Source organism: Janibacter sp. RAF52, from assembly GCF_052114035.1.
GTDB lineage: Bacteria > Actinomycetota > Actinomycetes > Actinomycetales > Dermatophilaceae > Janibacter > Janibacter hoylei.
Map to the genome: position 1 here is coordinate 169,261 of NZ_JBFRDY010000001.1, position 56,652 is coordinate 225,912.

Annotated in this window: 52 protein-coding genes and 3 riboswitches (2 of these 55 cut by a window edge); of the genes, 35 read left to right on the forward strand and 17 right to left on the reverse strand. The window is 73.4% G+C overall.

The window, feature by feature from the left end; translation table 11 throughout:
• The 5 genes from poxB to AB4Y78_RS00830 all read left to right on the forward strand — a co-directional run.
• On the forward strand, positions 1–1,327 hold the 3' portion of the coding sequence (poxB, locus tag AB4Y78_RS00810; RefSeq protein ID WP_306511862.1) for a ubiquinone-dependent pyruvate dehydrogenase. Its footprint begins 419 nt before the window's first position; 1,327 of the gene's 1,746 nt are visible here — the last part of the coding sequence; its start codon lies beyond the left edge, outside the window; the stop codon is at positions 1,325–1,327.
• A 10-nt stretch (positions 1,328–1,337) separates the two neighbouring features.
• Positions 1,338–1,730, forward strand: a complete 393-nt coding sequence (locus AB4Y78_RS00815) for a DoxX family protein (protein ID WP_007928489.1) — start codon at positions 1,338–1,340, stop codon at positions 1,728–1,730.
• 3 nt (positions 1,731–1,733) lie between these two features.
• Complete coding sequence (locus tag AB4Y78_RS00820; protein ID WP_441715722.1) at positions 1,734–2,609, forward strand: GNAT family N-acetyltransferase; 876 nt, start codon at positions 1,734–1,736, stop codon at positions 2,607–2,609.
• Between the two features lie 246 nt (positions 2,610–2,855).
• Entirely contained in the window at positions 2,856–3,461 is a 606-nt protein-coding gene (locus AB4Y78_RS00825) for a hypothetical protein (protein ID WP_441715723.1), read from the forward strand.
• Positions 3,458–4,237, forward strand: coding sequence for an SIR2 family NAD-dependent protein deacylase (locus tag AB4Y78_RS00830; RefSeq protein ID WP_441715725.1), 780 nt, complete (start codon positions 3,458–3,460; stop codon positions 4,235–4,237). Before AB4Y78_RS00825 ends, AB4Y78_RS00830 begins: the two co-directional genes overlap by 4 nt.
• A 33-nt stretch (positions 4,238–4,270) precedes the next feature.
• Here the strand turns inward: AB4Y78_RS00830 and AB4Y78_RS00835 are convergent, their stop codons facing one another.
• On the reverse strand, positions 4,271–5,191 hold the full coding sequence (locus AB4Y78_RS00835; RefSeq protein ID WP_441736816.1) for an EamA family transporter: 921 nt from the start codon (positions 5,189–5,191) through the stop codon (positions 4,271–4,273).
• Between the two features lie 71 nt (positions 5,192–5,262).
• Between AB4Y78_RS00835 and AB4Y78_RS00840 the strand changes: the two genes are divergently transcribed.
• Genes AB4Y78_RS00840 through AB4Y78_RS00850 form a run of 3 tightly spaced genes read left to right on the forward strand, consistent with a single transcriptional unit; the run spans position 5,263 to position 8,794 of the window.
• Positions 5,263–6,171, forward strand: a complete 909-nt coding sequence (locus AB4Y78_RS00840) for a LysR family transcriptional regulator (RefSeq protein WP_441736818.1) — start codon at positions 5,263–5,265, stop codon at positions 6,169–6,171.
• A gap of 50 nt (positions 6,172–6,221) precedes the next feature.
• Positions 6,222–8,000 carry a proline--tRNA ligase gene (locus AB4Y78_RS00845; protein WP_441715703.1) on the forward strand — a complete coding sequence of 593 codons (1,779 nt, stop codon included), beginning with the start codon at positions 6,222–6,224 and terminating at the stop codon, positions 7,998–8,000.
• Positions 7,997–8,794 (forward strand): HAD family hydrolase, encoded by a 798-nt coding sequence (locus tag AB4Y78_RS00850; protein WP_441715691.1) that lies wholly within the window; start codon positions 7,997–7,999, stop codon positions 8,792–8,794. The genes AB4Y78_RS00845 and AB4Y78_RS00850 overlap by 4 nt, the downstream gene beginning before the upstream one ends.
• Here the strand turns inward: AB4Y78_RS00850 and AB4Y78_RS00855 are convergent.
• Positions 8,791–9,477, reverse strand: coding sequence for a M50 family metallopeptidase (locus tag AB4Y78_RS00855; protein ID WP_441715693.1), 687 nt, complete (start codon positions 9,475–9,477; stop codon positions 8,791–8,793). The two genes, AB4Y78_RS00850 and AB4Y78_RS00855, sit on opposite strands and share 4 nt — an antisense overlap.
• Positions 9,478–9,522: 45 nt before the next feature.
• Between AB4Y78_RS00855 and AB4Y78_RS00860 the strand changes: the two genes are divergently transcribed.
• Positions 9,523–10,278, forward strand: a complete 756-nt coding sequence (locus AB4Y78_RS00860) for a cobalt-precorrin-6A reductase (protein ID WP_441715694.1) — start codon at positions 9,523–9,525, stop codon at positions 10,276–10,278.
• Positions 10,279–10,296: 18 nt separating this feature from the next.
• Here the strand turns inward: AB4Y78_RS00860 and AB4Y78_RS00865 are convergent, their stop codons facing one another.
• From AB4Y78_RS00865 to AB4Y78_RS00895, 7 genes are read right to left on the reverse strand one after another with little or no spacing between them, the layout of a single operon-like run.
• Positions 10,297–11,238 (reverse strand): cobalamin biosynthesis protein CobD/CbiB, encoded by a 942-nt coding sequence (locus AB4Y78_RS00865; RefSeq protein WP_306512958.1) that lies wholly within the window; start codon positions 11,236–11,238, stop codon positions 10,297–10,299.
• A complete protein-coding gene (locus AB4Y78_RS00870) occupies positions 11,235–11,822 on the reverse strand; it encodes a bifunctional adenosylcobinamide kinase/adenosylcobinamide-phosphate guanylyltransferase (RefSeq protein WP_282070315.1) in 588 nt (195 codons plus the stop codon). Before AB4Y78_RS00870 ends, AB4Y78_RS00865 begins: the two co-directional genes overlap by 4 nt.
• Positions 11,823–11,824: 2 nt before the next feature.
• Entirely contained in the window at positions 11,825–12,640 is an 816-nt protein-coding gene (locus AB4Y78_RS00875; RefSeq protein WP_441715696.1) for an adenosylcobinamide-GDP ribazoletransferase, read from the reverse strand.
• Positions 12,637–13,401: a uroporphyrinogen-III C-methyltransferase gene (gene cobA, locus AB4Y78_RS00880; RefSeq protein ID WP_259909047.1), complete on the reverse strand. Its 765-nt coding sequence runs from the start codon at positions 13,399–13,401 to the stop codon at positions 12,637–12,639. The genes AB4Y78_RS00875 and cobA overlap by 4 nt, the downstream gene beginning before the upstream one ends.
• Positions 13,398–16,121: a cobyrinate a,c-diamide synthase gene (locus tag AB4Y78_RS00885; RefSeq protein WP_441715698.1), complete on the reverse strand. Its 2,724-nt coding sequence runs from the start codon at positions 16,119–16,121 to the stop codon at positions 13,398–13,400. Before AB4Y78_RS00885 ends, cobA begins: the two co-directional genes overlap by 4 nt.
• Entirely contained in the window at positions 16,115–16,729 is a 615-nt protein-coding gene (cobO, locus tag AB4Y78_RS00890; RefSeq protein ID WP_007929465.1) for a cob(I)yrinic acid a,c-diamide adenosyltransferase, read from the reverse strand. The genes AB4Y78_RS00885 and cobO overlap by 7 nt, the downstream gene beginning before the upstream one ends.
• A complete protein-coding gene (locus tag AB4Y78_RS00895; protein ID WP_441736820.1) occupies positions 16,729–18,846 on the reverse strand; it encodes a VWA domain-containing protein in 2,118 nt (705 codons plus the stop codon). The genes cobO and AB4Y78_RS00895 overlap by 1 nt, the downstream gene beginning before the upstream one ends.
• Positions 18,847–18,896: 50 nt before the next feature.
• A riboswitch (cobalamin riboswitch) is annotated at positions 18,897–18,965 on the reverse strand.
• Between the two features lie 58 nt (positions 18,966–19,023).
• Here AB4Y78_RS00895 and cbiE point away from each other — a divergent pair.
• From cbiE to AB4Y78_RS00925, 6 genes are all read left to right on the forward strand, one after another.
• Positions 19,024–20,250: a precorrin-6y C5,15-methyltransferase (decarboxylating) subunit CbiE gene (gene cbiE / locus AB4Y78_RS00900; RefSeq protein WP_441715757.1), complete on the forward strand. Its 1,227-nt coding sequence runs from the start codon at positions 19,024–19,026 to the stop codon at positions 20,248–20,250.
• Positions 20,247–21,032, forward strand: coding sequence for a precorrin-4 C(11)-methyltransferase (gene cobM, locus AB4Y78_RS00905; protein ID WP_441715755.1), 786 nt, complete (start codon positions 20,247–20,249; stop codon positions 21,030–21,032). The genes cbiE and cobM overlap by 4 nt, the downstream gene beginning before the upstream one ends.
• A 2-nt stretch (positions 21,033–21,034) precedes the next feature.
• A riboswitch (cobalamin riboswitch) is annotated at positions 21,035–21,147 on the forward strand.
• A 36-nt stretch (positions 21,148–21,183) separates the two neighbouring features.
• On the forward strand, positions 21,184–21,858 hold the full coding sequence (locus AB4Y78_RS00910) for an energy-coupling factor ABC transporter permease (protein WP_007928624.1): 675 nt from the start codon (positions 21,184–21,186) through the stop codon (positions 21,856–21,858).
• Entirely contained in the window at positions 21,851–22,186 is a 336-nt protein-coding gene (locus AB4Y78_RS00915; RefSeq protein ID WP_441715753.1) for an energy-coupling factor ABC transporter substrate-binding protein, read from the forward strand. Before AB4Y78_RS00910 ends, AB4Y78_RS00915 begins: the two co-directional genes overlap by 8 nt.
• On the forward strand, positions 22,183–22,935 hold the full coding sequence (gene cbiQ / locus AB4Y78_RS00920; RefSeq protein WP_387355380.1) for a cobalt ECF transporter T component CbiQ: 753 nt from the start codon (positions 22,183–22,185) through the stop codon (positions 22,933–22,935). The genes AB4Y78_RS00915 and cbiQ overlap by 4 nt, the downstream gene beginning before the upstream one ends.
• Entirely contained in the window at positions 22,932–23,804 is an 873-nt protein-coding gene (locus AB4Y78_RS00925; protein ID WP_441715617.1) for an energy-coupling factor ABC transporter ATP-binding protein, read from the forward strand. The genes cbiQ and AB4Y78_RS00925 overlap by 4 nt, the downstream gene beginning before the upstream one ends.
• Positions 23,805–23,876: 72 nt before the next feature.
• Here AB4Y78_RS00925 and AB4Y78_RS00930 read toward each other — a convergent pair whose 3' ends face one another.
• Positions 23,877–24,419, reverse strand: a complete 543-nt coding sequence (locus AB4Y78_RS00930) for a DinB family protein (RefSeq protein WP_083853773.1) — start codon at positions 24,417–24,419, stop codon at positions 23,877–23,879.
• Positions 24,420–24,830: 411 nt separating this feature from the next.
• On the opposite strand from AB4Y78_RS00930, the gene AB4Y78_RS00935 reads away from it, so the two are divergent.
• Positions 24,831–25,388 carry an acyl-CoA thioesterase gene (locus AB4Y78_RS00935; RefSeq protein WP_441715619.1) on the forward strand — a complete coding sequence of 186 codons (558 nt, stop codon included), beginning with the start codon at positions 24,831–24,833 and terminating at the stop codon, positions 25,386–25,388.
• A 9-nt stretch (positions 25,389–25,397) separates the two neighbouring features.
• Here AB4Y78_RS00935 and AB4Y78_RS00940 read toward each other — a convergent pair whose 3' ends face one another.
• From AB4Y78_RS00940 to AB4Y78_RS00950, 3 genes are read right to left on the reverse strand one after another with little or no spacing between them, the layout of a single operon-like run.
• Positions 25,398–26,963, reverse strand: coding sequence for a precorrin-2 C(20)-methyltransferase (locus AB4Y78_RS00940; RefSeq protein ID WP_441715621.1), 1,566 nt, complete (start codon positions 26,961–26,963; stop codon positions 25,398–25,400).
• Complete coding sequence (locus tag AB4Y78_RS00945) at positions 26,960–27,628, reverse strand: precorrin-8X methylmutase (protein WP_441715623.1); 669 nt, start codon at positions 27,626–27,628, stop codon at positions 26,960–26,962. The genes AB4Y78_RS00940 and AB4Y78_RS00945 overlap by 4 nt, the downstream gene beginning before the upstream one ends.
• Positions 27,628–28,734, reverse strand: a complete 1,107-nt coding sequence (locus tag AB4Y78_RS00950; RefSeq protein ID WP_040881460.1) for a hypothetical protein — start codon at positions 28,732–28,734, stop codon at positions 27,628–27,630. The genes AB4Y78_RS00945 and AB4Y78_RS00950 overlap by 1 nt, the downstream gene beginning before the upstream one ends.
• Positions 28,735–28,785: 51 nt before the next feature.
• A riboswitch (cobalamin riboswitch) is annotated at positions 28,786–28,851 on the forward strand.
• A gap of 84 nt (positions 28,852–28,935) precedes the next feature.
• Here AB4Y78_RS00950 and cobN point away from each other — a divergent pair.
• Entirely contained in the window at positions 28,936–32,604 is a 3,669-nt protein-coding gene (gene cobN, locus AB4Y78_RS00955) for a cobaltochelatase subunit CobN (protein ID WP_441715625.1), read from the forward strand.
• Positions 32,601–34,343, forward strand: coding sequence for a 5,6-dimethylbenzimidazole synthase (bluB, locus tag AB4Y78_RS00960; protein WP_441715627.1), 1,743 nt, complete (start codon positions 32,601–32,603; stop codon positions 34,341–34,343). The genes cobN and bluB overlap by 4 nt, the downstream gene beginning before the upstream one ends.
• A gap of 225 nt (positions 34,344–34,568) precedes the next feature.
• Here bluB and cobF read toward each other — a convergent pair whose 3' ends face one another.
• A complete protein-coding gene (gene cobF / locus AB4Y78_RS00965) occupies positions 34,569–35,369 on the reverse strand; it encodes a precorrin-6A synthase (deacetylating) (protein ID WP_441715629.1) in 801 nt (266 codons plus the stop codon).
• Positions 35,366–36,850 (reverse strand): cobyric acid synthase, encoded by a 1,485-nt coding sequence (locus AB4Y78_RS00970; protein WP_441715631.1) that lies wholly within the window; start codon positions 36,848–36,850, stop codon positions 35,366–35,368. Before AB4Y78_RS00970 ends, cobF begins: the two co-directional genes overlap by 4 nt.
• Positions 36,851–36,888: 38 nt before the next feature.
• Between AB4Y78_RS00970 and AB4Y78_RS00975 the strand changes: the two genes are divergently transcribed.
• Together AB4Y78_RS00975 and AB4Y78_RS00980 are read left to right on the forward strand one after the other, a co-directional pair.
• Positions 36,889–37,491, forward strand: a complete 603-nt coding sequence (locus AB4Y78_RS00975) for a histidine phosphatase family protein (protein WP_441715633.1) — start codon at positions 36,889–36,891, stop codon at positions 37,489–37,491.
• A gap of 247 nt (positions 37,492–37,738) precedes the next feature.
• Entirely contained in the window at positions 37,739–38,659 is a 921-nt protein-coding gene (locus tag AB4Y78_RS00980) for a DUF559 domain-containing protein (protein ID WP_441715635.1), read from the forward strand.
• 97 nt (positions 38,660–38,756) lie between these two features.
• Here the strand turns inward: AB4Y78_RS00980 and AB4Y78_RS00985 are convergent, their stop codons facing one another.
• A complete protein-coding gene (locus AB4Y78_RS00985; RefSeq protein ID WP_441736822.1) occupies positions 38,757–39,656 on the reverse strand; it encodes an aminoglycoside phosphotransferase family protein in 900 nt (299 codons plus the stop codon).
• Positions 39,653–40,507 carry a hypothetical protein gene (locus tag AB4Y78_RS00990; protein ID WP_441715638.1) on the reverse strand — a complete coding sequence of 285 codons (855 nt, stop codon included), beginning with the start codon at positions 40,505–40,507 and terminating at the stop codon, positions 39,653–39,655. The genes AB4Y78_RS00985 and AB4Y78_RS00990 overlap by 4 nt, the downstream gene beginning before the upstream one ends.
• Positions 40,508–40,592: 85 nt before the next feature.
• On the opposite strand from AB4Y78_RS00990, the gene rimP reads away from it, so the two are divergent.
• The 15 genes from rimP to AB4Y78_RS01065 all read left to right on the forward strand — a co-directional run.
• The gene (gene rimP / locus AB4Y78_RS00995; protein ID WP_007928606.1) at positions 40,593–41,120 is read left to right on the forward strand and encodes a ribosome maturation factor RimP; all 528 of its coding nucleotides are present in this window, start codon (positions 40,593–40,595) and stop codon (positions 41,118–41,120) included.
• Position 41,121: 1 nt separating this feature from the next.
• Complete coding sequence (gene nusA, locus AB4Y78_RS01000) at positions 41,122–42,219, forward strand: transcription termination factor NusA (RefSeq protein ID WP_259909026.1); 1,098 nt, start codon at positions 41,122–41,124, stop codon at positions 42,217–42,219.
• A gap of 28 nt (positions 42,220–42,247) precedes the next feature.
• Positions 42,248–42,628, forward strand: a complete 381-nt coding sequence (locus tag AB4Y78_RS01005) for a YlxR family protein (RefSeq protein ID WP_441715641.1) — start codon at positions 42,248–42,250, stop codon at positions 42,626–42,628.
• A 63-nt stretch (positions 42,629–42,691) separates the two neighbouring features.
• Positions 42,692–45,523: a translation initiation factor IF-2 gene (gene infB / locus AB4Y78_RS01010; RefSeq protein WP_441736824.1), complete on the forward strand. Its 2,832-nt coding sequence runs from the start codon at positions 42,692–42,694 to the stop codon at positions 45,521–45,523.
• 187 nt (positions 45,524–45,710) lie between these two features.
• The gene (locus AB4Y78_RS01015) at positions 45,711–46,166 is read left to right on the forward strand and encodes a DUF4190 domain-containing protein (RefSeq protein ID WP_128276829.1); all 456 of its coding nucleotides are present in this window, start codon (positions 45,711–45,713) and stop codon (positions 46,164–46,166) included.
• An 81-nt stretch (positions 46,167–46,247) separates the two neighbouring features.
• Complete coding sequence (locus AB4Y78_RS01020; RefSeq protein ID WP_306514616.1) at positions 46,248–46,706, forward strand: DUF4190 domain-containing protein; 459 nt, start codon at positions 46,248–46,250, stop codon at positions 46,704–46,706.
• An 84-nt stretch (positions 46,707–46,790) separates the two neighbouring features.
• A complete protein-coding gene (gene rbfA / locus AB4Y78_RS01025) occupies positions 46,791–47,246 on the forward strand; it encodes a 30S ribosome-binding factor RbfA (protein ID WP_441713791.1) in 456 nt (151 codons plus the stop codon).
• Entirely contained in the window at positions 47,243–48,163 is a 921-nt protein-coding gene (gene truB, locus AB4Y78_RS01030; protein ID WP_441713790.1) for a tRNA pseudouridine(55) synthase TruB, read from the forward strand. Before rbfA ends, truB begins: the two co-directional genes overlap by 4 nt.
• A gap of 11 nt (positions 48,164–48,174) precedes the next feature.
• On the forward strand, positions 48,175–49,143 hold the full coding sequence (locus AB4Y78_RS01035) for a bifunctional riboflavin kinase/FAD synthetase (RefSeq protein ID WP_306514615.1): 969 nt from the start codon (positions 48,175–48,177) through the stop codon (positions 49,141–49,143).
• Between the two features lie 4 nt (positions 49,144–49,147).
• The gene (locus AB4Y78_RS01040; protein WP_441713789.1) at positions 49,148–50,296 is read left to right on the forward strand and encodes an FtsW/RodA/SpoVE family cell cycle protein; all 1,149 of its coding nucleotides are present in this window, start codon (positions 49,148–49,150) and stop codon (positions 50,294–50,296) included.
• Complete coding sequence (locus AB4Y78_RS01045; RefSeq protein ID WP_259909020.1) at positions 50,293–50,790, forward strand: DUF4442 domain-containing protein; 498 nt, start codon at positions 50,293–50,295, stop codon at positions 50,788–50,790. The genes AB4Y78_RS01040 and AB4Y78_RS01045 overlap by 4 nt, the downstream gene beginning before the upstream one ends.
• A gap of 131 nt (positions 50,791–50,921) precedes the next feature.
• Positions 50,922–52,778: an AMP-dependent synthetase/ligase gene (locus AB4Y78_RS01050; RefSeq protein WP_259909019.1), complete on the forward strand. Its 1,857-nt coding sequence runs from the start codon at positions 50,922–50,924 to the stop codon at positions 52,776–52,778.
• 63 nt (positions 52,779–52,841) lie between these two features.
• Entirely contained in the window at positions 52,842–54,836 is a 1,995-nt protein-coding gene (locus AB4Y78_RS01055; RefSeq protein ID WP_306514441.1) for a TIGR03960 family B12-binding radical SAM protein, read from the forward strand.
• Positions 54,837–54,915: 79 nt separating this feature from the next.
• A complete protein-coding gene (locus AB4Y78_RS01060) occupies positions 54,916–55,104 on the forward strand; it encodes a hypothetical protein (RefSeq protein WP_265231557.1) in 189 nt (62 codons plus the stop codon).
• Positions 55,105–55,160: 56 nt separating this feature from the next.
• Positions 55,161–56,652: the 5' portion of an FAD-binding and (Fe-S)-binding domain-containing protein gene (locus tag AB4Y78_RS01065; RefSeq protein ID WP_306514443.1), read on the forward strand. The gene runs 1,364 nt beyond the window's last position; the window shows 1,492 of its 2,856 coding nt (coding positions 1–1,492); its start codon is at positions 55,161–55,163; its stop codon lies beyond the right edge, outside the window.

Below are 56,652 nucleotides of genomic sequence, written 5' to 3' on the forward strand. Positions count from 1 at the left end.
CGAGACCGCCATGCGCGCGGCGATCCAGGAGCGCGGGGTCGCCGTGCTCGTCGTCCCCGGTGACGTCGCCCAGACCGAGGCCGCCGACGACCGGGTGACCGTCGTCGAGCGGGCCCGCGCTCGGATCGTCCCCGCCGCAGACCAGCTCGAGCGGGCCGCGCAGCTGCTCGGCGCGTCGAAGCGCACCACCCTGCTCGTCGGGGCCGGGGCAGCCGGAGCGAAGGACGACGTCCTCGCCCTCGCGGACCTGCTCGCGGCACCGGTGGTGCACACCCTTCGCTCCAAGCAGGACATCGAGGGAGACAACCCCTTCGACGTCGGCCTGACCGGCCTGCTCGGTTTCGCCTCCGGCTACCGGGCGATGGAGGAGGCCGAGACCGTGCTCATGCTCGGCACCGACTTCCCCTACCGGCAGTTCTACCCGGAGGGTGCGCGCTTCATCCAGGTCGACACGAGGGGCGAGCACCTTGGGCGGCGGGTGCCGCTCGACCTCGGGCTCGTCGGCGACGTCGGCGACACGATCCGGGCACTGCTCCCGCTCCTGCAGCGCGCGCGCAACCGCACCCACCTCGAGGACTCGGTCAAGCACTACCGCAAGACCCGCGACAAGCTCGACGAACTCGCCGAGCCACCGAAGAAGGGGCTGCTGGGGGGCCGCAAGCACCAGGCGATCCACCCCCAGTACCTCGCCCGACTGGTCGACGAGATCGCGGCCGACGACGCCGTCTTCATCCCCGACGTCGGCTCGCCGGTCGTGTACGCCGCGCGCTACCTCGAGTGCCGCGGTGACCGCCGGCTCATCGGCTCCTTCATCCACGGGTCGATGGCCAATGCCGTGCCGCAGGCCATCGGCGCGCAGCTCGCGCAGCCCGAGCGTCAGGTCGTCACGCTGAGCGGTGACGGCGGTCTGGCGATGCTCATGGGGGAGCTGCTCACGGTGCGTCAGCACGACCTGCCGATCAAGATCGTCGTGCTCAACAACTCCTCGCTCAACTTCGTCGAGCTCGAGATGAAGGCCGCCGGACTACCCGACTTCGGCACCGACCTGCACAACCCCGACTTCTCCCAGGTGGCACAGGCCTGCGGGATCAAGGGCTGGCGCGTCACCGAGGCCGCCGACCTCGAGACCAGCCTGCGCGAGGCCTTCGCCCACGACGGACCGGCGCTCGTCGACGTCGTCACCGAGCGGCAGGAGCTGACGATCCCGCCGGCGATCTCCGCCGAGCAGGTCAAGGGATTCACCCTCTACGCCCTGCGCACCGTGATGTCCGGCCGCGGCGACGAGCTGCTGGACCTGTCGCGGGCCAACCTGCGACAGATCTTCTAGGAGGAAACCGATGACCCGACCCGACCTGCCCACGACCGGCCTGGCCGCCCTCCTCGTCGGCGCGGGAGTGCTTCACATCGCGCGTCCCGAGGTCTACGAGCCGATCATCCCCGCACCACTGCGCGGGCGCGCCAGAGAGCTCGTCCTCGCCTCAGGTGTTGCCGAGATCGCCTGCGGTGCAGGGTTGCTGGTACCGGCGACCCGCCCGGCCGCCGGCTGGGCCAGCGCAGCGCTCCTGATCGGGGTGCTGCCGGCCAACGTCCAGATGAGCGTCGACCACGGCCGTCGGGCGCGGCGCAAGGGCACGCCGCAGGCGGTCGGGTTCTTCGCCGGGACGCTGGCCCGGCTGCCGCTCCAGTGGCCCCTGGTGCGCACCGCCCTGCGCGCGGCCCGCGGCGGCTGATCCGTGGGCGTGCTGGAGTGGTCGCCCACGACCGCGGACGACATCGCCTCGCTCGTGCGCCTCGGGACGGCCTGCCTCGAGCGCGACGGCGGGCTGCCCGACCTCGCCGACCCGCAGCACCTGCGCGACGGCTACCTGACCGAGCAGTCGATCTGCGGGCGGGACGAGCTCGGTGACATCGTCGCGGCGGCCGCCATCGGCATCAGTGCCGACGGCGCTCGGACGGCGACCGGCCTCATCGACCCCGCCGCCATGGGGCAGGGGATCGGGCAGGAGATCGCCGAGTGGGTCATCGGCCACTCTGTGGGCCCGGTGCGCTTCGTCCTGGACTCGGTGAGCCCCGAGGCGGAGACCCTCTTCGCCGAGCTCGGCCTGCACCGCGGTTTCGCCGAGTCGATCATGCGGCACAGCCTGCGCTCGATCCCCTTCGTCCGCCGGCCCGAGGACATCGTCACCCTGCCCTTCACCGACGACACCTCCGAGGCCTTCCGCCACGCCTACGCGGCCTCCTTCGGCGACCAGCCCGGCTACAGCGCCGGCAGCTCCCGGGCCTGGGGCCGGTGGCTGCGCGAGCAGCGCGGCTTCCAGCCGGAGGACTCCCGGGTCGCCATGGACCGCCGCGGCCACGTCGCCGGCTTCGTCACCCTCTCGGACGGCTGGATCGAGGAGGTCGGGGTCGTCCCCGAGTGGCGCGGCCACCGGCTCGGTGCCCATCTCGTCGCCCGCTCTCTGACGGCCCTCCAGCGGGCCGGCGCCGACGAGGTCTGGCTGGCCGTGGGCTGCGACAACCCCGCCCGGTCGCTCTACGAGCGCCTTGGCTTCCGGGGCCACGGCACCCGTGCCCAGTACGAGCAGCCGACCCCGGCGAGCCAGGACTGACCGCGGTGCTCGAGACCCACGAGGCCCCATGGCGCAGCCAGGTCTCCTTCGGCCGGCGGATGCGCCACGACCTCAACGAGATGTGGGGCAACTGGCCCGTGGGGTGGAACCGTCTCGGCGTCTTCTTCGTCGCCCCCATCGGGGTGCCCCTCCTGCTCGGGCTGGCGGTCCGGCCGAGCGGCTCCGTGGGGGACCGACTCTGGACCCTCGTCCTGGCCGCCGCCCTGGTGCTCGATCTTCTTCCACATGCTGCGCCCCGGTCCGGTGGTGCGGGTGCTGCTCATCGGGACATACGTGCTGGCGTCCGCAGGGGCCGTGCTCGGCGGCCTCGCGCTGCTCGCCGTCGGGGTGCTGGGGCTCGCCCTCGGCGGCGGGGTCGGCCTCGAGCTGGCTCTCGTCGGGTTCGTCCTCCTCGGCGGCGGTGGGTTCATGGCCTTGTGGCTGCGCTGGGAGGTCCGCGGCGGATCGCGGTCCGCTCGGGCGCGCGCGGGTCAGGGAGGACCGCAGGACCCGTCGGCGGCGGTGGTGCTGCCGACGAGCCCGGACACCTCGCATGTGGTCCTGCGGTCGCCGACCGGAGAGGTCGGCACGACACTCCTCGGGCCGATGCAGGCGGCCACCCCCGTCACCACCGCAGCAGGAGGCGTCGTGCACTCGCGGGCCGCCGTCTTGCTCGGCGACCCCGGGGGCCGCCTCGTCGTGCCGGCCGACGTCGCCACCCGGCCCGGGCACGTCCTCGTCACCGAGGTCCTCCGAGGCGGGCAGGTGCACTTCCTCGTGCCGCAGTCCGTGCCGCCCCTTGCGATGATGTGGCGGCACGCCCAACCCGTACCTCCGCAGGAGCGCTCGTGACCGAGACCACCGAGACCGACCTCGTCGTGCCCGACGCCGTGGTCGATGCCGTCCGCGGCGCCCGCCGCGTCCTCGTCCTCTCCGGTGCGGGGATGAGCGCGGAGTCGGGCGTGCCGACCTTCCGCGACGCGCAGACCGGGTTGTGGGAGGAGTTCGACGCCAGCGAGCTGGCGACGGCCGAGGCCTTCCGGCTGGACCCTCCCTTCGTCTGGGCCTGGTACGCCTGGCGGATGCAGCTCGTCCGCGGCGTCGAACCCAACCCCGGGCACCGGGCGCTCGCCGAGCTCGCCGGCCGGCGCGAGGTGACCGTCGCGACGCAAAATGTCGACGACCTGCACGAGCGGGCCGGCTCGACCGTCGCCGCCCACCTGCACGGGTCGCTCTTCGAGCTGCGGTGCAGCGACTGCTACACCCCGTACACAGGCGACGTGGACCTGCCGACTGAGCCGACGGAGCGCATCGACCCGCCGACCTGCCCCGAGTGCGAAGGGGACGTGCGTCCCGGTGTCGTGTGGTTCGGCGAGGTCCTGCCGGACGACGCGGTCGCCGCGACCGAGGCGGCCATCGACGCCCTCGAGCCGGGTGACGTCGCGCTCGTCATCGGCACCTCCGGCATCGTCTACCCCGCGGCCGGCTACCCGGCGATGGCGCGGGCCGAGGGAGCCACGGTCATCGAGGTCAACCCCGGCGAGACCGAGATCTCGGACATGTGCCACCTCGTCGTGCGGGGCACCGCCGCGCACGTGCTGCCGCAGCTGGTGGCCGCCGCCCGGTAGAGGCCGGTCGGGTGCGCCCGTCGCTGCCGGCGGTCACCTCCCCACGTGGGCCGCCGGCTCCGGCGTGGGCTCCGGCAGCGCCTCGGGCCGGCGGGGGCGTGAGGCCCACAGGACCCCGCCGACGACCAGGGCGCCTCCGACAAGCTCGAGGGGGGCGGGCACCTCGTCGAGGAGGAGCCACGCGAGGGCCAGGCCGGTCACCGGCACGAGCATGGAGAAGGGGGCGACCGTCCCCGACGGGTGGCGGGCCATGAGCCAGGTCCAGATGCCCGAGCCCACGAGCGTCGCGAGGACGGTCGTGTAGGCCAGGCCCAGCCAGGCGGGGATCGCCGCGGTGGAGAGCGAGTCGGCCAGGGCCGTGCCGATGCGCTCCGGCCCCTCGACGAGCAGCGACAGGGTGAGCATGGGGACCGGCGGGATCACCGTCATCCACAGGGTCAGGTGCAACGGCCGCGGCGCCGCGGCCAGGCGGGAGGCGAGGTTGCCGAAGGCCCACCCAAGCCCGCCCATGAGGGTGAGGACGAAGGGGAGGAGCCCCGCCTCCGCGTCGAGCCGCTGGCTGCCGACGACCGCCATCCCGAGCGCGGCGACCGCGACGCCGGCCGCGGCCCGGGCGCCGAGGCGCTCGCCGAGGAGCACGGCCCCGAGGACGACGGTGAAGGGTGCCGAGCTCTGCAGCACGACGGAGGCCAGACCGGCCGGCATGCCGACGTCCATGGCGAGGTAGAGGAAGGCGAACTGGAGGATGCCGAAGCCGACGCCGTAACCAACGAGCCACCGCGTGGGCACGTCGGGGCGGGGCACGAGCAGGAGCGTCGGGATCGCCATGAGCGTGAAGCGCAGGGCGGAGCAGAGGAAGGGCGGGAAGATCTCGAGGGAGGCGTGGATGGCGATGAAGTTGGCGCCCCAGAGGACGGCAACGACGACGGCGAGCAGGCGGTGGCGGATCGGCACCCGTCGATCGTCGGCGACCAGATCGTGCAGGACAAGCAAATCATCGTGACTGCTCCCTTTAGGGTAGCTACATGGACATCCGGCACCTCGAGCTGCTCCGCGACCTGCGCGAGCGGGGGAGCCTCGCGGCCGTCGCGGCGGCCACGCACCGCACCCCGTCGGCCCTCTCGCAGCAGCTGCGCACCGCCCAGCGGGCCGCCGGCACGCCACTCGTCGAGGCGCGCGGCCGGGGGCTGCGCCTCACGGAGGCCGGCGAGCTGCTCGCCGACGGCGCGGACGAGGTCGGCGCCGCGCTGACCCGGGTCGCGGCCCGTCTCGAGGAGCACCGGGGCGACCCGGTGGGCACGGTCCGGGTCGCCGGCCTGCCGAGCGGCCTGACGGCGCTGCTGCCCGGTGCGCTGACGTTGCTCGCCGGCAGCCGTGTGTCGGTGGAGATCGACGACCTCGACCTCGCGGAGACCGACTACGCCCGGGCCGCGGCCGATGCCGACATCGTCATCGCGCACTCCCTGACGAGCGAGGTGCCCGTCGGAGGTGAGCGGCTGAGCAGCACCGTCCTCGTCCGCGAGCCGCTCGACGTCGCCGTCCCGCCCGACCACCCCCTCGCCCGGCGATCGTCGCTGCACCCCGGCGACGTCGTCGACGAGGCGTGGATCAGTGTGCCGGAGGGCTACCCCTTCGACACGGTGCTGCAGCGCATCGAGGCCGAGTGCGGTCGAGCCCTGCGGCGGCGCCTGCGCGTGCGGGACAACCAGCTCGTCGCCGCCCTCGTCGCGACCGGCGAGGGCCTGGCCCTGCTGCCGCGCTACACGACCCGCACGGCAGACGAGTTCGCGCTCGTCCCGCTCGTCGACGTGCCCGCGGCACGGTGGATCGTCGCGCTCTCACGACCCGACCGTGCCGAGCGGGTCGCGGTCCGCTTGGTCACCGCACGCCTGCGCGCTGCCGGGGCGGCCCTCACGGGCGAGCGGATACCCTGAGCGGGCACACCCCCTTCGCCTCACCAGGAGCACCGTCCGTGGTCACTCGCATGTCGTCCTTCTTCCTCCGCACCCTCCGCGAGGACCCCGCGGACGCGGAGCTGCCGGGCCACAAGCTCCTCGTGCGGGCGGGCTACGTCCGCCGCGCCGCCCCCGGCGTCTACACGTGGCTGCCGCTCGGCCTGAAGGTGCTGCGCAAGGTCGAGGCGATCGTCCGCGAGGAGATGGAGGCGATCGGCGGCCAGGAGCTGTCCTTCCCCGCGCTGCTGCCCAAGGAGCCCTACGAGGCGACCAACCGGTGGACCGAGTACGGCGACAACCTCTTCCGCCTCACCGACCGCAAGGACGCGCAGATGCTCCTCGGGCCGACGCACGAGGAGATGTTCTGCCTCGCGGTCAAGGACATGTACACGTCGTACAAGGACCTGCCGCTCACCCTCTTCCAGATCCAGACGAAGTACCGCGACGAGGCCCGCCCGCGCGCTGGTGTGCTGCGCGGTCGTGAGTTCGTCATGAAGGACTCCTACTCCTTCGACATCGACGAGGCCGGCCTGCAGAAGGCCTACGACGCGCACCGTGACGCCTACATCAAGATCTTCGACCGGTTCGGCTTCGAGTACGTCATCGTCCACGCCGACTCCGGCGCGATGGGCGGCAGCGCGAGCGAGGAGTTCCTCGCCGTCAGCCCCAACGGCGAGGACACCTTCGTGCGCGACGCCTCCGGCTACGCGGCCAACGTCGAGGCCGTCGAGCTGCCGCAGGCCCCGGCGGTCGAGGTGACCGCCGGACCCGCGCACGTCGAGGACACCCCCGACACCCCGACGATCGAGACCCTCGTCGCGGCCCTCAACGCCCACCACCCGCGCACCGACGGGCGGGAGTGGACCGGTGCCGACACGCTGAAGAACGTCCTCGTCACCCTCGTCCACCCCGCCGACGAGGAGCACGACGAGCCGTGGCGCGAGCCCCTGGCCATCGGTGTGCCCGGCGACCGCGAGGTCGACGCCAAGCGCCTCGAGGCGCAGGTCTCGCCCGCCGAGGTCGAGGACTTCGGCGAGGCCGACTTCGCCGCCCATCCGATGCTCGCCAAGGGCTACATCGGCCCCGGTGTCCTCGGCTCCGAGCGCTCCAGCGGCATCAGGTACCTGCTCGACCCGAGCATCGCCGAGGGCAGCGCGTGGGTCACCGGCGCCGACGAGCACGGCAAGCACGTCATCGACCTCGTCCACGGCCGGGACTTCACCGCCGACGGCACGATCCAGGCCGCCGAGATCCGTGAGGGCGACCCGAGCCCGACCGGCTCCGGCACCCTGACCCTCGCGCGCGGCGTCGAGATGGGGCACATCTTCCAGCTCGGCACCAAGTACGCCGAGGCGCTGGGCCTGAAGGTCCTCGACGAGAACGGCAAGCTCGTCACCGTGATGATGGGCTCCTACGGCGTCGGCGTGACCCGTGCGGTCGGTGTCGTCGCCGAGGACAACCACGACGAGCTGGGCCTGGTGTGGCCCCGCGAGCTCGCTCCCTTCGACGTGCACGTCGTGGCCGCGGGCAAGAGCGACGAGATCTTCACCGCGGCCGGTGACCTGTCGGCCCAGCTCGAGGCGCAGGGTGTCACCGTGCTCTACGACGACCGCGCCGGCAAGGTGAGCCCGGGCGTGAAGTTCAAGGACGCCGAGCTCGTCGGCGTCCCGACGATCCTCGTCGTCGGCAAGGGCCTGGCCGACGGGGTCGTCGAGATCAAGGACCGCCGCAGCGGTGATCGTCGCGAGGTGCCCGTGGGTGAGGCCGTCGCGGCCGTGATCGCAGAGGTGAGGGGCACGGCCTCGTGAGCGTCGACGAGATGCGCCACCCGCTGACGGTCCACGAGCGGCCGGCCGCGGGCCCGGTCGAGGCGGTGATCTTCGACTGGGGCGGCACGCTCACCCCGTGGCACACGATCGATCTCGGTCAGCAGTGGCGGGTCTTCGCCCGGGAGGTCCACGGCATCCCGATCGAGTCCGACGAGGTGCCGCAGGCGGACCTGGACCGCGCGCAGGAGCTCGCCGAGCGGATCCACGCCGTCGAGGCCGATGCGTGGCGCCAGGTCCGCGACGAGCAGCGCGGCTCCCATCTGGACGACATCCTCGCCGAGGCCGGCATCGACCCGCGCGAGGACCGGCACCACGTCGCGCTCGCGGCCTATCGCCGCTTCTGGGAGCCGCACACCCACACCGACCCGCAGGTGCGGCCGCTCTGGGAGGGGTTGCGCGCGAGGGGCCTCAAGGTCGGCGTGCTGTCCAACACCATCTGGAGCGGCGAGTACCACCGCGAGATCTTCGCGCGTGACGGAGTGCTCGACCTCGTCGACGGGGACGTGTATTCGTCGGAGATCAAGGTCGTCAAGCCGCACCGGGAGGCCTTCGAGGCGGCGGCCGCGGCCGTCGGTGTGCCCGTCTCCCACGCCGTCTACGTCGGCGACCGGCTCTTCGAGGACGTGCTCGGGTCGCAGGAGGTCGGCATGCGGGCGATCTGGGTGCCGCACAGCGACATCCCGGCCGACCAGCAGGTGACCGTCGACGTCGAGCCCGACGGCGTCGCGCACGAGCTGCTCGACGTGCTCGACATCGTCGACGCCTGGCTCTAGGCGAGGCGGCTGACGACGAGCCAGGTCGCGCCGGCGAGCACGAGGGCGAAGCTCGCCACCCACAGCAGGGCCGGCACACCCGTGACCCGGGCGAGCGCGCCCGGGTCGCTGGCCGGCTCGGGCCGGGGCAGCAGCGTCGCCAGGTGGCGCCAGGCGCCGATGAGCAGGAGGACCCCGACCCCGACGAGGACCTGCTGCTGCAGCGCGTCGTCGCGCCACCACCACAGGGCGCCCGTCGCCGCCGTCACCGTGAGGACCACGAGGCCGGTGAGGGCCGATCGCACCCGCGTCAGGGCAGCCAGCAGCCCGACGAGCACGACGGAGAGTGCAGGGGCGGACCACCCGACGGTGGCGAGCAGGACCACTCCCGCACCGACGACCCCGGGTGCGGGGTAGCCCGCCCAGGTCGTGGCGACCATACCGGCGCCCCGGGCCGGGCCGACGGTCACCGCGTGGCCGGACATGTCGGAGCGCAGGACGAAGCCCGTGAAGCGTCGCCCGCACGCCATGCCCACGAGGGCGTGCCCGAGCTCGTGGACGAGCGTGACGCCCAGGCGCAGGGTGCGCCAGGCCGGCCACCAGGTCGCGGCGATGCAGCCCACCGCGAGGACGGCGACGAGCACCCAGCCCTCGAGGTCGGGGGCGGGACCCGCGGGGGAGAGTCGGTCGAGGAGCTGCTGCACGGGGGAGACGCTAGGTGCGCAACCTGTGCGTGGGAGGGTGAGCGCATGACGCACGTGCTGATCCTCGGTGGGACCGCCGAGGCCAGGGATCTGGCCGCCCACCTCGAGGCGAAGGGAGTCCCGCTCACGTCCTCGCTCGCGGGCCGTGTCTCCCGCCCCCGACTGCCCGTCGGACAGGTCCGCATCGGCGGCTTCGGGGGCGTCGGAGGACTCCGGTCGTGGCTGCAGGAGCACGACGTGACGGCGGTGGTCGACGCCACCCACCCCTTCGCGACGACGATGGGCGACCATGCGGCACAGGCCTGCTCGTCACTCGGCCTGCCTCTGCTCCGGCTCGCGCGACCGGGCTGGCGTCAGCACCCGGATGCCGGGTCGTGGACCTGGGTGGACTCGCACGAGGCGGCCCGGGCGGCCGCGGACGAGGTGGGGGGGACCCCCTTCGTCACCACGGGTCGGCAGACGCTGCACCACCACGTCGACGCCTGGCGTGAGCGGCCGGTGCTCGTCCGGCTCGTGGAGCCGCCCGAGTCGCCGCTGCCGGCGGCGTGGACGGTGCTGCGCTCGCGCGGGCCCTTCGCCGTCGCCGACGAGGAGGCGATCATGCGCACCCACGACGTCTCCGTGCTGCTGACCAAGGACTCCGGCGGGCGCTACACCGAGGCCAAGCTCGACGCCGCGCGCACGCTCCGCGTCCCCGTCGTCGTCGTGGCCCGACCCACGCGTGCTCCGGGCGTCGCCGAGGCGGCGGATGCCGCAGCAGCGGCGACCTGGGTGGAGTCGCTCGGCTCGCTCCGCCCCTGACGCGCGCCCCAGACGCGCTCAGGGGCGGAGCGCGCGGGCGACCAGGCGACCGGCGAGGGCGCCGGCGAGCGCGACGGTCCCGACCCGACGGGCCAGGGTGATGGCACGTGGGAGGTCGGCGACCGTGGGTGCTGGTCCCGACCCCATGACGACCCGGTCCTCGGCACCGCTCGCGTAGACCGTCCGACCGCCGAGGCGGATACCCAGGGCGGCGGCGAAGCCGGCCTCGACCGGTCCCGCGTTGGGGCTGGGGTGGGCCCGGCCGTCGCGGGCGGCGGTGCGCAGCACCTCAACGGCACGAAGGGGGACCGCCGCCGCGGTCGCCAGCACGGTCGCCCGTGCGGGCACCCAGCCCAAGAGGTCGTCGAGTCGCGCTGCGGCCCAACCAAATCGGGCATAGCGCGAGGTGCGGTGCCCGTGCATCGCATCGAGGGTGTTGGCCGCGCGGTGAAGCACGATCCCGAGCGGGCCGAGGGCGGCGCCCCACACGAGTGTGCCGACGACGGCGTCGGAGGTGTTTTCGGCGATCGACTCGACGGCGGCCCGGGCCACCTCGTCGGCCTCGAGGTCGTCGGTGACGCGACCGACGAGGTGCCGCACCCGGGTCCGGGCGCCGGTCAGGTCGTCGGCGGCGAGCAGGTCGTGGACGGCGCGGCCTTCGCGCCCGAGGCTCGTGCCGCCCAAGGCTGTCCAGGTGAGTGTCGCGGTGGCGAGGGTGGACGAGGGGCCGGTGAGCCGGCCCGCAGCCACCCCGAGGGCCACGACGGGGGCGATGGCGAGGGCCTCGGTGGCGATGCCCGCGGCCCGGCTGTCGCGGTGGGTGCGGGCCTCGACCCACCCGGCCCACGTGCCGAAGAGGGCGACCGGATGCCCGCGGCGAGGGTCGCCGAGCGCAAGGTCGGCCACCCAGCCGAGGGCCAGCCCGAGGCTGACGGCGTCGACGCGGGAAGCGTGGGTCATGCCGGCTCCTTGATCGTCAGCACCTGCCCGGAGACGACGAGGTCGACCCGGTCGGAGGCGCTCGCGATGCGTTGGTTGAGCCAGCCGAGCCGGTCGGCGAAGATCCTCCCGGACCGGTGCTCCGACACCAGTCCCCAGCCGACCTCGTTGGTCACCCCGACGACGAAAGGGGTTGCACGCCAGGCCTCCTCGAGAGCGGAGACCCGCTGCTCGAGATCGGGTGCCCAGTCGGTCTCGGGGGCCGCCCACGCACCGATCTCGTCGAGCTGCGCGGTCAGCCAGGTGCCGAGGCAGTCGAGGAGCACCGGGCCCGACGCCGCCCGCATACCGGCGGCGGCGTCGGTGCTCTCGAGCGTCAGCCAGGTGTCGGGTCGCCGCGCTCGGTGGGCGGCCACGCGCGCGGCCCAGTCGGCGTCGTCGCGCTGGGGCCCGGCTGCCAGGTAGGTGACCGGGTCCACGCGTGGGTCCCATGTCCCGCGGGGGCGGCCGTCCTCGATCGTCTCGAGGGGAGAGCCCGGCAGGAGCAGGGACTCGGCGTGCCGGGACTTGCCGGACCGGATGCCGCCGGTGACGAGGACGCGCATGGTCACCACGCCACCGTGAGCAGGACGAGCAGGACGGTGAGGGCCACCTCGACCCCGGCGCCGATGACATCACCGCCCACTCCACCGAAGGTGCGAGCAGCCCTGTCCCGCAGGGAGATCGCGGCCCAGACGGCGGTCGGTGCCGCCAGGGCGCCGATGAGGAGCGCCCGGACGGTGACCCAGAGGGAGGTGCTGGAGTCCAGGCCGCCGTGCTGCAGGGCGACGGGAAGCACCGAGGCCACGAGGAGGGCGCTGACGGCGAGGGTCGCGAGCAGCGCGCCCACGACGGGCACGGTGCCCACGAAGGCTGCGCCGAGGCTCGAGCCCTGCGAGGCCCGCTGTCCCCGGGTGCAGACGGCGGCCGGCGCGACCCGGGAGGCGATGACGGCGGCACCGACGACGAGGGCACCCCACCACCCGGCACCGAAGAGGGCGGCCATCGCAGCGGCCTGCACCAGCAGGACGACAACGAGAGCGATCGCTCCCATGGGGCCGACGTCACCGCGACGCATGACCTCGAGCGCGCGGTCCCGGTCCCAGCCGGCGCCGAGGCCGTCGACCGTGTCGGCGAGCCCGTCGAGGTGCATCCCGCGCGAGCCGTACGCGAGCACGCCGACCGCGAGGCCCGCGGCGACGAGCGCTGGCACCCCGAGCGGGACGGTCAGCCCGACGAGGACGACCGGGAGAGCGAGTGGAAGCACGGCGAAGGGGGCGAAAAGCAGGGCCGTGCGCGCGGTGTCGGGGGTGATCGTGACCCGACCGCTCGGCGACCGGGTGAAGGTCCCGACCGCCAACCGCATCCCTTCGCCCAGGCTCACGACGAGGCCGGGTCCTGCAGGGAGTCGACGACGTCGCCGATGACGGTGATGGCCGGGGGTGCGATGCCCTCCGCGTCGGCGACGGCGGCGATCTGCGACAGCGGTGCCCGCACCGAGCGCTGCCGGGGGGTAGCGCCGTCGGCGATGCAGGCGGCAGGCGTCTCCGGAGACAGGCCGGCGGCGACGAGTGCCTCGGCGATCGAGCCGAGGGTCGCGACGCCCATGAGGACGACGATCGTCAGTCGCGAGGTGGCGAGGGCGGCCCAGTCGACCTCGCTGCGCGGGTCGTCGGGGCCGACGTGGCCGGACACGACGGCCACTCCCTGGGAGAGCCCGCGGTGGGTCACGGGGATGCCGGCGAGGGCCGGAACGGAGAAGGCAGAAGAGACCCCCGGAACGGCCTCGACGGGGACACCGGCGGCGACGCAGTGGTTCCACTCCTCACCGCCACGACCGAAGAGGTACCCGTCGCCCCCCTTGAGCCGCACGACGGTCCGCCCGGCCCGGGCGTGCTCGACGAGCAGCTCGTTGATGCGCTCCTGCGGGGTGAAGTCCCCGCGCGGGATCTTGCCGACGTGCACGATCTCGGCCTGGGGTGCGATCTCGTCGAGGGCTGACACCGGGCCGAGCCGGTCGGTGACGACGACGTCCGCGGCGGCGAGCGCGTCGCGTCCGGCCACGGTGAGCAGGGCGGGGTCCCCGGGTCCGCCGCCGACGAGCAGGACCCGACCGGTGGCGGGTGCGGTGGTGGCGTCGGTCATGCGGTCCTCCGGTGCAGGATGTGGCCGAGCTCGCGCAGGAGCCCGTCGATGGTGTGCGGGTCACGGACGGCGATCCGCACCCAGGTGGGGTCGAGCCCCGGGAAAGTATCGCCCCGACGCACCGCCCAGCCGGCATCGCGCAGCGCCCCGTGGACACCCGCGCCCACCCGGGCGAGGACGAAGGGGGCGGCCTCGCCCCCGGTCGGGACGCCCAGGGCGTGCAGCCCGCGGGTCAGGTGAGCGCGCCAGATCGTGAACTCGTCGGCGGCACGGGCCGCCTCGGCGAGCGCGGCCGGGGTGGCGGTCTCGGTCATGAGCCGCAGTGCCAGCGAGCCCACGGACCAGTGCGGCTGGTGCGCAGCGAGGGCGGTGACGAGCTCGGCGTCACCGACGACGTAGCCGGCGCGGATGCCGGCGACGGCCCAGGTCTTCGTCAGGGAGCGGACGACGAGCAGGCCGGCGAGGTCACCGTCGAGCAGGCTCTCGCGCTCGCCGGGCACCGCGTCGACGAAGGCCTCGTCGACGAGCACGACCCGCCCCGGGCGCACGAGCGTGCGGATCGCGTCGGCCGGGTGCAGCACGCCCGTCGGGTTGGTCGGGTTGCCGATGACGACGAGGTCGGCGTCGCCGATCTGCCTGAGCGCCTCGGGCGTGAGCGCGAAGCCCTCCTCCGCCCGCAGCAGCACGTGCCGCACCTCGTGCCCGGCGGCCCGCAGCGCGGCCTCCGGCTCGGTGAACTGGGGGTGCACGACCACCGCGTCGGTCGGCGTCAGCGATCGCGCGACCAGCGTGAAGGCCTCGGCCCCACCGCTCGTCGGCAGCACCTGCTCCCGCGTCACCCCGTGTCGCGCCGCCAGCGCGTCCACCGCCCGGGTCGCGTCCGGGTAGGACGCCACGGACCCGATCTCCTCGACGAGTGCCCGTGCGAGCCACCCCGGAGGCTGCGTCAGCCGCACGTTGACCGCCAGGTCCACCAGGTCGTCCGACACCTCGGCGTCGCCATGATGCCGCAGAGGATCGGGCACCGATCCCTCGAAGGCGACCGGGGGCGTGCGGTCCGGCAAGGACGTGGATCGGGCTGGGGTGGCGCGACTCAAGGGCTGAGCCGGTTGCGATGAGTCAGGTGAGAGCTCCGAGAACTCATGGTGCACGTGCGAAGCCCCCAGCGCCACCCCACCCGATCCACGGACGCCCCGAGGACCCTCGCCAGACGCCACCGCGCGGGCTTGTGACGCCACCACGCGGGCAGTGCCCCAGCCACAGGCGGCGTCGACGAAGGAACGGGCGACGGAGGGCGAGCCGGCCCAGTGGGTGTGGAGGTAGGAGGCGACGAGGGTGGCTCGGCCGGTGGCGGCGGGGTCGAGGGCGAAGCCCTCGGTGCGGTCGCCGAGGTCCCAGGCTGCGGTGGTGCCGAAGGGGGGGTCCGTCACCGTGCGGTGGAACTCGTGGCCCGTCACCCGGGTTCCGGCGGGGCCGAGGACGGAGTCGACGACGCTCGTCGCCTCGCGGTAGCCGAGGGTGAGGCGCCGACCCATCGCGGCCCGGGCGGGCAGGGCGCCGACCATCGGGTGGTCGTCGAGGGCCTCGGCGAGGTAGAGCATGCCGGCACACTCGGCGACGGTGGGCATCCCGGCGGCGATGGCGTCGCGGATCTGCTGCACGAGAGGGCGATTCGTCGCGAGGGTGCGCGCGTGCACCTCGGGGAAGCCGCCCCCGAGGTACAGACCGCTGGTCCCCTCGGGGAGGGCGACGTCGCGTGCCGGGTCGAGCTCGACGACCCGAGCACCCGCCGCTTCGAGCAGCTCGACGGTCTCGGGGTAGCGGAAGGTGAAGGCCCGACCGCCCGCGACGGCGACCACCGGGGTCTCCCTTCGAGACGGGCGCGGGGCGCCCTCCTCAGGGAGCGGCCGAGAGGGGCGCGGGGCGCCCTCCTCAGGGAGCGGGCGAGAGGGGCGCGGGGCGCCCTCCTCAGGGTGCGAGGAGGGGAGCGCTGGGTCCCAGGGCGTGACGTCGAGGTCGGGCGCCGTGCGCGCTGCGGCGAGCAGGGCGTCGAGGTCGAGGTGCTCCTCGGCGACGGCGGCGATGTGGTCGAGGGTCGCGGCGGCCTGCCCGCGCTCGGCGGCGGGGACGAGGCCGAGGTGGCGGGAGGGCACGTGCATCGCGGCGTCGCGGGGGAGCACGCCCCACACGGGCACGCCGACGGCCTCGACGGCTCGGCGGGCCTCGTCGCCGTGGCGGGAGGTGCCCGCCTTGTTGAGCACCACGCCGACGACGTCGAGGTCGGGGTCGATGGTCGCGAGCCCGTGGACGGTCGCGGCCACGGTCCGGGAGGTCGAGCTGATGTCGACGACGAGCAGGACGGGGGTGCGGGTCAGCGTGGCGACGTGGGCGCTCGAGGCGAAACCGTCGGTGCCGAGGCGCCCGTCCATGAGGCCCATGACGCCCTCGAGCACCGCGACGTCCGCGGGGGTCGGGTGGGTGGCCCCCCGGGCGAGCAGCGGCTGGACGAGGTCCTCGCCGACGAGCCACGGGTCGAGGGTGCGGCTCGGCCGGCCGGTGGCGAGCGCGTGGTAGCCGGGGTCGATGTAGTCCGGGCCGACCTTGGCCGGGGCCACGGTCAGTCCACGGCGGGCGAGGGCGGCCATGATCCCCACGGCGATCGTCGTCTTGCCGTGACCAGAGGCGGGTGCCGCGACGAGCACCCGGGGGAGGGTCACCACTCGATGCCCTTCTGGCCCTTCTGACCCTGGTCGAAGGGGTGCTTGACCTTGGTCATCTCCGTCGCGACGTCGGCGATCTCGAGCAGCCGCGGGTGCGGGTCGCGGCCAGTGATGACGACGTGCTGGTAGCCGGGGCGGTGGGTCAGCGTGTCGATGACGTCGTCGAGCTCGACCCAGCCCCACTTCATGACGTAGGTGAACTCGTCGAGGATGTAGACGGTGTGCGTCTCGGCGGCCAGCCGCCGCTTGATCTCCTCCCAGCCCTCACGGGCGTCGGCGGCGTGGTCCTCCTCGGACCCGGCCTTGCGCGACCACGACCAGCCCGAGCCCATCTTGTGCCACTCGACGGGACCCCCTTCGCCGGTCTCCTCGTGGACGCGGCCGAGGGTCCTGTAGACCTCCTCCTCGCCGATGCGCCACTTCGCGGACTTGACGAACTGGAAGACGCCGATCGACCAGCCCTGGTTCCACCCGCGCAGGCCGAGGCCGAAGGCCGCCGTCGACTTGCCCTTGCCGACCCCACCGTGGACGACGACGAGCGGCCGGTTGCGGCGCTGCCGCGTGGTCAGCCCGTCCTTCGGCGTGACGGGGGTCTGTCCCTGGGCCATCAGGCGGCGCTCCTTCGGGTGGTGCGGTCGGTGACGATCTCGACGAGGCCGCTCGCGGCGACCTGCTCGAGGGGGATGTGCTCGGCGCCCATCCGCCCGGCGAGGTCGGCGGCCAGACCCATCCGAAATCGGCCGGTCTCGCAGTCGACGACGACCGTCTCCGCGGTGCCGCCCCAGGCGTCGGCGATGTGCTGGGCGCGGGCGAGGGCGTCGGGCCCGGCGGTGGCGCGCCCGTCGGTGACGAGGACGACGAGGGCGCGCTGGTGACGGTCGCGGATGCGCTCTCGGGCCACGACCTTCGCGATCTCGGTCAGTCCCTCGGCGAGCGGGGTGCGGCCTCCGTGCGGCATCTGGGCCAGTCGCGCGGCGGCCGCCTCGACCGACGAGGTCGGGGGCAGCAGCAGCTCGGCCTCGTGCCCGCGGAAGGTCACCAGACCCACCCGGTCGCGGCGCTGGTAGGCGTCGAGCAGGAGCGAGAGGACCGCCGTCTTGATCTCGCCCATCCGCTTGCGGGCGGCCATCGACCCGGAGGCGTCGACGGCGAGCAGCACGAGGTTGGCCTCGCGCCCGCGGGTGATCGCGTGGCGCAGGTCGTCGCCGGTGACCCGGGTCGGGCCGGTGCCCGCAGCGCGCCGCGCGGCCGAGGCCCGGAGGGTGGCGGTCAGGTGCACCGGCGACCCGGCGGGCTCGTGGCCCGCTGGGTGGGTGCCGACGACCCGGCCACGCGGGGTGAGGGCGGGCGAGCGGCGACCGGCCGGGCCGGTGCCGACCCCGGTCAGCTCGAGGCGCCGGGCGCGGTAGGGCTCGGTGGCCGTGGCGGTGCCGGTGGGCGTCGGCTGGGCGCCGGTCGGGGGCGTCTCGGGGGCCTCTGTCGCCTCGTCCGGGGAGTCGGGGGCCGGGTCGGCGGACGACTGCGGCCCGGTCTGGGGCTGGTCGCCGGACGACGTCGGGCCCGGGGGCTGGTCGGAGGGGTCGGCGTCGGGCGCCTCGCCCGGGCCGTCGCCGGGCTGGTCCCCGCCCTCCGGCTCGCCACCGTCGAGCTCCTCGCCACCACCCGGCGGGTCGTCCTCGGGCTCCTCGTCGAGCAGCCGGTCGAGCAGGTCCTCGTCGAGACCCGGCGCGTCGAAGGGAGCACGACGGCGGCGGTGGGGCAGGGAGAGCAGCGCCGCGGCCCGGATGTCCTCGCGGGTCACGTGGTCGCGCCCCTCCCACGCGGCGTGCGCCGCAGCGGTGCGGGCGGTGACGATGTCGGCGCGCATGCCGTCGACGTCGAAGCCGGCGCACACCCGCGCGATGGTCCGCAGGGTCCGCTCGTCGAGCGCGACCCGGCGCACCGCCTCGCGGGCGGCGGCCAGGCGCTGGGTCAGCTCGGCCTCGGCGTCGGCGAAGCGGGCCGCGAAGCCCGCCGGGTCGAGGTCGGCCTCGAGCCGGCGACGCACGACCTCGGCGCGCACATGGGGGTCGCGGCTCGCGGCGACGTGGACGGTCAGGCCGAAGCGGTCGAGCAGTTGCGGGCGCAGCTCGCCCTCCTCGGGGTTCATCGTGCCGACGAGGGTGATCCGCGCCGGGTGCGAGATCGAGACACCGTCGCGCTCGACCGTGTTGCGCCCCATCGCGGCAGCGTCGAGCAGCACGTCGACGAGGTGGTCGTGCAGGAGGTTGACCTCGTCGACGTAGAGGATGCCGCGGTGGGCCTCGGCGAGCAGACCGGGCTGGTAGGCCGCCTCGCCGTCCCCGAGCGCCCGGCGCAGGTCGAGGGAGCCGACGACGCGGTCCTCGGTCGCGCCGACCGGCAGCTCGACGAGGCGGGCCGGGCGGGTCGTGGCCGCGTCCTCGTGGGGGCCGTCGGGGCAGTCCTCGTCGCGGTCGGGGTCGCAGCCGAAGCGGCACTCGCTCGCCACCCGCTGCTCGGGCAGGACCGAGGCGAGGGCGCGGACGGCGGTCGACTTGGCGGTGCCCTTCTCACCGCGGACGAGGACGCCGCCGATCTCGGGCGAGATCGCGCTCAGCAGCAGCGCCGACGTCAACTCGTCGGCACCGACGAGCGCGGTGAAGGGGAAGGTGGGGGTCCGGGACCCGGTGCGGCTCACAGTGGCGGCCTCCTGGCGAGTGTCCACGCTCGCCGTCCGACGACATCGACGCGGGTTCGCGACGACGGGCACCGACCGAGTGTCTGGCTCGGGCCGCGTGGGCCGTGACAGTGGCGGGACCGCTCCGGAGTTGCACCGGATTCCTCGGGGGAGTGCCTGGGCGCGATCCTCTCACAGGAGGGCGAGGCCCTAGGGTGGGCGTCCGTGATCGAGGTCGTGGGTATCGGGGACGACGGGTGGTCCGGTCTGGACGAGGCCCGACGCGCCCTCATCAGCGGTGCTGCGACCCTCGTCGGGGGCGGCCGTCACCTCGACCTCGTCGCCCCCCACGCACCCGAGGCGCAGCTCGTGCCCTGGCCCAGCCCCCTTCGCCCGGCGCTGCCCGCCCTCGTCGAGGCGCACCCCGACGCCGTCGTCCTCGCCAGCGGTGACCCGCTGCGCTCCGGCATCGCCACGACCCTCGTCGAGCTCGTCGGCGCCGACCGCGTGCGCGTCCACCCCGCCATCGGCAGCGATGCCCTCGCCCGCGCCCGTCAGGGGTGGTCCGCCGAGGAGACCGTCGTCGTCACGACCGTCGGGCGCGACCTACGCGCGGTCCTGCCCCACCTGGCCCCCGGCGCGCGACTCGTCGTCCTCCTCTCCGGGGGCGGCGACCCGGCTCGGCTCGGCGCACTGCTCACCGAGCACGGTTGGGGCGCAAGCATGCTCACCGCCCGCTGGCACCTTGGCAGCCCCGACGAGGGCGCTCGCTCCGAGCGCGCCGACGGCTTCGCCGAGGCCACCCCCGACCTCGTGCTCGCCTGCCTCGACGTGCGCGCCGACGACCCCGCGGCGACTGCCGCGACCGCCGGAGCGGTCCCGGGGCGCCCCGAGGACTTCATCGACCACGACGGCCAGCTGACCAAGCGCGACGTGCGGGCGAGCGGTCTGGCCCGACTGCGACCCACCCCCGGAGCCCACCTGTGGGACCTCGGTGCCGGCAACGGCTCCGTCGCCCTCGAGTGGTGCCTCGCCGCCGACCGCGCCACCGTCACCTGCGTGGAGCGCGACGCGACCCGCGCCCAGCGCATCCGCGACAACGCAGCCGCCCTCGGCCTCGCCGGCCGCGTCGACGTCGTCGTCGGCGACACCGGCAGCACCGACCTGGCGATGCTGCCGACGCCCGACGCGATCTTCGTCGGCGGCGGGCTCGACCCCGACCTGCTCGACCGGGCCTGGTCCTCCCTTCGCCCCGGCGGACGCCTCGTCGCGCACGCCGTGACGCTCGAGGGGGACACCGCGCTCATCGGCCGGCACGCCCGCACCGGCGGCGAGCTCACCCGCCTGTCCGTGGAGCGGGCCGTCCCGCTCGGTCGCTTCCTGTCGTGGACCCCCGCCCGCACCGTCACCCAGCTCGCCGCGATCCGCACCGACTCCGAGGACCCGACATGACCGTTCACTTCATCGGCGCCGGCCCCGGTGCCGCCGACCTGCTGACGATCCGCGCGACCCGCCTGCTCGCGGCGAGCTCGGTCTGCCTCTACGCCGGGACCTACCTCGATGCCGCCGTCCTCGAGCACTGCCCCGACGGCGCGCGGCTCGTCGACACCCAGGACCTCGACCTCGACGGGATCACCGCCGAGCTCGTCGCCGCGCACGAGCGGGGCGAGGACGTCGCCAGGCTGTGCTCCGGCGACCCGAGCGTCTACTCCGCGATCGCCGAGCAGACCCGCCGGCTCGACGCCGTCGGCGTGCCGTGGGACATCACGCCCGGCATCGCCGCCTACGCCGCGACCGCCGCCCGGCTCGGCCGCGAGCTCACCGTGCCCGAGGTCGCCCAGTCGGTCGTGCTCACCCGCGCCCAGCGGGACTCGACGGCCATGCCGTCGGGGGAGTCGCTCGAGGCCTTCGCCGCGACCGGTGCGACCCTCGTGCTGCACCTGGCGATCCGCCGCGCCCGCGAGCTCGCCGACCGGCTCGCCGAGCACTACGGCGCCGACTGCCCCGTCGCCGTGGCCTACCGGGTCGAGCAGCCCGAGGAGATCGTCCTGCGCGGCACCCTCGCCGACATCGCCGACCAGGTCGAGGCGCACGACCTGCGGCAGGCCGCGATCATCGTCGTCGGGTGGGCCCTGCAGGCCGAGGGCTTCGTCGAATCGCACCTCTACTCCTGCCGCCGCGCGGCCGAGCGCGAGGAGCGGACGGCAGCAGACATCCCGGGCGGGCTTCGCTAGTCTCGGCCCCAGCCATCGCCTCCACCTGGAGGAACCCGGTGAGAATCCGGGACGGTCGCGCCACTGTGAGCGGGTCTTCCGCGAGTCAGGAACTCCGGGGCGAGGGCTGCAGCGGCCGGACGCGTCATCCGGCCAGAGAGAGAGTGCGCTGATGCACATCGCCGAGGGCTTCCTGCCACCGGTCCACGCCGCCGCGTGGACTGCTGTCGCCGCCCCCTTCGTCATCCACGGCACCCGCAGTGCCGCCCGCATCGTGCGGGACAACCCGAGCGCCAGGCTGCTGCTCGGGGCCGCGGGCGCCTTCACCTTCGTCATGTCGGCGATCAAGCTGCCGTCGGTCACCGGGTCCAGCTCCCACCCGACCGGCACCGGCGTCGGCGCGATCATCTTCCGGCCACCGGTCATGGCCCTGCTCGGCACGATCGTCCTGCTCTTCCAGGCGCTGCTCCTCGCGCACGGCGGGCTGACGACGCTCGGGGCCAATGTCTTCTCGATGGCGGTCGTCGGGCCCTGGGTCGGCTACGGGCTCTTCCGGCTGCTGGCCGCCGCGCCCTTCATGGTGCGGGTCTTCGTCGGCGTGGCCGTGGCCGACCTCGCCACCTACGTGACGACCGCGACGCAGCTCGCGCTCGCCTACCCGGAGGGCGGCTTCGTCGAGGCTTGGGGTCGCTTCCTCGGGATCTTCGCGGTGACCCAGGTGCCCCTGGCGATCGTCGAGGGCCTCGTCGGGGTCCTGCTGATCAACGCGCTCATCGCCTGGGCGCGCCCCGAGATGGAGGACCTCGAGGTCGTCCCCGCCGAGACCAAGGAGCCTGCCCGTGCGTGATTCCACCCAGACCCTCGGGCGACGCGGCATCGCCCTCGTCCTCGCCGCCGTCGTCCTCCTGCTGGCCGTCGCCCTCTACCTCGGTGGCCGCGCCGCCGCGGGGGAGGAGGAGGCCTTCGGCGGCACCGATGCCGCCGCCACCGAGCAGCTCGAGGAGGCCGGCCACGAGCCGTGGTTCGAGCCCCTCATGCCGCCGGCCGGTGGCGAGATCGAGTCCGGTCTCTTCGCCCTGCAGGCGGGCCTCGGCGGGCTGGCGCTCGGCTACGTCTTCGGCCGGCTCAAGGGGCGCGACGCCACCCGGGCCGGGACGGCTGACCGCACGTCATGAGGCTCACCCTCGACGACGCGGCGTGGTCCTCCCCGTGGCGGACCCGCTCGACGCTGGAGAAGTCCCTGCTCTGCCTGGGGCTGCTCCTCGTCGCCGCGACGACGACCTCGCTCGTCGTCGCGGGCCTCGTCGGGGTGTGCGCCGTGGGCCTCGCCGCCGTGGCCCGGGTCCCGGCGCGGGTCTGGTGCCACGCGATGGCCGGGCCCGCCGTCTTCATCGCCATCGGCGCCGTGACGATCGCGGTGACCTTCGGTGGGGGTGACCTCGTGAGGTGGGGTCCGGTCGGTGTCGACGAAGGGAGTGCCTCCCGGGCCCTCCTCGTCGTCTCCCGGGCCCTCGCCGCGACGAGCGCGACGGTCCTGCTGGCCGCGACCACGCCGATGGTCGACCTGCTCGCCGGGCTGCGCCGGGCGCGGGTGCCCGAGGTGGCCGTCGACGTCGCCGCGGTGACCTACCGGATGATCTTCGCCCTGCTCGACGCCGCGTCGGCGATCCGCGCCGCTCAGGCCGGTCGGCTGGGCTACGCGAGCGGTCGGACCGCGCGACGCTCGGTCGGCCAGCTGTGCGCCGCCGTGCTCGTCGCCGCGTGGGACAAGGCCCGCAGGCTGGAGGACGGCCTGGCCGGTCGTGGCGGAGTCGCTGCCGTGCCGCTCGTGCCTGCCCGGGCCGTGTCGACCCCCTTCGTCCTGGCGGCCGCAGCACTCGTCGTCGGGCTGGCCGGGCTGTCGCTGCGGGCGGGACTGTCATGACGCACCGCCTCGGGTCGTGGACCCCACCCGACGACGCCGACACCGCGCTCGCGCTGCGCGGCGTGCACGCCGGCTACCCCGGCACCCCGGGCGTGCTCGACTGCGTGAGCGTGACGATCGGTGCGGGCCGGCGCACCGCGATCCTCGGGGCCAACGGGTCGGGCAAGACGACGCTGCTGCGGGTGCTCTCCGGCGCGCACGCGCCGGCCGAAGGCTCGGTCGTCTCCGGCGGGGAGGTCCTGCGGCACACTCGGCGCGGGCTGACCGCCCACCGGCAGCGGGTGCAGCTGGTCATGCAGGACCCCGACGACCAGCTCTTCAGCGCCGACGTCCGCAGCGACATCGGGTACGGCCCGACCAACCTGGGTCTCGGCGCCGCCGAGACCGCCTCGCGGGTCGACGAGGCGCTCGCGGTGCTCTCGCTCGAGGAGCTCGCCGACCGGCCGGTCCACCAGCTCTCCTTCGGTCAGCGCAAGCGGGTCGCCGTCGCCGGAGCGCTCGCGATGCACCCGCAGGTGCTGCTCCTCGACGAGCCGACGGCTGGCCTCGACCCTGCGGGCGTCGAGGAGATGCTCGCCGCGGTCGCGGCCCTCGAGGCGCACGGCACCACGGTGGTGCTGTCGACCCACGACGTCGACCTCGCCTGGCGCTGGGCCGATGAGGTCGCCCTGGTGGTCGACCACGTCGTCCACCAGGGCGAGGTGACCGACGCACTCACCGACGTCGACCTCGTCGAGGCTGCGCGGCTGCGTCCGCCGTGGTCGGTGCAGCTGCTGCGCGAGATGGGGATCGAACCGGCCGCGGCCGGCTGGCCCCGCACGCCTGGCGAGGTGGCGGGGTGCCTCACCCGCCTCGAGATTTCCGGGTGACCCGATAATCCCCGGCTTGGCATGAGTACCGGACTCTTGCGAAGTCGGGGTTTCTCTTGCTGAGCGGCCGCTTCAGCCCTCGCGGGCCGCCAGGATCTGCTCGCGCAGGATGTCGGCGTGGCCCGCGTGCTGGGCGAGCTCGCGCAGCACGTGCACGAGGACCCAGCGAAGGGGGAGCGGCCCCCGGCGGTTGCCGGTCACCACGTCGTCGAGGTCGAGCCCGACGATCGCTGCCCGGCTGTCGCTGCACGCCAGGCGGTGGGCCGCGACGGCGGAGGCGATCGTGTCCTCGGCGGTCAGCGCGAAGGACGCGTCGGGTGACGCGGGGATGCCGATCTCGGCGCGGGTGCGACCGTGGACGCCTTCGTCGAACCACACCCGCTCGACGAAGGTGGCGTGCTTGACCAGCCCGAGCAGGGTCGTGCGCGACGGCACGAGTCGACGCCGCGCCTCGTCCTCCGTCAGGTCGTCGAGGCAGCGACCCAGCATCGCCCGGTGCTCGTCGACGAAGGCGAGCAGCTGCTCGCGTGCCGACGCGTCGAAGGGGACCTCATGCTGGAAGGGCGGCAGGTTCACCCCACGACGGTAGCGTCGGGCGGTCTCACCCCTCGCCATAGATCTCGCCGCCCCGTCGACCTCGCCGGCTCGCCGCGGCTCCGGGCCGACGACCTCGAAGACCATCGCCGGGAACTGTCCGTCGCGCTCCACCCGCTCGCGGCGCAGCCGCAGGCGGCGGAGGAACGTGGCGCCGGCGCCCAGGACGAGGGGCGTCTGGTGGACCCACACCTTGTCGAGCAGGCCGGCATCGGCGAACTGACCGGCCAGGCCGCCGCCGACGACCCACACGTCCTTGTCGACGGCCGCCTCGGTTGCGGCGGCGTGCAGCTCGCGGTGCACCCACGCATAGGTGTTGGCCACGCAGATGACGGCCCCAGCGTGACGGGCGCCACCGACACCGATGCCGCACGACGAGGCGCGGTTACGCTCCCTTCGTCCCCGCTCGAGACCACCCCCGAGGACCCACGCATGAACCGCGTCCCCCGCATCCTGTGGACCGTCGCCACCGCCAAGCGGCGCGGCCGGGTCGCCCCCGGCGAGGTCGCCGTGTTGCCGCTGCGGGTGCTGCCCAACGACATCGACTTCGCGTGGCACATGAACAACGGCGTCTACTTCACGATGGCCGACCTCGGGCGCATCGACCTGGCGATACGCTCCGGGTGGGGCCTGGCGCAGGTCCGCAAGCGGGTGGCGCCGGTCGTCATGCAGGAGACGATGACCTTCCGCAGCTCGCTCACCCCGCTGCAGGCCTACGAGCTGCACACCGTGATCGCCGGCTGGGACCGCGTCAGCGTGTACTTCGAGCAGCGCTTCGTCGTCGACGGTCAGGTGAGCGCGCAGGCCTTGGTGCGCATGCGCTTCCTCCAGCGGGGCAAGGGCGTCGACACCGACCGGCTGTGGCCGATGCTCGGGATGACGCCGCCGCCCAGCCACGTGCCGGACTGGGCGAGGGGGTGGGGCGACGGCAGCCGGCTGCCCTCGCCGCGCGAGGACGCGCCGGCAGGGCCGCCGCCCTTCTGGGGGTGAGGTCAGGCCCTAGCCGACCGACCGCGGAGTCCACACCCGGCCGTCGTCGGTGACCCGGGTCGTCGAGGCGCCGATGACGACGAGGCAGCCCATGTCGACGGCCTCGACGTCAAGGTCGCCGAGCGTCGTCACCCAGGACGACTCCTCGTCGCGGCCGACGTGGCGCGCGACGACGACGACGCGGTCCGGGCCGACCGCTTCGACGAGCAGGTCACGGGCGGCGCCGAGGGTGTCCGGGCGGGAGCGGGAGCGCGGGTTGTAGAGGGCGATCGAGATGTCGTTCGTCGCCAGCGCGGTCAGCCGCGCGGCGAGGACGTCCCACGGCTTGAGGTTGTCGCTGAGGTTGACCAGGGCGTGGTCGCCGCCGAGGACGGCACCGACGAGGGCGCTCGCCGCGTGGGCCGCGGTGACGCCCGGCACGACGTCGACCGGCACGTCGGCGTAGCCGGGGTCGTCGGACAGGGCCGCCTCGCGCGACTCGAAGAGCGCCGTCGCCATGCCGAAGACCCCGGCGTCGCCACCCGAGACGAGGGCGACGTCCGCGCCCTCGCGGGCCAGGTCGAGCGCCAGGCGGCCGCGGTCGAGCTCGACCGAGTTGCCGGAGGCGTGGCGGGTCAGGCCCTCGCGCTGCGGCACTCGGGCGACGTAGGGCGCGTAGCCGACGACGTGGTCGACCCGGGCGAGCACCTCGCTCGCCTGCGGAGTCAGCCAGTGGTCCGGCCCCGGCCCGAGCCCGACGACGTGGACGGTGCCGACGGACGAAGGGGAGGGCTCGCCCCCTTCGTCGGGGGCGCCGGCCGTCAGCCGAGCGAAGTCCGCGGCCCGCCCGGCGGCGTCGTCGCGCAGCCCCTCGCCGGGGACGACGACGAGGGACATGTAGGGCACGCGACCTTCGTCGACCTCGGCAGCCGGCATGACGAGCTCACCCGGGTAGGACGCGCGCTCGACGTAGACGGCACGCTCGAGCATCCCTGCCTGGCGCAGGGCCTCGCGGACACCGGCGAAGGTGCGGCCGAGCTTCATGATGATCGCCGCGTCGGTGTCGGCCAGACGCCGGGCGAGCTCGGGCACGGGCAGGGTGCCGGGCAGGACGGTGAGGGTGTCCTCGTGCCGGCACAGGCCGGTCGCGACCGCGGCGGTGGCGGCGGACAGCGAGGTGATCCCGGGGACGACCTCGGTGGGGTAGCGCGGACTCAGCCGGTCATGGACGTACATGAAGGAGCCGAAGAAGAGCGGGTCGCCGATGGCGAGGACGACGACGCTGCGGCCGGCAGCGAGGTGGGCCTCGAGCCGGTCGCAGCACTCGTCGTAGAAGTCGGCGAGGGCCCCGTAGTAGCCGCGAGGGTGGTCGGTGAAGCCGGTCGTCACCGGGTAGCGCAGCTCTTCCTCGATGGCGCCATCGGGGATGAGGTCGGCGGCGATGGAGCGCGCGAGCGACTGCTTGCCGGCGCCCGCGTGGTAGGCGATGACGTCGGCGTCACGGATGAGCCGCGCGGCCTTGAGGGTGATGAGCTCGGGGTCGCCGGGACCGATGCCGACGCCGTAAAAGCGCCCGGTGGTCGTCTCGCCGCTCATGCCAGCTCGTCCGGGTGCGCGAGGGCGTTGAGGGCGGCGGCGGCCATCGCGGACCCACCGCGGCGGCCGTGGACGACGAGCCAGGGGATCGGGCCGCCGGTCAGGTCGTGCTCGGCGAGGGCCACCTTGGACTCCGCCGACCCGACGAAGCCGACCGGCATGCCGACGATCGCGGCCGGTCGGGGCGCGCCGTCGTGGAGCAGCTCGAGCAAGTGGAAGAGGGCGGTCGGGGCATTGCCGATCGCGACGACGGCGCCCTCGAGGCGCTCGCCCCACAGGGAGACCGCGGCGGCTGCGCGGGTCGTGCCCCACTGGGCGGCGAGGTCGGGCACCTGCGGCTCGCGCAGCGTGCAGATCACCTCGTTGTCGGCGGGCAGGCGGCGGCGGGTGACGCCCTGCGCGAGCATGTTGCTGTCGGTGAGGATCGGCGCGCCGGCGACGAGCGCGGCGTGGGTGGCAGCGGCGACCTCGGGGTGGCCGGCGATCTCGCTCGTGATGCCGACGTCACCGGCGGCGTGGATGATCCGCACGGCAACGCCGTGGAGGTCCGCGGGCAGACGGCTGAGGTCGGCCTCGTCGCGGATCATCCCGAAGGAACGGCGGTAGATCTCCTGCCCGTCGGTGACGTAGTCGTACCGGCGAGGCGGTTGGCGAAGGGGGTTCATCAGGCCTTCTCGTGTTGTGCCGCAACGACATCCGCTGCGCTGATGGGGTTGAGGGCGGTCGCGTGCGTGCGGGCGGGGTGGCCGCACGAGCGCTCGCAGCCGATGACGTGCACGGCCGGTCCGGTGACGTCGACGAAGGGGGCGGCCTCCCTGGCGAGGTCGCGCGTGCGGGTTGTCGTCCGCGCGCACGAGGGCGCCCCGGCGCAGGCGGTGAGGACGGTCCAGGGGGAGTCGGCGGTCGTGGCGAAGCCGGCCGCCGCGAGCACCTCGGCCCGTGCCGCCCCACCCGGCACGATGACCGAGCGCCAGGGCGTGATGCAGAGCTTCCCCTCGAGCCCCGCCACCATGGCCGGCGTCAGCAGCCCCAGCGGCACGAGGGCCACGAGGTCCTCGCCAACCGGTCCGGGCGCCGGTGGCTCACCCGCGAGCACGTCGAAGGGGAGTCCCCCCGGCAGCAGGTCGGTCCGGGTCGCGTCGGGCAGGTCGCGGATGTTCCAGGTCCGGTCGTCGGTGCGGGCGGCGAGGAAGCGACGGGCCACGTCGAGGGCGGCGGCAGCAGCAGCCTCGCGGGGGACGGTGATCGCCCGGTCCGCGGCGAGGAGGGTGGCTTCGAGGCTCGTTCCTCGCACCTCAGCCAGCGGGGAGGTGACGATCGCGACGTCCCAGGGTTCCCCGAGGACAGCACCACCGGGCTCGGCGACGGCGAGGAGGAAGCGCCCCGGCAACTCGGCCAGCCCGGGGTCCGCGAGCAGTCCCTCGTCGAGCGCGGTCACGAGGTCGTCGAGTCCGGCATGCGGGTCGGCGACGATGTTGCGCGCCTTGTCGTGCGGCCCGGAGGGGACGAGTCCGAGGTCGTCGATCGCCGTGATGAGCTCACGGGGGAGCGGGTCGGGCAGGCCGCGCAGCTGCAGGCTGCCCCGCGAGGTGAGCGTGATGGCCGGGTTGCCGAATCGCTGTGCGAGAGAAGAGATCTCGCGCAAGGTGGACGCGTCGACCCGACCGCCGGGGATGCGCAGGCGCACCATCGCCCCGTCCGCCGAGACGAAGGGGGTGAGCAACCCCGGGCAGCGGTCGGCGCCGCTGCGGGAGGGCGTCGGTGTGCTCACGGCAGGGCAGCCTACGCGGCCCCGGTAGGCTGCCGGACAACCGAGCAGCGCGGAACCCGGTGCAAGTCCGGGACGGTCCCGCCACTGTGAGCGAAGCCCCCTTCGCGAGTCAGACACGCTCTGCCGGCCGGCCCGCACGAGACCGTGCGGGTCACTCCCTTCGAACCGCGGGGCGCGGACCCCCGCCAAGGAGCCCACGACGTGACCACCGTCGCCCTGCTGTCCACCTCCGACACCGACCTGCTGAGCGCGCGCAGCGCCGGCGTCGACTATGTCGTCGGCAACCCGGCCCGCCTCACCGACGAGCAGATCGCCGAGCGCGTCGCCCGCGCCGACGTCGTCGTCGTCCGCTACCTCGGCTCGCCGCAGGGGCTGTGGGAGGGCTTCGCCGACCTGCGCAGCGCCAGCGCACCGCTCGTCGTCCTCGGCGGCACACAGGAGCCCGACGCGGCGCTCATGGAGCTGTCGACGGTGCCGCCCGGCACCGCGGCGGAGGCCCACCGCTACCTCGCCGAAGGGGGCCCGGCCAACCTCGCGCAGCTGCACGCCTTCCTCGGCGACACGCTCCTGCTCACCGGTGAGGGCTTCGAGGCGCCGCAGGCGCTGCCCCAGTGGAGTGTCCTCGACCGCGATGAGCCGGCCGCCCTCGACGCAGCCGGCGGCGATGTCCGGCGCCCGCGGGTTGGTGTCCTCATCTACCGGGCCCAGTACGCCGCCGGCAACACCGACTACGCGCACGCGCTCGCCGACGCGATCGACGCCGCCGGCGGGCAGGGCGTCGTCATCCACTCGGCCTCGCTGCGCGACGCGCCCGACGGCCTGCTCGAGCACCTCGGCACCCTCGACGCGCTCGTGACGACCGTGCTCGCGGCCGGCGGCACCAAGCCCGCCACCGCCTCGGCCGGCGAGGACGACGAGGCCTGGGACGTCGAAAAGCTCGCCGCCCTCGACATCCCGATCCTCCAGGGCCTGTGCCTCACTTGGAGCCGCGCCGACTGGGAGGAGTCCGACGACGGCATGAGCCCGCTCGACGTCGCGACGCAGGTCGCGGTCCCCGAGTTCGACGGTCGGCTCATCACGGTCGCCTTCTCCTTCAAGGAGTTCGACGACGAGGGGCTGCCGCACTACGTCGCCGACCCCGAGCGCGCCGCCCGCGTCGCCGGCATCGCGGTCAACCACGCGCGCCTGCGGTCCACCCCCGTCGCCGAGCGCAAGATCGCCGTCGTCCTCTCGGCCTACCCGACGAAGCACTCCCGCCTGGGCAATGCCGTCGGCCTCGACACCCCGGTCTCGACGATCCGCCTGCTGCGCGCGATGCGCGAGGCGGGCTACGACCTCGGCGAGGGCTTCGTCGGGATGGACCCGCTCCCTCCGGTCGAGGGCGAGGCCCCCGACACGACGTCGGGCAATGCCCTGATCCACGAGCTCATCGCCGCCGGCGGGCAGGACGAGGAGTGGCTCACCCAGGAGCAGGTCGAGGGCGCGCAGGTGCGCATCCCGGCCGCGCGCTACCGGGAGTGGTTCGACGCCTTCCCGGCCGACCTGCGCGAGGCGATGACCGAGCACTGGGGCGAGGCGCCCGGCGAGGTCTTCGTCGACACGACGACCGACGCCCAGGGCGAGATCGTCACCGCCGCCCTCGTCCGCGGCAACATCGCGCTCCTCGTGCAGCCGCCCCGCGGTTTCGGTGAAAACCCGATCGCGATCTACCACGACCCCGACCTGCCGCCGACGCACCACTACCTCGCGACCTACCGCTGGATCGAGGAGGAGTTCGGCGCGCACGCCGTCGTCCACGTCGGCAAGCACGGCAACCTCGAGTGGCTCTCCGGCAAAAACCTGGCGATGTCCGCCTCGTGCGGCACCGACGCGGCCCTGGGCAACCTGCCGCTCGTCTACCCCTTCCTCGTCAACGACCCCGGTGAGGGCACGCAGGCCAAGCGCCGTGCCCACGCGACGATCGTCGACCACCTCGTCCCGCCGATGGCCCGCGCCGAGTCCTACGGCGACATCTCTCGCCTCGAGCAGCTCCTCGACGAGTACGGCAACGTCTCGGTCATGGACCCGGCCAAGGCGCCGGCCCTGCGCGGCGAGATCTGGCAGCTGCTGCACGCCGCGCAGATGCACGTCGACCTCGGGCTGGGCGACGACGTCGACCTCGACGACGCCGACGGCTTCGACGACCTCGTCATGCACGTCGACGGCTGGCTCTGCGAGATCAAGGACGTCCAGATCCGTGACGGCCTGCACGTCCTCGGCCAGGCGCCGCAGGGCGAGGAGCTCGTCAACCTCGTGCTCGCCGTCCTGCGCGCCGCGCAGGTGTTTTCCGGTCAGGTCGGGTCCGTCCCCGGTCTGCGGGCGGCGCTCGGCCTCGCCGAGGACGCCTCCACCACGGAGACCGATGCGGTCGAAGGGAGGGCCCGTCACCTCGTCGAGGCCCTCGCCGCCGCGCACTGGTCCGCCTCTGCCGCAGGCGATCTCGTCGCCGAGCACGAGCCGCTGCTCGACCCGGCGGAGGCCGCCGAGGTCACTCGGGTGCTGGAGTTCGCCGCGACGCAGGTCGTGCCGCGGCTCGCCGCGACCGAGCGCGAGCTGTCGATGGTGCTGCACGCCCTCGACGGCGGCTACATCCCTGCGGGGCCGAGCGGGTCCCCCCTTCGCGGCCTGGTCAACGTGCTGCCCACGGGGCGAAACTTCTACTCCGTCGACCCCAAGGCGATCCCCTCGCGGCTGGCCTACCAGACCGGCACGGCGATGGCCGACTCGCTCCTCGCCCGCTATCGCGAGGAGACCGGCGAGCTGCCGACCTCGGTCGGCCTGTCGATGTGGGGCACGTCGGCGATGCGCACCTCCGGCGACGACATCGGCGAGGTGCTCGCCCTGCTCGGCGTGACGCCGGTGTGGGACGAGCAGTCCCGCCGGGTCACCGGGCTCGAGCCGATCCCGCTCGCTGAGCTCGGCCGCCCACGCATCGACGTCACCGTGCGCATCTCGGGCTTCTTCCGCGATGCCTTCCCGCACGTCATCGCCCTCATCGACGACGCGGTTGCGCTCGTCGCCGGCCTCGACGAGGCTCCCGAGGACAACCACGTGCGCGCCCACACGGTCGCCGACCTCGCCGAGCACGGCGACGAGCGCCGCTCGCGCACAAGGATCTTCGGCTCCAAGCCCGGATCCTACGGTGCGGGCATCCTCCAGGTCGTCGAGTCGGGCAACTGGCGCAGCGACGACGACCTCGCGCAGGTCTACACCGCGTGGGGCGGCTACGCCTACGGCCGCGACCTCGATGGTGCACCGGCCGCGGAGGACATGGAGCGCACCTACCGCCGCATCCAGGTCGCGGCCAAGAATGTCGACAACCGCGAGTCCGACATCCTCGACAGCGACGACTACTTCCAGTACCACGGCGGCATGGTCGCGACCGTCCGCGCGCTCACCGGCAGCGAGCCCAAGGCCTATGTCGGCGACTCGACCTCGCCCGACGCGGTGCGCACCCGCACGCTGCAGGAGGAGACCAACCGCGTCTTCCGCTCGCGCGTGGTCAACCCGCGGTGGATCGCGGCGATGCAGCGCCACGGCTACAAGGGGGCCTTCGAGCTCGCGGCGACCGTCGACTACCTCTTCGGCTTCGACGCGACGGCCGGCGTCGTCCACGACTGGATGTACGACCGGGTCGCCCGCGACTACGTGCTCGACGAGACCAACCAGGAGTTCATGCGTCGGGCCAACCCCTGGGCGCTGCGCGGCATCGTCGAGCGACTCACCGAGGCCGCCGACCGCGGCCTGTGGGAGGAGCCCGACCCCGAGGTCGTCCGCGCGATGCAGCAGGTCTACCTCGACGTCGAGGGGGACATGGAGGACAGCGAGTGACGGGCGGAGGGAGCGAGCCCCGATACGCCCGACCGGTCCCGACGATCGGCGACACGAGCAGCGCGGCGCAGCGCCGCGACGACCCGACGGGCTGGGCCATGGGCGAGGCGGTCACCGAGGCCCTCGCCGCGGTCGTGGCCGGCCGTCGCGACATCCGTCGCTACCGGCCCGACGCGGTGCCCGAGGAGCTCATCACGGCCGTCCTCGAGGCCGGGCACCGGGCGCCGAGCGTCGGGCACTCGCAGCCCTGGCGCTTCGTCGTCGTCAGCGACCCGGCGACCCGTGACCGAGCCGCAGCGATGGCCGACAGAGCTCGTGTCGACCAGGCCGCACACCTGGCCTCGGAGCGCGCCGCACGCATGCTCGACCTCAAGCTCGAAGGTCTGCGCGAGGCGCCCGTCGGCATCGTCGTCGCCTGCGACCGGCGCACTCCTGCGACGGGCGTGCTCGGCCGCGCGACCTTCCCCGACGCCGACCTGTGGTCCTGCGCGACCGCGATCGAAAACATGTGGCTCACCGCCCGCGCCCACGGTCTCGGCATGGGCTGGGTGACCCTCTTCGACCCCGACGAGCTCGCCGACCTGCTCGGTCTGCCCGAGGGCGTCGTCACCCTCGGCTGGCTCTGCCTCGGCTGGCCCGACGAGCGCCCGCCGTCGCCCGGCCTGGAGCGGGCCGCGTGGTCGAAGAAGACGCCGCTCGAGCAGGTCGTCCTGCACGACCGCTGGCCCGCGGACGAGGCCGCTCCGCAGCAGCCGGTATCGCACCTGCGCGGGCCCGAGCCGACCCGGCTCGTCGGCGCGACCGACGCCGCCGACGAGCTGCTCTCGCCGCCCGAGTCGCTCGGCGTCCTCGACCGCGCGCTCAACCGCGTGCTCGCCGTGGGCGCCCAGGACGTCACCGGTGGCACCCTCGTGCTCGCCGGCGCCGACCACCCGGTGACCGGGCTCGGCGTCAGCGCCTTCCCGGCCACGACGACCCACGACGTACTCGCCGCGACCGTCGCCGGCACCTCCCTCGGTGCCGCCACGGCGAAGGGAGCCGGACTCGCCGTCGCCGGTGTGGACGCCGGTGTGGCACAGACGGTCCCGGGTGCGCACGAGGCACGGCCCACGGGGGAGCGGGGCGACCTCGCCACCACGGATGCGATGACGCTCGCCGACGTAGAGGCCTTGGTCGCCGCAGGGCGCGACATCGGTACCGGGGCCGCGGTCACCGGTCTGGTCTGCCTCGGCGAGGTCGGTGTCGGCAACACGACCGTCGCCGCAGCGCTGGCCTGCGCCCTCCTCGACCTCGAGCCGCAGGACGCGGTCGGCCTGGGCTCCGGCTCGGATGCCGACATGGTCGCGCGCAAGCGCGACGTCGTCGCCGCGGCGCTCGCCCGGACGCACGGTGAGTCGGACCCCCTTCGCCTCCTCGCGATGGTCGGTGGGCCCGAGATCGCGCTGCTCACCGGAGTCACGCTCGGTGCCACGGCCGCTGGCGCACCGGTGGTGCTCGACGGCCTCGCCGGATCGCTGCCCGGCGTCATCGCCGCTCGTCTCGAGCCGGCCGCCCAGGCCTACCTGCTCGCCGGGCAGGTCAGCCGCGAGCGGGCCCACGCCCTCGTGCTGCGCGAGCTGGGCCTCGAGCCGCTGCTCGACCTGCGCCTGCGCGCCGGCGAAGGGGTCGGCGCCTGCCTCGCCGCCTCGATGCTGCTGCAGGGCCTGGCTGTCCGCCGCATCGCCGCCCGCACCCGCTGACCCCCCGGGCTGTCATTTGCCTAGGGAAATGCGGTCTGGGTGGGTATGACCCTGGGGAAGTGCGGGGTCATTCGTCGAGGTCTCTGCGACCGTCTCCCTGACCCCGGTGGCTGAGGAGGTCGCTCTGCGACCGTCTCCCTGACCCCGGTGGCTGAGGAGGTCGCTCTGCGACCGTCTCCCTGACCCCGGTGGCTGAGGAGGTCGCTCTGCGACCGTCTCGAAGCCTCAGGCAGGCGTGAGCGCGTAGACGTCCATGACCCACCCGTGGGTCGCCCGCAGGTCCGCCCGCAGCTGCACGATCTCGTCGATGACGTCGGCCAGGCGCCCGGAGCGCAGCTCCTGCTGCGGCATGCCGACGTAGGCGCCCCAGTGGATCACCGTGTCGGGGTGGGTGGCGGTGAGCTCGCGGCAGTGCAGGTGCCCGTCGAGCATGACGACGACCGTGCCCAGGCCCAGCCCCGCGGCCTCGGCCGCACGCCACTCCTCGACGAGGCGGCGACCGGTCGTGATGTGGACCGGCTCGCCGACGCGGTGCAGCACGACGCCGTGGGCGGCGGCGAGGGTCTGGAAGGCCGAGATCCCCGGCAGCACCCGCACCCGCGTCGCGATCCGCTCACCGATCGCGTCGACGACGCGGATCGTGCTGTCGTAGAAGGCCGGGTCGCCCCACACGAGGAAACCGACGACCGCGTCGGCGGGCAGGTCGTCGATGATCCGCACGTAGGCGTCGGTGCGGGCGGCGTGCCAGTCGCGCACCCCCTGCGCGTACTCGGCGGAGTCACGGTCGGCGTCCGGCCCGCGCTTCGGGTCCGGCACGGTGACGAGCTCGTAGGCGTGGTCGCCGGGGATGAAGCGCTCGCAGATCGCCCGGCGCACCGCGACGAGCTCGTCCTTGGCCCCGCCCTTGTCGGCCACGAGGAAGACGTCGACCTCGGCCAGTGCCGCGGCTGCCTCTGCGGTCACGTGCTCGGGCGAGCCGGCCCCGATGCCGATGACGTGGATGGTGCGAGCAGCGGTGTCGCTCAAGGCTTCTCCCGGGTGAGGTCGATGATCGCGTCGACGTCCACGTGCGTCTCGAGGGCATCGGCGAGGATGTCGATCATCCCCTCACGACGAGTGGCGAAGGGGGCCGCCCCCGGCTCCGCGGACCACCGCGCCCCGACCGTCGCGGCCACGTCGTCGAGCAGGGCCCGCCGGTAGTCGTCGCACTCCAGCGTGCCGTGCCAGATCGACCCGCGGACCGGTCCGACCGCGTGGCCGCCGGGGAAGTCCTCGCCGCCGGTCGGCTCGACGACGCCGTGGTGGATCTCGTAGCCCTCGACGTGGTGACCGCGCCAGGTCCCGATCGGGCGGGCGAGCACCTTGTCCTCGTGGAAGACGACCCGGCCGGGCAGCAGCCCGAGGCCCGGGACCGTTGCGGCAGAGGGGGTCTCGCTCCCTTCGTCGGGCGTGCTCTCGACCCCGTCGTCGACGATCTCGTCGAGGAGCATCTGGTAGCCGCCGCAGATCCCGAGCACGGGCGCGCCACGGCTGGCCCGCTCGAGGACGACGTCGGCGAGGCCGGTGCGGCGCAGCCAGGCGAGGTCGGAGGTCGTCGCGCGCGAGCCGGGCAGGACGACGAGGTCGGCCTCGCGCACCGCGTCGGCGTCGACCGTCACCCGAACGTCGACCCCGGGCTCGGCGGCGAGGGCGTCGACGTCGGTGCCGTTGGAGGTGCGGGGCAGGCGGACCACCGCGACCGACAGCCGACGGTCGGCGGGCACGCCGTCCGCGGCATCGCCCCACGCGCCCATCGAGAGCGAGTCCTCGGAGTCGAGCCACACGTCCTGCAGCCACGGCAGGACCCCGAGCGATGGCATGCCCGTGCGGTGGGTGATCTCGGCCAGCCCGGGCTCGAGCACCGACGCGTCGCCGCGGAACTTGTTGATGACGTAGGCCGCGAGCAGCGGCCGGTCCTCGTCGGAGACGAGCGCCCAAGTGCCGTAGAGCGCGGCGAGCACCCCGCCGCGGTCGATGTCGCCGACGAGCACTGTGGGCAGCGAAAAGCGTTGCGCCAGACCGAGGTTGACGTAGTCGCCGGCCCGCAGGTTGATCTCGGCGGGGGAGCCGGCGCCCTCGCAGACGACGAGGCCGTGCTCGGCCGCCAGCTCCTCGTAGGCGGCGAAGGCCGCCTGCGCCAGGTGCGCGCGCCCGGTCGCGTACTCGCCGGCGCGCAGCTCGCCCGCGGGGCGACCGCGGACGACGACGTGCGCACGGCGGTCGCTGCCCGGCTTGAGGAGCACGGGGTTCATCGCCGAGGTCGCCTCGACGCCGGCAGCCTGGGCCTGGAGGTACTGGGCGCGCCCGATCTCGGAGCCGTCGCGGCAGACCATCGAGTGGTTGGACATGTTCTGCGCCTTGTACGGCGCGACGGCCAGACCTCGCCGGGCCAGCGCGCGGCAGAGCCCCGTCACGACGAGCGACTTGCCCGCATCCGACGAGGTCCCGGTGATCAGGAGGCCGCTCACGAGCCGACACTCTACGGATCCCCACTACGGTGGCCACCGTGAGCCCGACGCGCGTGCACCTCATCCGTCACGGGCAGTCGACGTGGAACCGTGACGGACTCGTCCAGGGCGCCTACCGCGGTCGCAACCAGTCGGTGCTCACCGACGAGGGTCGCGCCCAGGCGGCACGTGCCGGTCTGGCCCTCGGTGCCCTGGTCGGCCTTCCCCGCCACGAGCACTCGCTCGACCTGTGGAGCAGCGACCTCATGCGCACGATGCAGACCGCGGAGATCATCTCCGTGGCGCTGCGGCCGCTCCGCTGGATCGCGTCGGTGCGCAACGAGCCGGGGCTGCGCGAGCAGGCGCTCGGAGAGCTCGAGGGGGAGCGGACCGACGCCCTGCAGGCCCAGCCGGTCCCCGAGGGAGAGCACATCAGCGAGATCCGGTGGGGCGGTGGCGAGTCGATGCGCGACGTCTTCGAGCGGGTGGGCGACTGGTTCGCCCCGGCCCTCATCGAGCAGCCCGACCACCTCGTCGTCGTCAGCCACGAGCACACGATCCGCGCCGCGCTCGCCTGGCTGCGCTCGCGGTCCCACCGCGACATCGACTGGGACGAGCCGATCGACGCGGGCTCGGTCACCACGGTCGACGTCGTCGACTGATGCTCCGCGCTGCCGCGCCCACGTGGGTCCGTCAGCCGCAGGTCGGCAGCCGGTCCCCGACGTCGTTGACGTCACCTGGCGGCGATGATGTCGCTGGGGTGCCCGGAGCAGGGCCACCAGGTGGCACCAACGCCGCCAGGCGGCACCGACGCCGTCAGACGGCACCCACGCCGCCACGGAGGCGCCCAGTGGTCCGGCTGTGGACAACTCCACCGCTCGCGGGCGCCATCCCGGTCACGATGTGGCCATGCATCCGATCATCCGGGCCGCGCTCGACGCCGGCCGCGGCACGGCCACCGGTTCTGACCTCCTCCGGCGGGGAGCGAGTCGCCGCGACGTCGAGCGCGCTGTCGGCGCGGGCGACCTCGTGCGGGTCCGTCGCAACGCGCTCGTCGACGGTGAGCGGTGGCGGGAGACCAAACCGTGGCACCGACATGACCTGCGGGCACGAGCCGTGGCGCGGGCTCTCGGCAATGAGCCGCCACTGGTCCTCACCCACCACAGCGCACTCGCGGTGCGCGGCATCGAGGTCCACGGCGTCGACGACCGCGTGCACGTCGCGCGCATCGGGTCGGGACGCGGGCGCACCGACACGGGTCTGGCCAGCCACCGCCCTCTGGACGCCTCACTCACCGCGACGCACCAGGGCCTGTTGACCGTCACCCCGGCCGTGGCCTGCGTCCAGGTCGCCAGCCACTTCGGAGGGGAGGCAGGCCTGGTGAGCGCAGACCATGCGCTGCACCAGGAGGTGATGACCCGCGCCGACCTCGACGGTGCGATGGCTGCCCTGGAGCCGTGGCGGTGGTCACGCGAGCCGGCCAAGATGCTGGCCCTCGCGGACGGTAGTGCCGAGTCCGGCGCGGAGTCCCGCACGCGATGGGCGCTGCGGACGCTGGGTCTGCGTCTGCCGACGCCCCAGGTGGAGATCTTCGACAGCAGGGGTGACTTCGTGGCGCGCGTCGACTTCCTCTACGAGGACATGAAGCTCGTCATCGAGGTCGACGGTCGCAAGAAGTACGAGAAGGCTCAGGACGTGTGGGACGAGAAGTTGCGGGAGGACCGTCTCCGGGCGCTGGGGTACGTCATCGTCAGACTGACGTGGGCTGACCTGGACGACCTGGCCGTCGTCCGCGGCAAGGTCCTGCGCGGCGTCGCCCTCGCCGCCTGACGGCGTTGGCGTCGCCCGGTCCCCCTTCTCCGGGCAACCCGGTGACGTCATCGACGACGGGTGACGTCAACGCTCCCAAGCGCCACCGTAGAGGGCCTCAGTCGCCCAGCGCCTTGACGAGCGCGATCGCGCGCGAGACCCGCTCGCCGTCACCGTCCTCGCTGGCCCAGACCGCATTGACCACCTCGCGCAGCGCGCTCACGGCCCGCACGAGGTCCTCGTCGAGCGCCGCCACGTCGCACACGACCTCGACGCGCCGCCGCACCGACCAGCGCAGCGAGGGGCCGGTGCCCATCTCCGCCCACCGGTTGGTGAGCAGCGGCGCGACCTCCCACGCGGGGTGGCCGACGAGCGGCTTGGGGTCGATCGCGACCCAGTCGGTGCCGTCGGACAGGACGTTGCCGTAGTGGAGGTCGCCATGGAGCAGCCGCTCACCACCGAGCGTCCCCAGCGAGCGAAGGGTGGACCTCGCCTGCTCGACGAAGCGCCGCGGGAGGGCCGCGGCGCCCCGGCGGTCGAGGTGCGCCCCCGCCCAGGGCACGAGCCTCGGCACCTGCGGCAGGGGAGTGACGTGCAGGTCGGCGTAGAGCCCGGCGACGACGCCGACGGCCTCCTCGTCCCACAGGTCGGTGAGGTCCTCGGTCGTCAGCCGCTCGAGCAGCAGCACCGAGCGGCGCGGGTCGGCCCGCAGCAGGCGCGCGGCGCCGCGCCCGCCCCACGCCCGCAACGCGAGGTGCTCGCCGTCGGCGTCCTCGTGCGGCCAGCCGAGCTTGAGCGCAGCCGGCCCGTCGGGGCCACGCACGGGCAGCACGAGCGCGCAGTGACCCGTCATCGGTGGGCCGTCGACGGTCAGCTCCCACTCGGGCAGGACCTCGGCGAGCAGGTGGGGGAGTGCGGCCACCCACGCGATGCCCGCGGGGCCCCCTACGGCCTCGAGCGTCGCGATGTGCTCGGCGAAGGGCGCCGGCACGAGGGCCGCGGCGTCCTCGACCCTCACGACGGCTGCGCGCCGTCCCCGTAGAGCTCGGGGGGCGGCTGGGGGAACTGGGTGCGGGAGACGCGCTCGGCAGCGACCATCCACTGCGTCGTCTCGAGAGCCGCGTCGCGGTCGTCGCCGAGGCGGGTCAGTCCGGCGACGTAGGCGGCCTGCAGCCGGACGAAGCTCTCGGTCACCCAGTCGGTGCCCGCGCTGCCGGACAGGTCGTCGGGGCGCTCGTATCCGAGGGTCACGGACCCGACGTCGTCGCCGGCGGCGGTCGTCTGGCGCACCTCGAGCTGGCGCAGCTCGCGCAGCGCCGTGAGCGTCCGCGTGCGGGACGTGCCGTCGGCGAGACGGCCGGCGACGACCGCCAGGGCGTAGCTCGTGGCGCGCGTCGCCTCGAGCGCGTCGGCGGCGACGTCGCCGGCCTGCCAGGCGGAGTCGCCGGAGGGCGTCCACAGGCGCGCCCTGGCCCCGATGGGGTCGGTGATGCGCAGGGTCGCGGTCAGCTGGCCGACGAGCCGGAGCAGCCCGGGCCCGCACTCGCGGACCGCGGCCTCGCAGGCGGCGGCCGTCTCGGCGTCGGTGTCCGGTGCCTGCGCCGCGTCGAGGACCCGCTCGGGCACGCCGGACTCGGCGAGGGCTGCACGCAGGCGGTCCGCACGGGCGGTGGCGTGCTCGCCGTCGGCGCTCTCGAGAGTGCCGAGCATCGCGAGCAGGGCGGTCTCGCCGGGGATCGGCTCCCGCGTCGGGACGAAGGGGATGTCCGGCGCGTCGTCCTCGAGGCGCACCCCGCACCCCGTGAGTGCGCCGGTCGTCAGCGCGAGGGCACCGGTGAGCAGGAGGCGGCGGCTGGGTCGGGCGGGCACGGTGTCGATCCTCGCATGCCACGACCGGCGCAGATCATCGCTAGAGTGGCGGGCCAGCACGGCAACTCCACACGGAAGGCTTCCCATGGTTCAGGAGCAGGACGTCCTCGCGCAGGTCTCCAGCGCATTGGGCGACGACTTCACCGTGGCGGGCGTGAGCGTGACGCCGGCCGGCAAGCGCCGGGTCGCGCGCATCACCGTCGAGCGACCGGTCGCCGAGGCCGTCGGCGACACGCCGATCGAGCCCCTGACCCTCGACGAGATCGCCGACGCGACGCGTCTGGTGAGCGACGCGCTCGACGACAGCGACGTCATGGGCAGCCAGCCGTACACCCTGGAGGTCAGCACCCCCGGCACCGACCGGGTGCTCACCGAGCCGATGCACTTCCGCCGCACCGTGGGCCGCCTCGTCGAGATGACGAAGGGCGACGGCACCCAGGTCACCGGTCGGGTTCTCGCGACGACCGCCGACGGCGTCGACCTGCACCTGGCGGGCACCAAGAAGCAGGCCCCCCGGACCGAGCACTTCCCCTTCGCCGACATCACCAAGGGCGTCGCCCAGGTGGAGTTCAACCGACCGAGCACGCCCGACGGCGACGACGACAAGGACTGACATGGACATCGACATCCACGCCCTCAAGGCCCTCGAGCGCGAGCGCGAGATCCCCTTCGACATCCTCGTCGACGCCATCGAGGCGGCGCTCCTCGGCGCCTACCACCGCACCGAGGGCGCGTACAAGAACGCGCGCGCCGAGCTCGGCCGCAAGGACGGGCACGTCGTCGTGTGGGCCCGCGAGGAGCACCTCGTCGAGGAGGAGGTCCCCGTCGAGGCCGCCGAGGGCGAGCCGACCCCGGTCGACGACGAGGGCAACCCGCTCATGCGCACCCGCACCCGTCGTGAGCTCGGCCCGGAGTTCGACGACACCCCGGACAACTTCGGTCGCGTCGCCGCGGCCACGGCCCGTCAGGTCATCACCCAGCGGATGCGTGACCTCGAGGACGAGGCGGTCCTCGGCGACTTCCGCGGTCGCGAGGGCGACATCGTCGCCGGTGTCATCCAGCAGAGCTCCAACCCGCGCAACGTCCTCGTGGACTTCGGCACGGTCGAAGGGGTCCTCCCTTCGGCCGAGCAGGTGCCCGGTGAGGTCTACAACCACGGCGACCGCATCCGCGTCTACGTCGTGTCGGTCAAGCGCGGCATGCGCGGGCCGGAGATCGGGCTCTCCCGCACCCACCCCAACCTCGTGCGCAAGCTCTTTGCCATGGAGGTCCCCGAGATCGCCGACGGCTCCGTCGAGATCGCGGCGCTGGCCCGCGAGGCCGGCCACCGCACCAAGATCGCCGTCCACTCCAAGATCCCGGGGCTCAACGCGAAGGGGGCCTGCATCGGTGCGATGGGTGCCCGCGTGCGCGCGGTGATGAGCCACCTGCAGGGGGAGAAGATCGACATCGTCGACTTCTCCGACGACCCGGAGAAGTTCATCGCCGCAGCCCTGTCGCCCTCCAAGGTCGAGTCGGTCACGGTCGTCGACCCCAAGCTGCGCTCGGCCCGCGTCGTCGTCCCCGACTACCAGCTCTCCCTCGCCATCGGCAAGGAGGGGCAGAACGCCCGTCTGGCGGCCAAGCTCACCGGCTGGCGCATCGACATCCGTCCGGACACCGCCCCCGGCACGAGCGAGGGCGTCGCCGTCCCCGGTCAGCCGGGCGCGTGATCGTCCCGACCGGACAGGCGCTAGACTGATGGAGTTCGACCGGACTGGACTCCAGTCCGACGACGTCGCCGCAGGACCGATCCGGACCTGCATCGGGTGTCGTGGACGGGATAGCCGGTCGACTCTGCTGCGCATCGTCGCGGTGACGGATGACCGAGGGGAGACCTCGGCCCAGCCCGATCCGCGCCGGCGCTTGCCGGGGCGTGGAGCATGGCTCCATCCCGACGTCGCCTGCTTGGACCTCGCCGTCCGGCGGCGGGCCCTCTCCCGTGCCTTGCGGTGCCGGGTCGAGGTGACCGACGCCCTTCGTGCCTGGATCGAGGAGATGGCGCAGTCGACTGCATCCGTACGTACAGCAACCGAGAGCGGGTTTGACGCTGATGAGCACCCGATGAGTACTCAGCAATGAGCATTCACCTCAACTGACGACGGTCCGCGCCTTCTCTCAGGTACGGACCAGAGAAGGAGAAACGTGGCCAAGGTCCGTGTCCACGAGCTCGCCAAGGAGCTCGGGGTTTCCAGCAAGGCCCTCCTCGCCCACCTGGGCGACATGGGGGAGTTCGTGAAGTCGGCAAGCTCGACGATCGAGGCGCCGGTCGTGCGTCGGGTGAAGGACAACCCGCCCGCCGCCGACCCCAAGGCGAAGAAGGCTGCCGCCAAGCCGGCCGCCACGCCCACCCCCGCCAAGCCCGGTCCCAAGGCTCCGGCGAAGCCTGCCGAGCCGGAGGCCCCGTCCCCCGCTCCCGCGGCGAAGCCGACGCCCGGCCCGGCGGCCCCTGCGGCCCCGTCCGCGCCGGCCACCCCGCAGGCCCCGGCTGCTCCTGCCGCCGAGACCCCCGCAGCGCCCGCCGCCCCGGCCGAGCCGCAGCAGCCCGCTGCGTCGGCGACCCCGGGTCCCAAGGCGCCCACCCCCGGCCCGCGCCCCGCTCCGGCCAAGCCGGCCGAGCGCCCCGGCCCGCGCCCGGGCAACAACCCCTTCGCCTCGAGCCAGGGCATGGGTACCCGCCGCGAAGGGGGCGGCTCCGGCAGCCCCCGCCCCGGCAACAACCCCTTCGCCTCGAGCCAGGGCATGCCCCGCCCCGGGCAGCGCCCCGGCGGTCGTGGCGGTCAGGGCCAGGGCGGTCCGCGCCCGCCGGCCCGCGAGGGCGCCGGTGCCGGCGGTCCCCGCCCGGCCGGTCCCCGTCCCGGTGGTGCCCGCCCGTCGCCCGGCATGATGCCGGCGAGCTCGGCGGTCCCGCGCCCCGGTGAGCGTCCCGGCGGCCGTGGTGGCCCCGGTGCCGGTCGCGGTCGTCCCGGTGGCGGCCCCGGTGCACGTCCCGGCGGCGGTCCCGGTGGCGGTGGCTACCGCGGTGGCCCCGGCGGTCGTGGTGGCACCCAGGGTGCCTTCGGTCGCGGTGGCGGCAAGCGCAAGCAGCGCAAGAGCAAGCGGGCCAAGCGCGCCGAGTTCGAGCAGATGTCCGCGCCGTCCATCGGCGGCGTCATCGTCCCCCGGGGCGACGGCAACACCGTGGTGCGCGTGCGCCAGGGTGCGTCGATGAGCGACTTCGCCGACAAGATCAACGCCAACCCGGCGTCGCTCGTCACCGTGCTCTTCAACCTCGGTGAGATGGCGACGGCGACCCAGTCGCTCGACGAGGAGACCTTCCAGCTCCTCGGTGCCGAGCTGGGCTACGACATCCAGATCGTCTCCCCGGAGGAGGAGGAGCGCGAGCTCTTCGACTCCTTCGACATCAACCTCGAGATCGGTGTCGATGCCGAGGACGAGGAGAACCTGGAGGCGCGTCCGCCGGTCGTCACCGTCATGGGTCACGTCGACCACGGCAAGACGCGACTGCTCGACGCGATCCGCAACGCGGACGTCGGCTCCGGCGAGACCGGTGGCATCACCCAGCACATCGGTGCCTACCAGATCCACACCGAGCACGAGGGTGACGAGCGGGCGCTGACCTTCATCGACACCCCGGGTCACGAGGCCTTCACGGCCATGCGTGCCCGTGGTGCCAAGGTCACCGACATCGCGATCCTCGTCGTCGCTGCCGACGACGGCGTCATGCCGCAGACCATCGAGGCGCTCAACCACGCCCAAGCGGCGGACGTCCCGATCGTCGTCGCGGTCAACAAGATCGACGTCGAGGGCGCCGACCCGGCGAAGATCCGCGGTCAGCTCACCGAGTACAACCTCGTGGCCGAGGAGTACGGCGGCGACACGATGTTCGTCGACGTCTCCGCCAAGCAGGGGCAGAACATCGACAGCCTCCTCGAGGCCGTCCTGCTGACGGCCGACGCGGCGCTCGACCTGCGGGCCAACCCCGAGCGCGACGCCCGTGGTGTCGCGATCGAGGCCAACCTCGACAAGGGCCGCGGTGCCACGGCGACCGTCCTCGTCCAGTCCGGCACGCTGCACGTCGGTGACGCGATCGTCACCGGCTCGGCCTTCGGTCGTGTGCGGGCCATGCTCGACGAGCACGGCAACACGGTCGACGAGGCGGGCCCCTCCCGCCCGGTCCAGGTGCTCGGTCTCTCGTCCGTCCCGCGTGCCGGCGACACCTTCGTCGTCGCGCCGGACGACCGGACCGCTCGCCAGATCGCCGAGAAGCGTGAGGCCGCCGACCGTCAGGCCAGCCTGGCCAAGGCGCGCAAGCGGATCAGCCTCGAGGACCTCGACCAGGTCATCGCCGCCGGCAAGATCGATACCCTCAACCTCATCCTCAAGGGTGACGTGTCGGGCTCGGTCGAGGCGCTCGAGGACGCGCTGCTGCAGATCGACGTCGGCGACGACGTGGACCTGCGGATCATCGACCGTGGTGTCGGCGCGATCACGCTCAACAACATCAACCTCGCCATGGCCTCGGACGCGATCATCATCGGCTTCAACGTCCGCGCCGAGGGGCAGAACGCCGAGGTCGCCGAGCGCGAGGGCGTGGAGATCCGCTACTACGGCGTGATCTACCAGGCCATCGAGGAGATCGAGCAGGCGCTCAAGGGCATGCTCAAGCCGGAGTACGAAGAGGTCGAGCTCGGCTCGGCGGAGATCCGTGAGGTCTTCCGCTCGAGCAAGTTCGGCAACATCGCCGGCTCGATCGTCCGCAGCGGCGAGATCAAGCGCGGCTCCAAGGCGCGCATCACCCGCAACGGCGTCGTCATCACCGAGGGCCTCGAGCTCACCGGTCTGCGACGCTTCAAGGACGACGTCACCGAGGTCCGCGAGGGCTTCGAGTGCGGTATCAACCTCGGCAGCTTCAACGACGTGCAGGAGGGCGACCTCATCACGACGTACGAGATGCGCGAGAAGCCGCGCGCCTGACGTCTGGACGCACTGCGCAGGGCGCCGCTCCCAGGACCACCGGGGGCGGCGCCCTTCGTCGTCCTCCCGTCCGCACACCCGGGGCGCACCCACCGGGGAGAACTCCCTACCCTCAATGCGGCGGTAACCGCCGCGCGCCGACTAGGGTGTGTCCGACCGCACCAACGACTTCTAGGGGAAGCGACACATGACGACGCCACCTCCTCCGCCCGGCGGCGGAAGCAACCAGCCCTACGACCCCTCCGGCAGCGGCTCGGCCCCCGCCGGCGGCCCGTCCGGGGCTCCGACCTACGGCTCCGCCCCCGGTGGCGGCATGCCGCCCCAGGCGCCCCCGCCGGCTCCCGGTGGCGCGCCGCAGGGCGGCAGCGACCAGACGAAGATCCTCTCCTTCGTCTCCATGGGCACCGGTATCGTCGGCGTCCTGCTGTGCTGCTGCTGGGGCCTGCCGATCTTTTCGGTCGTCGCCCTCATCACCGGTCTCATCGCCAAGAACCAGACGAAGACCAACCCGCGCCCCGACCTGAAGACCTACATCCTCATCGGCATCATCACCGGTGCGATCGGTCTGGCCATCGCGGTCATCTACTGGATCCTCGTGGCTGCCGGCGTCATCGACATCAACGCCTACAGCGACATGAGCTGACGCTGACCTCGTCAGACGCCCCCGGTGCCTCGGTGCCGGGGGCGTCGCACGTCTCCTCCCGACGACTCACAGGACAACCTCATGACGACACCGCCCCCCGGACCCGGGTACGGCAGCCAGCCCGAGCCCTACGGCCAGCAGCCCCAGGGCCAGCAGCCCTACCCGTCGACGCCGCAGTACGGCCAGCCGCCGTACGGCGGCGCGGCCGCCCCGCCGCCGTACGGCGCACCGGAGGCGAACCCCTATGCCATGCCCCATGCCGCCCCGGACGGGAGCGCCAAGACCCTCGGCATCGTCTCGATCGTCGTCGGCCTGATCGCCATACCCCTCGGCTGCTGCTGCTGGCCGGTGGGCGCCCTGGCGGCACTCGTCGCGGTCATCTGCGGCGGCATGGGCCTGTCCAAGGCGAATGCGCTGCAGGGTGACGGCAACGAGCGCACCCTCGCGATCATCGGCATCGTCCTCGGCGTCGTCGCCTTCGGCGTCACGATCATCGGCCTGCTCGCCGGCATCGCCAACGTCGCCACCAACTCGTACTGACGGTCCGCGGCGCGGCGTCGTCGCACGCGGCGGCGTCGCATACCGTGGACCTCGTCCTCACCCAGCCCCTCACGGAGGTGTGCCATGGCCGACCCGGCCCGCGCCCGCAAGATCGCCGATCGCATCCAGGAGCTCATCGCGGCCAACCTGCAGCAGGTCGTCAAGGACCCGGACCTCGGGTTCGTGACGATCACCGACGTGCGGGTGACCGGTGACCTCCAGCACGCGTCGGTCTTCTACACCGTCTTCGGTGACGACGACCAGAGGGCCCGCAGCGCGGAGGTCCTCGAGGCCAACCGCGGCAAGCTGCGCTCCTTCGTCGGCAAGCAGCTGGGCATCCGGCTGACGCCGACGCTGGAGATCCTCCCCGACGGCGTGCCCGAAAACGCGTCGCACATCGACGACCTGCTCCGCTCCGCGCGCGAGCATGACGAGGACCTCGCACGATCCCGGGCGAGTGCCTCGCCGGCCGGTGACGCCGACCCCTACCGCACCAAGGACGACGAGGGGGAGGGCACCCCTCCGGGGAGCGACGCGTGAGCGAGGGCCTCGTCGTCGTCGACAAGCCCGCCGGCTGGTCGAGCCACGACGTCGTCGCCCGCTGCCGGCGTCTCTACCGGACCAGGAAGGTCGGCCACGCCGGCACCCTCGACCCGATGGCCACGGGCGTCCTCGTCCTCGGCGTCGGTCGGGGCACCAAGCTGCTCACCTTCCTCGTCGGCGCGGACAAGGAGTACACCGCGACGATCCGTCTGGGTCAGGCGACGATCACCGACGACGCCGAAGGGGAGGTCACGGCCGTCGGCGACGTGGCCGGGACGGACCGGCCGGCGCTCGACGCGGCCGTCGCCCGGCTCACGGGCGACATCGAGCAGGTGCCGAGCTCGGTGAGCGCCATCAAGGTCAAGGGGGAGCGCTCGTACGCCCGCGTGCGGGCGGGGGAGCAGGTCGAGCTCGCCGCCCGCCCCGTCAGGGTCTCGCGCTTCGACGTGCTCGACGTGCGGTCGACCGAGGCGGAGGGGCACCCCGAGCTCGACGTCGACGTCGTCGTCGAGGTCTCGTCGGGCACCTACGTGCGCGCCCTGGCGCGCGACCTCGGGGCCGACCTGGGCTGCCACGGTCACCTCACGGCGCTGCGGCGCACCCGCGTGGGTGGGCTGAGCCTCGAGCACGCCCACACCCTCGACGAGCTCTCGGCCCTGCGCGAGAGCGGGGGAGAGGACGCTCTGCTGCCGCTCACCCCGCTCGAGCAGGCCGCTGCCGCAGCGCTCGTCACGCGCGAGCTCACCGAGCCCGAGGCCCGGGCGCTCGGCTACGGACAGCGCATCGACAGCGCCAGCCCCGGCCGCACGGAGCCGGTGGCGGCTCTCGGCCCCGACGGGTCTCTCGTCGCCGTCCTCGACGAGAGCCGCGGCACCGCGCGAGCCCACGTCGTCTTCGCGCCCGCCAGTTCGTAGAGTGTCGTCCCGTGCAGCAATGGTCATCCCCGAGTGCCACCCCGCCGCAGCTGCGGCCGTGCGTGGCGACCTTCGGCAACTTCGACGGTGTCCACCGCGGGCACCGTGCCATCCTCGACGAGCTGGTCCGGCGGGGGCGTGAGCGCAACCTGCCGGCTGTGGCAGTGACCTTCGACCCGCACCCCGTCGAGGTCATGCACCCCGAGCGGGCGCCGGAGATCATCTCGCCGGGGCCGCTGCGCGACGAGCTGCTCGCCGAGGCGGGCGTCGACGGACTGTGCGTGCTGCCCTTCACCATGGACTTCGCGCAGACGAGCGCCGTCGACTACGTCGTCGACACCTTCGTCACCGGCCTGCAGGCGGCGGTCCTCGTCGTCGGGGCCGACACCCGCGGCTTCGGAGCCGGCTACACGGGCGACGTCGACCTGCTCCGGCAGCTGGGAGCCGAGCACGGCTTCGAGGTCGTCGTCATCGAGGACCAGGGCGAGACCGAGCGGTGGTCCTCGTCCGCGGTGCGCGCCCACCTGTCCGCCGGCGAGGTGGCAGCGGCGGCCGCGATCCTCGGGCGCACCCACCGCGTCGTGGGCACGGTCGTCCACGGCTTCCACCGGGGTCGTGAACTCGGGTACCCGACGGCCAACCTCGGCGACGACAGCCTCGGTCTCGTGCCCTCCGACGGGGTGTACGCCGGGTGGCTCACCCGCCTCGACCTGCCGATCGACGCGGCCGACCGCCGTCTCCCGGTGGCGATCTCCGTGGGGACCAACCCCACCTTCGACCAGCAGACCCGCGTCGTCGAGGCCTACGTCCTCGACCGCACCGACCTCGACCTCTACGACGAACGGGTGGCCGTCGACTTCGTCGACCACGTCCGCCCGACCCTGCGCTTCGACTCCATCGACGCGCTGCTCGAGGCGATGGCCGCCGACGTCGAGCAGACCCGCCGCGTCCTCGGGCTCCCGCCGGCCGCGCCCGCCTGAGGTCGTGCGGACCGAAGGGGGCTTCGCCGCCCGCCTGCTGCGCTCCGACCTCGTGCTGCTTGCAGCCGCGCTCATCGCCGCGGGGCTCGGCGCGGTGCTCGTGCACTCCGCGACGCGGCAGGAGGCCGGGTCGGCCTACCTGGTGCGCCATCTCGTCAACCTCGGGATCGGGCTGGTCATCGCCCTGCTCGTCGCCCGGCTGGACCGGGCCGTGCTGCGGGCGCTGGCCCCCTTCGTCTACCTCGTGGGGCTCGTCGGGCTCGCGCTCGTGCTCAGCCCGCTCGGCTCCGAGGTCAACGGCTCCCGGTCGTGGATCCAGCTGCCCGGCGGCTTCTCCCTCCAGCCGAGCGAGCTCGCGAAGGTCGGGCTGTGCGTCGCCTTGCCGATGCTGCTCGCGCCCGCGGCGGAGCGTCGGCAGCGACCCCGACCGCGCGAGATCCTGCTCGCCGGTGCCGCGACCGCCGTGCCGGTGCTGCTCGTCATGGGCCAGCCGGACCTGGGGTCGGCGCTCGTGCTCGTCGCGCTGGCGCTCGGGGTGCTCGTCGTCTCCGGAGCCTCGTGGCCGTGGCTCGCCGGTGTGCTCCTCGCGGGTGTCGCAGCGGTGACGGCGGCCTTCACGACCCCGCTGCTCAGCGGCTACCAGCGCGATCGCCTCACCGCCTTCCTCGACCCCAGCGCGGACCCGATGGGCATCGGCTACCAGACCCAGCAGGTGCGGCGGGCGATCGCCAACGGGGGCTGGGGCGGGCAGGGGCTGCACGCGGGAGAGCTGACGACCTCGGGTGCGATCCCCTTCCAGGAGACCGACTTCGTCTTCTCCGTGGCGGGGGAGGAGCTCGGCTTCGTCGGCGCCGCCTTCGTCGTCGTGCTCCTCGGGCTCGTCGTCGCCCGCATCGCCCTGGCCGGCACCCGCAGCGACGACCCCTTCGTCCGGCTCGTGTGCTGGGCCGTGGCCGCGTGGTTCGCCGTGCAGTCGGTCGAAAACATCGGCATGAACCTCGGTCTGCTGCCCGTCACGGGTCTGCCGCTGCCCTTCCTCTCCTACGGTGGCTCGTCGATGTTTGCCTGCTGGGCAGCGATCGGCGTGGTCGTCGCGGTGGCCCGGGAGGAGAGGTCCGCCACAGGTCGTGGACCCGTGCCCACCCATCGGTGACGATCGCCCCCGTGCAGATCCCCTCCTTCCAGACCCTGTCCAAGGACCTCGGCGCCACCGCGCTGCGCCGTGGGCTCAACCTCTGGCCGCCCTTCCTCGCCGCGAGCGTCCACGTCGACCGGATCTCCGCAGACTTCCGCGAGTTCGACGTCTCGCTGCGGATGCGCCCGTGGAGCCGCAACTACGTCGGGACGCAGTTCGGCGGCTCCCTCTTCGCCATGTGCGACCCGTGGTGGATGCTCGGGGCCCTGCGGTGCCTCGGGGACGAGTACATCGTCTGGGACAAGGCGGGGGAGATCGACTTCGTCAGTCCTGGCCGCACCGACGTGCGCACGAGCATCCGGATCACCGACGAGCTGCTCGACGAGATCCGCGCCGCGACGGCTGACGGCAGCAAGTACCTGGTGTGGTGCGACAACGACGTCGTCGCCGAGGACGGGACCCTCGTCGCCCGCTACCGCAAGCAGCTGTACGTGCGCCGCAAGCCGGCCTGAGGGGCTGGCGGCGGAGCCACCGGCAGCATTTGGTCACCAAATGGTCACGCTGTGGGCGGACCAGTGACACCCGGCCCGACGCTGGGGGAGGATGCGCGCATCACCCGAAGCCCACGAAGGAGTGGACTCCTGTGCCTGACCCCCGCCCCACCCGCGCCGTCGACGAGGCCTACGACGCCAGCATGTTCGAGGACCGTGCGCCCTCCGTCGGTCACCTGCTGCGGCAGCGCATTGCCGACACCCCTGACAACACCGCCTACTCCTACCCCTCCGGCATCGCCTGGGACGAGCTGACCTGGGCCCAGCTCGGTGATCGCGTCTGGCAGCTGGCGGCCGGTCTCGTCGATCTCGGGATCCGTCCCGAGGACCGTGTCTCCCTCGCCTCGAGCACCCGCATCGAGTGGGTCCTCGCCGACTACGCCATCATGGCCGCCGGCGCCGCGACGACGACGATCTACCCGACGTCGATCAGCGACGACGTCGCCTTCATCGTCGACAACTCGGGCTCCCGGGTCGTCATCGCCGAGGACGCGGAGCAGGTCGGCAAGCTGCGCCAGGTCCGCGACGCGATCCCCGAGGTCATGACGGTCGTCGTCGTCGACACCGACGGCGTCGACCTCGACGACTGGGTCATCTCCTTCGAGGACCTCGAGGCACGCGGCGCGGCCCTGCTCGCGGCCGAGCCGGGCGTGGTCGACGCCCGCATCGACGCCACCGGGCCGCAGTCGCTCGCGACGATCATCTACACCTCGGGCACGACCGGCCGCCCCAAGGGCGTGCGGCTGCGTCACGCGACGTGGACCTACCAGGGCGCCGCGATCCGCTCGACCGGGATGCTCACCCCGGACGACGTGCACTACCTGTGGCTGCCGCTGTCGCACGTCTTCGCCAAGGTCCTGCTGCTCATCAGCACCGACGTGGGCATGCAGACGGCCGTCGACGGGCGGATCGACAAGATCGTCGACAACCTCGGTGAGGTCCGCCCGACCTTCATGGCGGCGGCCCCGCGCATCTTCGAGAAGGTCTACGGCAAGCTCTCGCTGGGCATGCAGGAGGAAGGGGGCGCCAAGGCGAAGATCTTCGACTTCGCCTCCGCGACGGCCCGGCAGTACTCCCAGGCCCAGTCCGACGGGCGTCGGCCGGGCCTGCTCCTCGGGCTGAAGCACAAGGTCGCCGACAAGCTCGTCTTCGCCAAGGTGCGCGACCGCTTCGGCGGCCGGGTGCGCTTCTTCATCTCCGGCTCCGCGGCGCTCAACACCGACATCGCCCACTGGTTCAACGGTGCCGGCCTGCCGATCCTCGAGGGCTACGGCCTTACCGAGACCTCCGCGGCGGCCACGGTCAACCGGCCCTACGCCCTGCGCGTCGGCACCGTCGGCTGGCCCAACGTCCAGACCGAGATCAAGGTCGCCGAGGACGGCGAGATCCTCGTCCGCGGCGAGCACGTCATGGAGGGGTACCACAACAACCCCGAGGCGACTGCCGAGGTGCTCACCGAGGACGGGTGGTTCCACACCGGTGACATCGGGGAGGTTGACGCCGACGGCTTCGTCAAGATCACCGACCGCAAGAAGGACCTCTTCAAGACGAGCAACGGCAAGTACGTGGCGCCGTCGCAGATCGAGTCGACCTTCAAGGGGCTGTGCCCCTACGTCGGCCAGCTGCTCGTCCACGGGGAAAACCGGCAGTTCGTCACGGCGCTCGTCACCCTCGACGAGGAGGCCATCCAGCCGTGGGCCGAGGCCAACGGCCTGGCCGATGCCGGGTACACCGAGATCGTCTCGTCGATGCAGGCCCGCGAGATGGTCCAGTCCTACGTCGACGAGCTCAACGCCGGCCTCAACCGGCACGAGCAGATCAAGCGCTTCCACATCCTCGGGCGTGACCTGACGGTCGAGGACGGGGAGCTCACGCCCAGCCTCAAGCTGCGCCGCAAGGTCGTCGCCGACAAGTTCAAGGGCGACATCGAGGAGATGTACCCGAGCTGATCCGCGGAAGGGGTCCGGTGCGCGGTGTTTGGGACTGCCGCGCACCGGACCTACCCTTGGGGTATGTCCGGTGAGTCGATCTTCCCTGCCCTCGAGCCCCTGCTCGAGCGGGTCAGCAAGCCCATCCAGTACGTCGGGGGCGAGCTGAACTCGACGGTCAAGGACTGGCACGTCGGTGGCCACGGTCCCGACGGTGACGAGCTCACGGTCCGCTGGGCCCTCATGTATCCCGACGCCTACGAGGTCGGCGTGCCCAACCAAGGCGTCATGATCCTCTACGAGGTGCTCAACGAGCGGGCCGACGCCCTCGCGGAGCGCAGCTACGCGGTGTGGCCCGACATGGAGGCCCTGCTGCGCAAGCACGGCCTGCCGCAGTTCACCGTCGACGGGCACCGCCCCGTCGGCGACTTCGACGTCTTCGGCCTGAGCTTCTCGACCGAGCTCGGCTACACCAACATGCTCACGGCCCTCGACCTCGCCGGCATCCCGCTGCACGCGGCCGACCGGGGCGACGAGCACCCGCTCGTCGTCATGGGCGGGCACGCCTCCTTCAACCCGGAGCCGGTCGCCGACTTCATCGACGCGGCGATCGTCGGTGACGGCGAGGAGGCCGTGCTCGCGGCCACCGACATCATCGCCGGGTGGAAGGCCGAGGGCCGACCCGGCGGCCGTGTCGAGGTGCTGCGACGCCTCGCGGCGACCGGTGGCGTCTACGTCCCGGCCTTCTACGAGGTCGACTACCTGCCCGACGGGCGCATCCAGCGCGTCGCCCCGGTGGAGACCGGCGTGCCGTGGCGCGTCGACAAGCACACGGTCATGGACCTCGACGCGTGGCCCTACCCCAAGAAGCCGCTCGTCCCCCTCGCGGAGTCGGTCCACGAGCGGATGAGCGTCGAGATCTTCCGCGGCTGCACCCGCGGCTGCCGCTTCTGCCAGGCCGGCATGATCACCCGACCGGTCCGGGAGCGCTCCATCACCGGCATCGGCGAGATGGTCGAGGCCGGCCTGGCCGCCACCGGCTTCGAGGAGGTCGGGCTGCTCTCCCTCTCCAGCGCCGACCACACCGAGATCGGCGACATCGCCAAGGGGCTCGCGGACCGCTACGAGGGGACCAACACGGGCCTGTCCCTGCCGAGCACCCGCGTCGACGCCTTCAACATCGACCTGGCCAACGAGCTGACCCGCAACGGGCGCCGATCCGGCCTGACCTTCGCCCCCGAGGGCGGGTCGGAGCGGATCCGCAAGGTCATCAACAAGATGGTGACCGAGGAGGACCTCATCCGGACGGTGTCGGCGGCCTACGGCGCCGGCTGGCGTCAGGTCAAGCTGTACTTCATGTGCGGTCTGCCCACCGAGACCGACGAGGACGTGCTGCAAATCGCCGAGGTCGCCAAGCGGGTCATCGAGACCGGCCGCGAGGTCGCCGGGCACAACGACATCCGGTGCACCGTCTCCATCGGCGGCTTCGTGCCGAAGCCGCACACCCCCTTCCAGTGGGCCGCCCAGCTCGGCGCCGAGGAGACCGACGAGCGGCTGCACAAGCTGCGCGACGCGATCCGTGCCGACAAGCGCTACGGCCGGTCCATCGGCTTCCGCTACCACGACGGCAAGCCGGGCATCGTCGAGGGCCTGCTCTCGCGCGGTGACCGCCGCGTCGGGCGGGTCATCGAGCAGGTCTGGCGCGACGGTGGCCGCTTCGACGGCTGGAGCGAGCACTTCTCCTACGACCGATGGATGTCCGCGGCCGAGACCGCCCTCGAGGGCACCGGCGTCGACGTCGCCTGGTACACCACCCGAGAGCGGGAGGAGTCGGAGGTCCTGCCCTGGGACCACATCGACTCCGGTCTCGACAAGGAGTGGCTGTGGCAGGACTGGCTCGACGCGCTCGACGAGACCGAGGTCGACGACTGCCGGTGGACCCCGTGCTTCGACTGCGGCGTCTGCCCGCAGATGGGGACCGACATCGAGATCGGTCCGACGGGCAAGAACCTGCTCCCGCTCACCGTCCTCGGGGCCGGCAAGCAGGACATGGTCGCCCCGTCCGGGCAGACGGGCTGACCCGGGGCCGGCGGGAGACTCCCTTCGTCCCGTCGTCGTGGCAGGCTGGACCGGACACCGTCGAGCAGGGGGAGCAGACATGTCCGTCACGACCGGGATCGTGATCGTCGCCGTCATGGCGATCGCCTACGGCATGGGCTTCGCCGTGCTGCCGATGCAGGACTGGCCGCGGCAGCGACGCTCGAGCTACACCCAAGGCGGTGCCGGCCTGATCGCCCTGCTGGCGATCGTCCTCGTGCTCGTCCCGTGGTTCATCCCCGGCGACTGACCCGGCCTGCGAGACCGGTCCGCGCCGCCTCGGGCCGAAGGGGGACAATGCCCGGCATGACGACGCCGACCCTGCTGACCGAGGCCCTGCGTCGTGAGGGCGTGGCCGACGCACGGACCGATGCCCTGACGATCGGCATGTACGCCACGGACGCCGGCATCTACCGCGTGCCGCCGCGGGCGGTCGTCTTCCCGCGGCACACCGACGAGATCGAGGGCACCCTCGCCGTGGCCCGAGAGCTCGGCATCCCCGTCACCGCCCGTGGTGCCGGCACCTCGTGCGCCGGCAACGCGGTCGGCCCCGGGATCGTCATCGACACCGCCCGTCACCTCGGCCGGGTCCTGGAGGTCGACGGCGACAGCGCGACCGCCCTCGTCGAGGCCGGTACCGTGCACGCCACCCTCCAGGCCGAGGCCCGCCGGGTCGGGCTGCGTTTCGGCCCCGACCCGAGCAGCCACAGCCGCTGCACCGTCGGCGGCATGATCGGCAACAACGCCTGCGGCAACCGCGCGCTCGGCTACGGGCGGACGAGCGACAACGTCGTCGGCCTGGAGATGCTCACCGCGGCCGGCACCCGGCTCTCGGCGACGACGGGAGCGGCGGGGGGACCCCCTTCGCTCACTGGTGACGACGCCCTCGTGGCCCGGCTGACGCAGCTCGCCGACGACCACCTCGGCACGATCCGCACGCAGTTCGGGCGCTTCGGCCGGCAGGTCTCCGGCTACGCGCTGGAGCACCTCGCCCCCGAGCGCGGCCGCGACATCGGCCGCATGCTCGTCGGCTCCGAGGGGACGCTCGCCCTCGTCACGCAGGCCCGGGTGCGTCTCGTCACCGACCCGCCGGCCACGTGCCTGACGGTCCTCGGCTTCGAGGACATCTACGCCGCCGGCGACGTCGCCCACCTGCTCAAGGGGCTGGGCGCCGTTGCGGCAGAGGGCATCGACTCGCGCATCGTCGACATCGTCCGGCGCCGTCGCGGCCCGCACGCCGTGCCCGACCTGCCGCGCGGTGCCGCGTGGCTGCTCGTCGAGGTCCCGGGGGAGACCCCGGCCGCCGCGCGCGCCGGTGCCGAGCAGGTCTGCCGCGAGATCGCGCACGTCGACGCCCTCGTCGTCGACGACCCGGGCCAGGCCCGCGCGCTGTGGAAGATCCGTGAGGACGGCGCCGGCCTCTCCTCGCGATCGCCGCGCGATCGGCCCGCCCACGCCGGGTGGGAGGACGCCGCCGTGCCGCCAGAGCACCTCGGCGGCTACCTGCGGGCCTTCGACGTGCTGCTCGAGGAGCACGACGTGCAGGGCCTGCCCTACGGGCACTTCGGCGACGGCTGCCTGCACATCCGTCTCGACGTCAACCTCGACGCCCCCGACGGCCGCGATCGCTACCGGCGACTCGTCGAGGACGCGGCCGACCTCGTCGCCGCCCACGGAGGCTCGCTCTCCGGGGAGCACGGTGACGGCCGGGCCCGCTCGGCCCTGCTGCCGCGCATGTACGACGCCGAGACGATGGCCCTCTTCGGTGCCGTCAAGCACGCCTTCGACCCGAGCAACC

What these genes read in the sequence shown, in the direction of transcription:
- AB4Y78_RS00865 (WP_306512958.1), bottom strand. Translation starts at nt 11,238, where the DNA reads ATGACCCACGCTTCCCGCGTCGACGCCGTCAGCCTCGGGCTGGCCCTC.
- AB4Y78_RS00925 (WP_441715617.1), top strand. Translation starts at nt 22,932, where the DNA reads ATGACGCACCGCCTCGGGTCGTGGACCCCACCCGACGACGCCGACACC.
- AB4Y78_RS01055 (WP_306514441.1), top strand. Translation starts at nt 52,842, where the DNA reads ATGTCCGGTGAGTCGATCTTCCCTGCCCTCGAGCCCCTGCTCGAGCGG.
- AB4Y78_RS00910 (WP_007928624.1), top strand. Translation starts at nt 21,184, where the DNA reads ATGCACATCGCCGAGGGCTTCCTGCCACCGGTCCACGCCGCCGCGTGG.
- AB4Y78_RS00940 (WP_441715621.1), bottom strand. Translation starts at nt 26,963, where the DNA reads ATGAGCGGCGAGACGACCACCGGGCGCTTTTACGGCGTCGGCATCGGT.
- nusA (WP_259909026.1), top strand. Translation starts at nt 41,122, where the DNA reads ATGGACATCGACATCCACGCCCTCAAGGCCCTCGAGCGCGAGCGCGAG.
- cobA (WP_259909047.1), bottom strand. Translation starts at nt 13,401, where the DNA reads ATGACCGACGCCACCACCGCACCCGCCACCGGTCGGGTCCTGCTCGTC.
- cobM (WP_441715755.1), top strand. Translation starts at nt 20,247, where the DNA reads ATGACCGTTCACTTCATCGGCGCCGGCCCCGGTGCCGCCGACCTGCTG.
- cbiQ (WP_387355380.1), top strand. Translation starts at nt 22,183, where the DNA reads ATGAGGCTCACCCTCGACGACGCGGCGTGGTCCTCCCCGTGGCGGACC.
- AB4Y78_RS01060 (WP_265231557.1), top strand. Translation starts at nt 54,916, where the DNA reads ATGTCCGTCACGACCGGGATCGTGATCGTCGCCGTCATGGCGATCGCC.
- AB4Y78_RS00935 (WP_441715619.1), top strand. Translation starts at nt 24,831, where the DNA reads ATGAACCGCGTCCCCCGCATCCTGTGGACCGTCGCCACCGCCAAGCGG.
- AB4Y78_RS01005 (WP_441715641.1), top strand. Translation starts at nt 42,248, where the DNA reads ATGGAGTTCGACCGGACTGGACTCCAGTCCGACGACGTCGCCGCAGGA.
- AB4Y78_RS00825 (WP_441715723.1), top strand. Translation starts at nt 2,856, where the DNA reads ATGCTGCGCCCCGGTCCGGTGGTGCGGGTGCTGCTCATCGGGACATAC.
- AB4Y78_RS00870 (WP_282070315.1), bottom strand. Translation starts at nt 11,822, where the DNA reads ATGCGCGTCCTCGTCACCGGCGGCATCCGGTCCGGCAAGTCCCGGCAC.
- rimP (WP_007928606.1), top strand. Translation starts at nt 40,593, where the DNA reads ATGGTTCAGGAGCAGGACGTCCTCGCGCAGGTCTCCAGCGCATTGGGC.
- AB4Y78_RS00930 (WP_083853773.1), bottom strand. Translation starts at nt 24,419, where the DNA reads ATGGCGAGGGGTGAGACCGCCCGACGCTACCGTCGTGGGGTGAACCTG.
- rbfA (WP_441713791.1), top strand. Translation starts at nt 46,791, where the DNA reads ATGGCCGACCCGGCCCGCGCCCGCAAGATCGCCGATCGCATCCAGGAG.
- AB4Y78_RS00945 (WP_441715623.1), bottom strand. Translation starts at nt 27,628, where the DNA reads ATGAACCCCCTTCGCCAACCGCCTCGCCGGTACGACTACGTCACCGAC.
- AB4Y78_RS00980 (WP_441715635.1), top strand. Translation starts at nt 37,739, where the DNA reads ATGCATCCGATCATCCGGGCCGCGCTCGACGCCGGCCGCGGCACGGCC.
- AB4Y78_RS01020 (WP_306514616.1), top strand. Translation starts at nt 46,248, where the DNA reads ATGACGACACCGCCCCCCGGACCCGGGTACGGCAGCCAGCCCGAGCCC.
- AB4Y78_RS00845 (WP_441715703.1), top strand. Translation starts at nt 6,222, where the DNA reads ATGTCGTCCTTCTTCCTCCGCACCCTCCGCGAGGACCCCGCGGACGCG.
- AB4Y78_RS01015 (WP_128276829.1), top strand. Translation starts at nt 45,711, where the DNA reads ATGACGACGCCACCTCCTCCGCCCGGCGGCGGAAGCAACCAGCCCTAC.
- AB4Y78_RS00840 (WP_441736818.1), top strand. Translation starts at nt 5,263, where the DNA reads ATGGACATCCGGCACCTCGAGCTGCTCCGCGACCTGCGCGAGCGGGGG.
- AB4Y78_RS00815 (WP_007928489.1), top strand. Translation starts at nt 1,338, where the DNA reads ATGACCCGACCCGACCTGCCCACGACCGGCCTGGCCGCCCTCCTCGTC.
- AB4Y78_RS00860 (WP_441715694.1), top strand. Translation starts at nt 9,523, where the DNA reads ATGACGCACGTGCTGATCCTCGGTGGGACCGCCGAGGCCAGGGATCTG.
- cobO (WP_007929465.1), bottom strand. Translation starts at nt 16,729, where the DNA reads ATGGCCCAGGGACAGACCCCCGTCACGCCGAAGGACGGGCTGACCACG.